Source organism: Halomonas sp. TG39a (genome assembly GCF_000744395.1).
In the GTDB taxonomy this organism is placed as follows: domain Bacteria; phylum Pseudomonadota; class Gammaproteobacteria; order Pseudomonadales; family Halomonadaceae; genus Vreelandella; species Vreelandella ventosae_B.
In genome coordinates this window covers 571266-628048 of the sequence record NZ_JQLV01000002.1, presented here as the reverse complement: position 1 = coordinate 628048, position 56783 = coordinate 571266, and the positions used below count along the sequence as shown (strand labels likewise).

The following is a 56783-nucleotide window of genomic DNA, read 5'->3' as shown; positions in this document are numbered from 1 at the left end:
TTTCACGCTGCTCTCCTCATCTAGGCGACGAAAGGTAAGTCGCGCAGCATAACATTTCTTGGCCTGCGCGCCTCTCCTCAGCGCCGCTGTTGAACATTGTTAATGTTCGGCATGTGCCAGCCACCTTCAACAATGGCTGGTTTACCCACCACGCTGGGATTGTATAGATACACCCAGGCAAGGCCAAAACAGGTGGTTATCTGCTGGCGGTCATATTCGCCCTGGGCCGGGGCATCAACGCGGTAGTCCTCTAACCGGTCTAGCTGGGCCAAGTGGTCAATGTTGATCCGATAGACCTCAAGGGTGACCCCTTTTGACGGCTGCCATTTGGCACCGGGGTAGGGGCCAATATCGTAGAGCGTGAGCGCTGAGGCAACGTCACTCCCTAGCAGTGTCGCACCATTTAGCCAGTGGGCATTGTTGAAGCCTTGTTTTAGCGTGCCGTAGACCGCTACCCGTGGCGTGTCAGTGATTGCCTCACTTAAATAGCGCGGATGCATAGACTACCTCCCTTTGCCCTGTAGCTGGCTTTCCAGCGAGGCCAAGCGTTCAGGGGTGCCCACATCGACCCAGAGGCCAGTGTAACGTTCACCGCTTACCCGATGGTTATCAATGGCAGCTCTAAGCAGTGGCGCCAGTGCAAAGGCGCCCTGGGGCTGACCGGCTAACAGGGCGGGGTGAATCACACCGATGCCTGAATAGGTTAAGCGCTCAGCGCTGGTTTGGTTAACGCGCCCATCCTCGAGGCCAAAATCCCCATTCGCGTGGTGTGGCGGGTTTGCCACCAGCACCAGGTGCGCCAGATCGTCGCCTTGCAACGCGTGTTTGCCGGGAAGCGCTGTGCACCAAACATCACCGTTGACGAGCAGAAACGGCGCATCGCCCAGCAGTGGCAGCGCTTGCTGAATACCGCCGCCAGTTTCCAGCGGCGCTGTTTCCCGGCTCCAGTGAATCCGTAGCCCGTAGGCCTCTCCGTCGCCGAGTGCTGCGATAATCTGCTCTGCACGGTAGCTAACGTTGATGACCACTTCATGAATGCCCGCCTCACGAAGACGCTCAAGATGGTGCACAATCAGCGGCTTGCCCGCCACGGGCAGCAGCGGCTTGGGGCAGTGGTCGGTGAGCGGGCGCATCCGCTTGCCCAGGCCCGCGGCTAAAATCATCGCTTTCATGACGGTATTTCCGCTAGTCGTTTCATAATGGCAGGCCGTAAAGTGAGTTGGAGCCACTCAGCGAACTCATCCTGCTCGGTCAGAAACGAAAAGCTATCTTCCAGGTGATCCAGAAAGTGCGGTAAGCGCTCCAGATAGCCACTTTTTTGATCGCGCAGGGTTAAACGGCAGAAAATTCCCAACACTTTTAGTGATCGCTGGGCGGCCATAGCGTGGCACTGGGTGAGAAAAGTGGCAAAATCCACGCTGCTGGAAAGTCGGCCGTCGCTGCGCGCCTGGCGATAAAAAATATCGACAAAGTCGGCAAACTGCTCGCTGCTAAAGTGGCAGTAGCGACCCCGGAGCAGTGAGATTAAATCATAGCTAAGCGGGCCCGCCACCGCGTCCTGAAAGTCGATCATAAACAGCTGTTGTTTATGTACCATCAGGTTCATGGCATCAAAATCACGGTGCACAGTGACCACCGGCTGCGCTAAGGCGTGCTGGATTAGCTGCTCGCGAACGGCGTGCCAGCTTTCCGGCGGCGGCAGCTTTAACCAGGCACTAAGACACCACTCAGGAAACAGGTCGAGCTCGCGGCCCAGCAGTGCCGTATCATAAACCGGCAGTGAGTCGGGGCCTACGCGGTTTTGCAGCTCGGCGATCAGCGTGAGAGCCTGGGCATGGTAGGTCTGTGTGGTCGCGTCGTCGCTAAATAAATGCTGCAGCGGTGTATTGCCCAAGTCCTCAAGCAGCAGAAAGCCGTCCGCGAGGTTAGCCGCGTGCACCTTGGGGACCGGCAGTCCGGCACTGCGCCAGCGCCGGGCAATGGTCACAAATGGCTGGGAGTCCTCTTGCTCAGGCGGGGCATCCATAACCACCTGGGTGGTGCCGTCGGGTAGCGTAAGGCGAAAATAGCGCCGAAAACTCGCATCGCCCACGGCAGATGAAAGTGAAATATCGGCCTTGGATAGGCCATTTTGTTGGGCAGCCCACATGGTGAGGGCGTTAATCCGATATGAGGACATGCAAGCTCCTTGCTGGTCGGGCATCATGCGGGCTGTATAATACCGATTCTGGATGCCAAGGATAACGAACATGGGCAAGCGATTTTCGCGCACCTTGCCGGTTGCGCATACGCTGATGGGCAGTTTGCTTGCTGGCGCCTCGTTTACGGCGGTGGCTCAGGGTCAAACCATGTCCGCTGAAGCGTTGGATTGGCAACCCTGGGGGGAAGAGGAAGCGGCTAACCAATTGTGCCGTGGGCGCTACGTCATGCCCAACTACCGCTTGCCAGCGGAAGATAACCCGGAAACTCTCTCGCTAGAGGCCAGCGACGTCGATTATGCCGCCGACGGCGAGGCGTTGTTACGTGGTGATGTGGTGCTGCGCCGCGGCAATGAAGAAGTGGAAGCCGAGCGTGTGTTTTTACCCGCTGACCGCCAGCAGGTCGATGCAGAGGGTAATATCGCCATCCGTGATGGGCGCGCTTTAGTCCGTGGCGAGCAGGCGATGCTAAGGCTAAACGAAGACCGCGCCACCCTGGGCAACAGCCACTATGTGCTCTACGAGCAGCATCTGCGAGGTCAGGCCAGTCAACTAGAGCAGACCGGGGAAAATGAGTACCGCCTGCAAGACGCAAGCTTTACCACCTGCGACCCGGGCGCCAATAGCTGGCAGCTGGTCAGCAGTGATATTCGCTTGAATCAGGCTGAGGGGTTTGGCACCGCGCGGCATGCCCGCTTGGAGGTGAAAGATGTGCCGGTATTTTACTGGCCTTGGTTACGCTTTCCCATCGACGATCGCCGCCACACGGGGCTGCTGTCCCCGTCGATTGGCTTTTCAACGGACGGTTTCGACTACGCCCAGCCGTTTTATTGGAATATCGCCGCTAACCACGATGCGACTATCACACCGCGCTGGATGAGTGATCGCGGGCTGCTAATGAACGGTGAGTACCGCTACCTGTTTGAGGAGAGCGCAGGCATCGTTGAAGGCGGCTATTTAAATAGCGATAACGGCGGCTCTGGCGGCAATGAAAACCGCTTTGAGGGCGAAGATCGCTGGTACGTGGATGCCCGCCACGCAGGGCGTGTAAACGAGCGCAGTAATTATCGACTGCGCTATGGGGCGGCCAGTGACGGGCGCTATTTTGATGACTTTGGTGGTGAGTTTGGCGACAGTGACCGCGTCAGCATGGAGCGGTTGGCCCAGGTTGATTACCGCGGCCAGCGTTGGCAGTTAGATGCCCGTGCCCAGGGTTTCCAGCGCTTGGAAGACCCGCTGAGCGATAGCGATAAACCCTTCTATCAACTGCCGAGTCTGAGCGCGAATGCCAATTGGCAGTTCGACAACGGGCTATATACCCAGTGGCGATCGAACGCGACCTATTTTTGGCGCGATGTGGATGAGCGCCGCGTGCCGGAGCGTGAAGCGGCCACCGGTAGCCGTTTGCATCTATCGCCTGCGGTTGGTTGGCGTTTTGAACGGCCCTGGGGGTACCTTGAGCCGCGCACCGAGCTGTGGAATACCGCCTATGAACTGGATTACGGTGAGCGCGACACACAGCGTAGCGATTCGCCCAGCCGCAGTGTTGCGTTGACCTCCATTGACAGCGGGCTCGTCTTTGAGCGTGAGCTGGCCCTGGGGGGGCGCGATTATCGGCAAACCCTGGAGCCGCGCTTGAACTACGCTTACGTGCCGCGTACCGATCAGAGCGAACTGCCTGACTTTGACAGCCGCGAACGCGCTTTCTCCTGGGATCAGCTCTGGTCAGCCCAGCGCTTTTCCGGCACCGACCGGGTGGGCGATCTTAACCGGCTCTCATACGGGGTGCAGTCGCGGCTACTGGAAGATGCATCCGGTCGTGACCGGCTCTCGTTCGGGGTAGGCCAGAGTGTTTACTTTGAGGATCGCCGAATCGATAGCGAAGGCGATGCTGATACACTGCCGGATCGGCCAGAAGATAATGCCAGCGTCAATCCGGAAAGCCGCTACCAAGCCACTCGGGATCGTTCGCCGCTGGTGTCACGTCTTGATTGGCAGATCAATGATCGCTGGAGCAGTGGAGCAGAATGGCTCTACGATGATCACCGTGAACGTACCGAACGTTCAAGCATTGATGTAGGTTATCGGCACCCGAAAGGGCATGTAGTGAACCTTGGCTACCGTTGGGAGATCGAAGGGTTCGACCCAGGCGTATTGCCGGGCGACGATGGCTTCCGCGACTATAACCGCGAAGAGTGGGATCTCTCGTTTGCCTGGAAAGCCACAACCAACATTGATTTGATTGGCCGCTACCTGCACGATCAAACCAATGAGCGCTCCCTGGAGCAATTGGCAGGCGTGCAGTGGAACAACTGCTGTTACGGTTTGCAGTTGGTGTGGCGCGAGTGGGTAGACGACAATGACACCGCCCCCATTGATGATGATTTTAATGATCGTGGGCTATTTTTGCGCTTCGTATTCCGTGGTCTAGGCGGCGTTGGTCAGGATGCGGATAGCTATTTTGAGCAGACCATTCCTGGCTATAGTCCGACTGCCCTGTAAATGACTTCCATCGAATGGCTAATGAAGCTAATGAAAGAGACGTTTGTTATGAAAATGAGAAAGCCCCTGCTAGGCCGTATGAAACAGCTTTCTGCTGGTAGCCTGCTCGCGTTGTGTGTAGGTGCAGGCCTTGCGCTGGCCCCGCTAACCCTGCAGGCGCAGAACTTCCAGTCCACCCAGCGCCAGGCGCTAGACAGCGTTGTTGCAGTGGTTAATAACGATGTGATCATGCGCAGCGAGCTTAATGATCGCATGGCGCAAGTCGAGCAGCAGGCGCAGTCCCAGGGCGGCAGCCTACCGCCGCGCTCCCAGTTGGAGCGCCAGGTGCTTGAACGCATGGTGATGGAAGAGATTCAACTGCAAATGGCGGAAGATGCCAATTTGAGCATCGATGATACCGAGCTCAATGGGCAGGTGCGCTCGATTGCCGAATCCAACGGTATGACGCTTGATGAGTTTGCCGATGCCGTGGAAGCCGACGGTATGACGCTGGCCAGCGTGCGCGAGGATATTCGCCGCGAAATGCTGATGCGCCAGGTACAGCAGCGCCAAATTAGCGACCGCGTATCGGTCAGCGACCGTGACGTTGAGCGCTTTCTAAACCAGCAGTCCGGCCAATCAGGGGAGCAGAACTTTATTGAAGAGACCCGTGCCCGCCACGTACTGATTGCACTAACCCCTAATCGTGATGAAAATCAGGCCCGTGCACGAGCCGAAGAAGTGCGCCAGCGTCTATCACAAGGCGAGGATTTTGCCTCGGTGGCACGTGAGTATAGCGATGATAGCGGTACTGCCCTCAACGGCGGTGAGCTGGGCTGGGTTCGACCAGGGCAAACCGTACCCGCCTTTGAAGAAGCGATGCGTGAGCTGGACGTTAATCAGGTATCCCAGCCGGTACGTTCTCAGTTTGGCTACCACGTGATTGAGGTAGAGGAGCGTCGTCGTCAAAACGTTACCCAAGAGAGCCAGCGCGAGCAGGTGCGTCAAGCGATCTTCCAGCGTCGCGCTAACGAAGAGTTAGAAACCTGGCAGCAAGAGGTGCGCTCTCAGGCCTTTGTTGATATTCGACTCTAATGGTAGCGGGCGCTTTATCAACCGATAGCACTTTGCCGGTGGTCGTCACCACTGGCGAACCGGCAGGTATCGGCCCCGAGCTAACGCTGATGCTGGCGGCTCAGGGCAACCTTCCCGCCCATACCGTGGCGATTGGTGACCCGGCGATGCTGCGCCAACGCGCAGCCGCACTGGGGCTCAATGTTACGCTTAAAGAGTGTGCACCCGGCGAGTGTCCAAGCGGCGCCAATATGCTGCCGGTTTGGCCTGTAGCGCTCAAGGCGCCTGCTGTGCCGGGGGTTCTTGATCCGGCCAACGCTGACTACGTATTGGCCACCCTGGCGCTGGCTGTGGATGCCTGCCAAAGGGGCTTGGCTGCTGCTATGGTCACGGCGCCGCTGCACAAAGGCGTGATTATCGAGGGCGGGCATTCAGCCTTTACCGGCCACACCGAATGGCTGCGCGATGCCTGCAACGTCGAAGAAGTCGTCATGATGCTGGCCACCGACGCGGCGCTGCATGCGGCTTCACCTGGCTGGCAGGGCAATGGCGATCTTCGTGTGGCACTGGTGACCACCCACTTACCGCTGCGCAACGTCGCCGACGCCATCACCTTTGAGCGGGTCACGCGTATCAGCCGCTTGCTGGCGGCCGATTTGCAGCGACAGTTTGGGATTGCCAAGCCACGCATTGCGGTGTGCGGCTTAAACCCCCACGCCGGTGAAGATGGCCATCTGGGGCGCGAAGAGCTGGATGTGATTATTCCGGCCCTTGATGCGCTGCGCGCTGAGGGAGTGGATATACTTGGCCCCTTGCCCGCCGACACGCTGTTTACCCCCAGGCACTTAGCTGGTGTCGATGCGGTGCTGGCGATGTACCACGACCAGGGCTTGGCGGTGTTAAAATACGCAGGCTTTGGTCAGGCCGCTAATATTACTCTGGGCTTGCCAATAGTGCGTACTTCAGTTGACCATGGCACTGCGCTGGATTTAGCCGGCAAAGGCGTGGCAGACCCCGGCAGCCTAAACGTCGCTATCGCCCTTGCGCGCCGTTTGGCCGTGCAGCGGTTGGCTGCTACCGCTTAGCTTTTTCTACTCAATACTCCCGATTGCATCCGCACTCCAAGGAACACCGTTTGATGTCTACTGTGCCCCAACACCGCGCTCGTAAACGCTTTGGTCAGAACTTTTTACGCGACCTCGGCATTATTTCGCGGATCGTTCGCGCCGTTGGCCCACGCTCGACGGATCGCCTCGTCGAAATCGGTCCAGGCCAGGGGGCGCTGACCGAGCCGCTGCTGGAAGCCGCGGGGCATTTAGAAGTGATTGAACTCGACCGCGACCTGATCCCCGGCCTTCGGGTGCAGTTTTTCAACTACCCGGACTTTGTGATCCATGAAGGCGACGCGCTGAAGTTTGATTTTGCCGCGCTGAAAGGCGATGGACCCGCGCTACGCGTGGTGGGGAACCTGCCCTATAACATCTCCACACCGCTGATAATTCATCTGCTGGCGGCAGGAAGTGCCATAGAGGATATGCACTTTATGCTGCAAAAAGAAGTGGTTGAGCGCTTGGCGGCAGAACCGGGCGGCGCTGATTGGGGGCGTTTATCGGTCATGGCTCAGTACTACTGCCAGGTCGAGCAGCTGTTTATTGTGCCACCGGAAGCCTTTGTGCCACGCCCCAAGGTCGATTCGGCCATCGTGCGGCTAACCCCCCATGAAACGCTGCCCCATACCGCGGATGATCCAGCGCTGCTGTTTGATCTAGTCAAGCTCGCCTTTGGCCAGCGGCGCAAAACGCTGCGCAATAACTTCAAAGGACGGGTGAGTGCCGCTACCCTGGAAGACCTGGGTATTGACCCCATTCGCCGTCCGCAAACCTTGACGGTTGAAGAGTACGTGGCGATTGCCAACCGGGTCACTGCCGACGAGCAAGCGAGCGGTGAGCGGGGCACTCAAGCGTGAGTGGCCTGGCGATCAAGGTAAGCGTTGTGCCTAGCTATCGTGCCGATGAGTCTAACGACGGCGAGTCGCGCTACGTGTTCAGTTACACCGTGACCGTGCACAATCAAAGCCCCCACAGCGTTCAGCTTATGGCGCGCTACTGGAAAATCACCCAGGGCGGAGGCGAGTACCAAGAAGTGCGCGGCAAAGGCGTTGTCGGCCAGCAGCCGCTGATCGGTCCCGGCCAAAGCTTTCGCTACACCAGCCGGGCGATTCTCCAGACCCCGGTGGGCGTTATGGAAGGCGCCTATACGCTGTTAGACACCTCCACCCAGCGTGTTTTTGAGGTGGCGATTACGCCATTTAGATTGGCCGTACCTCTTCAGCTCCACTAGGCGCTCCGCGTTAGTTCACTCTCTAGATGGTCGCAAAGCCGCAGAGCCAACTGCACTAACGTCAACGTGGGGTTGGCGTGCCCCGCGCTGGCAAACACGCTGGAGCCCGCCACGTAAAAGTTATCCTGGGCAAACAGGCGGCAGTCGGCGTTCACGATACCTTCCTCGGCATTTAGGCTCATGCGCGTGCCACCCATATGGTGACGCCCTGCCAGTTCGCCATCGGTGGGCAGCTGCACCGGCGTATCGGCGAGCCAGGGCGCCATTTGCAGTCTGCCCACCTCGTTGTCGCGCAGATACTCCCCCAGTAGCAGCATGCTTTCGCGTATGGTGCGGCGATCCAACTCAGATTGCCGCCATACCAAGCGGCTCCTGGGTACCCCCAATTTATCCAACTCATCGCTCAGCTCAATACGGTTGTCATAGCGCGGTTCCTGCTCCCAGGCGGCTCTTAACACTGCGCCGTGGATGACCCGACCTTGAGCCTGCCAGACTCGTAGTCGACCGGCCAGCGTGGGCGCTTGGTCGGCGAGCTCGTCAATCAGTTCCTGGGTGGCTTCAGCGTTCATGCGGTGCAAGCGCAGCCCACAATTAAGTATTTGCCGTGCGTTGATGGCGTCAGCGGTGGGGGAGAGGAAAACATTGTACTCGTCGTCCAAGCCCAGTGCGGCGGGCTCAAATAGCAGCGCCTTGCCCACCGTGGCGTGGGGGTGCTCCATCCAGTAGCGCCCCAGAGTATCGGCTTGAGGTATTAGCTGGCCATTTAACTGCTGGTTGCACCACTGCAGCAGGCGTGAGTTGTCGATGCCGCCGCAGGCGAGTATGAAATAGCGCGCCTGAACCTTGCGGTAGTCGCCCCGGTAATTTCTAAAAGTGGCGCTGGTGACCTTGCCAGCCAACGTTTCCAGTGCCACCAAGTTGGCTGTTAGGCAGCACTCCAAAGTGACCGAATCGCTCAGCGTCGCGGCATACTTCTCTTTCATGCGTGTGGGGTGACCCAGCGAAAAATAGATGCGCTTTAACCCTGCCTCAGGGATCAAATGATCGGCTAGCGTGGGCTCCAGACCAAGCATGTTAACGGCCGCGCTGTAGTAAGGAGCTAGCGCATTGCGGCCTATTGGCCAGGCGGTTTCGCTGGCGGCGGCTTTGGCATTGAAGTCGTAGCGATCCAAGGGGCGACAAATGCCGCCCCAGTGGTTGGTCGACCCACCCAAATGACGCAGCCGAGCGCCATACAGAGGAATATAGGGGTCGCCGACGACGTCGCCTTGGTAGCACTCTTGGGAGCGTTCGCTGTAGTCCGCATCGCCACCTTCACAGAGCAGTACGCGATGCCCCCGATCCGCCAGGGTAACGGCCATGGAAATGCCCGCCGCACCCGCGCCGATAATGCAGACATCCCAGGCGTCGCTGTGCTCGCTGATATCCTCAAAGGCGATATACATCAGCGGTCACTGCTGCGCAGTAACCAGCCATTAACCGTCACCGCAACGTTCGGCGGGGCAAGTTTGGGAGCGGCAGCCTGCGCGCTCGGCAACAGCGCTGTGCCAGGCAGTATGAGTGCGCCAAGGCTTGCCAGCGTTGCCGCGCGCAGCAGCCCGCGTCGAGAATGATCCATTGTCATAGGCGTATCGTTTTCCCTAACAGTTATTACGAGGTGGCGAAGTATTGAATGGCTAAGTATTGAATGACTAAGTATCGAATGGCTAGGCTATCGAAAGGCTTAAGAGCATCAAGGAGTACTTTTATAGTGATCCAGGTTGGCTCTTTTCACCAGCGTTAATCATCAACATAAACAGCCTACGGCAGGCAGAAGGGGGCGCTGAAGTGGTAGTATTTAGCCCACTTATTTTATTAAAAAGGCCTCCCGCATGAGTACCTATGCGATCGGCGATCTGCACGGCTGCCACGCCGAATTTGTAACTCTGCTTGAAAAGCTCAGCTTCGACCCCGCGCGGGATACGCTATGGCTAGTGGGTGATTTGATTAATCGTGGGCCAGGTTCTTTAGCATGCCTGCGCGAAGTGCGCGCGCTGGGTGGCGCCGCCCGAAGCGTATTGGGCAACCACGATTTCCATTTGCTGGTAGTGGCCCGTGGTGGCGGCAAGCTGAAAAAAAACGATACCCTGAGCGGTATTCTTGATGCCCCTGACCGCGAAGCGCTGCTGGATTGGCTACAGAGCCAGCCGCTTAGCGTGTTTGAAAACGGTACGCTGATGACCCACGCGGGGCTGCTTCCCCAGTGGAGCGTTCTCCAGACTGAGGCACTTGGGCGGGAAGTGCAGACGGCGCTTGCCAGCGAAACATCCGGTGAGTTTTTAACCCAGCTATTTGGCAACCAGCCGGATGCCTGGCGCGACGATCTAGACGGCATGGATCGCCTGCGCCTGACGGTCAATGTACTCACCCGGATGCGCTTTATTGATGCCCAGGGGCGTTTGGATTTTGCCGCCAAAGAGGGGCTCGATAGCGCACCAGGGGGCTTTTTGCCCTGGTTTCAATATCCGCGGAGCGATGACGCCCGGCTGCTCTTCGGCCACTGGGCGGCGCTGGAAGGACATACCCCACTGGCGCAGGTGCCCGTTGAGGCGCTGGATACGGGCTGCGTTTGGGGCGGTCGCTTAACCGCACTCAATCTGGATAGCGGCGAGCGAACCAGCGTGCCCAGTCAACAGGGAAAATAAAATCGTAATGGAAAGAAAACATACTCAACAACGCGCTGATTCCCGCTTGGCGGGCCTGAACGTCTATCGGGTCGGCGGTGCCGTGCGCGACACGCTGCTGGGCTGGCCTGTTTACGACAATGACTGGGTCGTCGTGGGCGCCACGCCAGACGCCATGCGCAAGCGCGGCTTTAAACCGGTGGGGCGTGACTTTCCGGTCTTTCTGCATCCGGATACGGCCGAGGAGTACGCACTCGCCCGCACCGAGCGCAAGTCTGGTCATGGCTATGCGGGGTTTGAAGTACACGCCAGCCCCGGTGTCAGCCTGGAAGAGGATCTGCTGCGGCGTGATTTAACCATTAACGCCATTGCCCAGAGCCCCGAGGGTGAATTAACCGACCCGTTTAATGGTCAAGGCGATATCGAACAGCGCGTACTTAGGCATATTTCCGCAGCGTTTAGCGAAGACCCGCTGCGGGTACTGCGTACCGCGCGCTTTTTGGCCCGCTATGCAGCGATGGGCTTCACCATTGCCCCTGAAACCCTGGCGCTGATGCGTCAAGTGAGTCACAGCGGTGAACTTGAGCATCTGGCCGCCGAGCGGGTCTGGGTCGAAACGGAGAAAGCGCTAGGCGAGCCGAGCCCAGAGGTCTACTTCACCACCCTTGAGCGCTGCGACGCCCTCACCGTGTGGTGGCCAGAATTACTGGGCGAGGCGCTCGTAAAGGGTCTGGCAGCGTTAGCTCAGGCGCCTGTCAGTGGCAAGCTGGTAGTGGCTCACTGGCGCTATGCGCAGTTGGTGTCGCCGCTAACGGCGGAGCAGCGCGAAGCTTTGGCAGCGCGACTCAAACTGCCCAACGCCGTTGCTCAGCTTGCTCGCCATACCGCGCTTACGCATGGATTGCTTGCCGCCACACTGGATGGCCCCAGCGTGCTGCACTGGCTGGAGCGTTTGGATGGCTGGCGTAAGCCCGAGCAGGTCGAGGCGCAGCTAGCGCTAGTCAAGGTGCTGGCGCCTGAGCAGGTTGGGCAACTCGAAAGCGCCTGGCAGGCTGCTCGGGAGGTTAGCCCCCAGGCGTTAATAGCCGAAGGGTATCAAGGGGCCGCGTTGGGAGAAGCCTTGCGTGAGCGGCGCGGGCAGACGGTGGCGACTGCGCTAGCGGATTAGTCACCGGCGAGCCGCCGCAAGAAGGGGCTGTTGGTCTGCTTGGGAGATCCAGCGGCCGCGCCAACTAAAATCGACGGCCCAAAGACGCTGGCTGCCTAGTTCGAAGGCGTTCCATAGCGCGGCATAAGGGGTGCCGCAGCGGGGATGGCGCTGTTCAGGCAATAGCTCTGCAAGCGGTTGCAGAACAAACGCATTATGGGTGATTTCGCCGCGCGGGAGGGCAACATCGTCAACAGTGCCACAAAGTCTGCCCACGGTGAGCAGGTCGATATCCAGCGCACGAGGGCTAAATTTGGCAATATCGGGCAGGCGGCCATGCTCAATTTCCAACTGCTTACCCCACGCCTGAAGCTCGCCGGGCGTCCAGGCGCTGTGAAACGCCACTACCAGGTTATAAAAATTGCGACTGTCGGCGAAACCGACCGGCTCGCTTTCAAACACCCGAGAGATTTGTAGGGGGCCGAAGGTATCGGCAAGCGCATCAAGGCAGCAGCGAATATGCCGAGTGGGATGGATATTACTGCCTAAACTGACCGTCACCAGGTTCATGCGTTGGTCTCCTGGGCTGCCTCCGGCAGGCTGCCGCGGGTAATTTCCAGGCCGACGCTAGCGGCGTTGGGGACTGCCCCCGGTTTACGCACCGTTAAACGCAGCCAGGTAATCGGAAACTCCGTACGCAGGCACTCAGCGAGGCGTTCGGCAAAGGTCTCTACCAGAGCGAATTGATGGGCGTCGGCAAACTGCTGAATGCGCTGGCAGATAGCGGCGTAATCCAGGGTGAGGTGTAGTTCGTCGGTGGCTGCCGCCGAGCGAATGTCGGTCGCCAGCACCAAGTCTAGGCTTAGCGACTGTTGAATCGAGCGCTCCCAATCGTAGACACCAATGACGGTGTCGACGCTTAACGCTTCAATAAAAATGCGATCCATCCAGCTTCCCCCTACGGTAACAAGCGGGCGATTGTACGTTAGGATGGGGTTAAACGACAGTAAGCCGGGTTATCGAGACGGCCTATAAAGCGAGCATACAGCCATGGGGTGGATAGTGGTGGGGTATTTTAGCGGCAGTTGGCTGGCAGCGCTGAGCGTTTGCCGCCTAGCTGGCGTGGGTGACCCTCGGCAACATGGCTCGTTTAACCCTGGCTTTTCCAATGTGCTGCGCCTCTATGGCCCCCGCTTAGCGGCAGCGACACTGCTGTTAGACGCTTTAAAAGCGATGCCCGCCGTACTCGGCGCAAAGTTGACCAGTTGTCCGGTATGGTTGCAGGGACTGGTCGGGTTGGCGGTATTGCTAGGTCACAGCTTTCCACTATGGCATGGCTTTCGCGGCGGAAAGGCGGTCGCCAGTGCCTTTGGTGTGCTGCTGGTGTTGGTGCCTTATGTGGCGCTACTAAGCGCGGTTGTTTGGTCGCTGTTGGCGTGGCGACTTAAAACGGCGGCGCTGGCCTCGCTGTTGAGTGCCTTAGTGGCGCCGCTAGCTTGTATTTGGTTAGCCCCGGAGTATGTCATGGTGGTGGGTGGGTTCAGCCTGCTGGTACTGGCCCGCCATGGGCTTAATATTCGCCGATTGCGAAGCGGCGAGGAGCCGCCGTTTCGCGGTTCTTAGCGTGAGGCAGGCGGTATCAACTGATCCAGCGGCCAGCGGGGCGTCGCCTGCATCATGCCGGGAATATCACACTCGCCCGCGGCTAGGCGTTGAGCGCCTACGTAGGCAATCATGGCGCCATTGTCGGTGCAGAAACGCCCGCGTGGGTAGTAGGCACGGGCCTGCCGTTTTTCACACTCAATTTGCAGCCGTTCGCGCAGGCGATGATTGGCGCTCACTCCGCCCGCGACTACTAAGCGCTTCAAGCCGGTTTGATCCAATGCTCGACGGCACTTGATTACCAGCGTATCGACAACCGCCTCTTCAAAGGCGCGGGCAACGTCGGCGCGGGCCTGGTCGTCGAGTTGTTGGGCGGTTTCCAACTGGCGAATAGCCGTCATGGTGTGGGTTTTTAAGCCCGAGAAACTGAAATCAAGCCCCGGGCGGTCGGTCATGGGCCGCGGGAAACGAAAGCGCTTAGGGTCACCCTGTTCCGCTAGCTTGGCGACCTGTGGTCCGCCTGGGTAGGCCAAGCCGAGCATCTTGGCGGCTTTATCAAACGCTTCACCCGCGGCGTCATCCACCGATTCACCGAGCAGTTTATAGCGGCCCAGCCCTTGAACTTCGACAAGCTGGGTATGGCCGCCGGATACCAGTAGCGCCACAAAGGGGAACTCGGGAGGCTCATCTTCCAGCATCGGTGCCAGCAGGTGACCTTCCATATGGTGTACGCCGAGTACCGGGATGTTTAGGGCGCGGGCCATGCCGTGAGCGGTGCTGGCGCCGACCATTAATGCGCCGACCAAACCCGGCCCAGCGGTGTAAGTGATGCCATCCAGGTCGCGGCGCGTCAGTTTGGCGTCGCTGAGCACCTGCTCAATCAGCGGCAGCAGTTTGCGGGTGTGATCGCGAGAGGCGAGTTCGGGCACCACACCGCCAAACTCCGCGTGCATGGCGATTTGGCTATATAGCGCGTCGGCAAGCAGCCCCTGGCCGCCGGTTAGCGAGGTGTCGTAAAGCGCGACGCCGGTTTCGTCGCAGGAGGTTTCAATGCCCAGAACACGCATAAAAAGCGACTCTCAAAGGATATTTAAAAGATATAAAGGTGAAAAATACTGCAGCGCTAGTTTAGCATTGTCGCCGCAGGTCAGCGTAAGCATTTGCAAAGATGGTCAACGGCGACTAAACTACTGTGCGCTGTAAAACTGGGTCGTACACCGCTTTGTTAGTCGCAATATGAATCGCGATATCGCAGTGTACGTACTATCCGAACTCAAGACTCCTTAAGGTAGGTGAGTGCTTAATGCCTTCTGTAAAAGTACGTGATAACGAGCCGTTTGACGTCGCCCTGCGTCGCTTCAAGCGTTCTTGCGAAAAAGCCGGTGTTCTTTCTGAAGTACGCCGCCGCGAGCACTATGAGAAGCCGACTGCTGAGCGTAAACGCAAAGCGGCCGCTGCCGTAAAACGCCACGCCAAGAAAATCCAGCGTGAGCAAAAGCGTTTCGAACGGCTCTATTGATCCGTACCCGAGGGGGCCGGAGCAGTTAGCTGGTCGTCTCAAGAGGGATGCCAAGCGGCCGCCACTAGGTGGCCGTTTGTTTTTGACTGTTGTTTTTAAAGCCATCGTTTTTTAAAGCGATCGTTCAAGACCGTCGCTGTTTAAGGTGATCTGGCAATGGGTCTGATGACGTTAAGCAGGGTTCTTAAGAGCGGTTTTTAAAAACAGTCTCGAAAGTTAGCGCTTTGCGCGAGGATGCCCGTAGTTCATGGCAGGCCAAATTCCACAGCGTTTCATTGATGACCTGTTAGGCCGCGTTGACGTGGTCGAGGTGGTTGGTGAGCGTGTGCAGCTTAAAAAGGCTGGCCGCAACTATTCTGGGCTATGTCCCTTCCATCAAGAGAAAACCCCATCGTTTACTGTCAGTGCTGATAAGCAGTTTTATCACTGCTTTGGCTGCGGGGCTAATGGTAATGCACTACGCTTCTTGATGGAGTATGACAAGCTGCCATTTCCTGAGGCGGTCGAGCAGCTAGCCGGGCGCTTGGGGATTGAAGTGCCGCGTGAGGGTGCTGATGACCCGCGTGCTCAGCAGCGTGAAAAGAAGCGCAAAGAGGGCGTCAACCTGCTCGAACTCGCCGCCAGTTTTTATCGCGAGCGATTAAAGATGCAGGAGGGGCAGTCCGCTCAGCATTATTTGTCGGGTCGCGGACTCTCGGATGACGTGATCAAGACCTATGGTATTGGTTACGCTCCAGCAGGCTGGGAGGCGCTGAAGCAGCACCTCAGCGAGCGCGGTATTGGTGAGCCGGTTCAGGTCGAGTACGGCCTGTTGATTCACCGCGAAGATACCGGACGTACCTATGACCGCTTTCGTGATCGGGTAATGTTCCCGATTCGCGATTTGCGTGGTCGCACGATTGCTTTTGGCGGCAGGGTGATGGGTGATGATCAGCCCAAATACCTTAATTCGCCGGAAACGCCCGTGTTCCATAAGGGGCGTGAGCTATACGGCTTGTATGAGGCGCGCCAAGCCTCCAGCAAGCTTGAGCAGCTTGTCATGGTCGAAGGCTATATGGATGTGGTGGCGCTGGCGCAATACGGTATTCATAACGCCGTGGCGACGCTGGGTACCGCCACCACGGAAGACCATTTGACCCGCCTGTTTCGACTGGTGAGTCGCGTAGTGTTCTGTTTCGATGGTGACCGTGCGGGAAGACAGGCGGCTAGTCGGGCGTTGGAAACCGCGCTGCCGCAAATGATTGATGGTCGTGAAGCGCGCTTTCTGTTTCTGCCCGAAGGTGATGACCCGGACACCCTGGTGCGCCGTGAAGGCACTCAGGCATTTCAGGATCGTGTGACCTGTGCCATGCCGCTGTCGGAGTTTCTATTCGAGCAAGCCGCCCAGGGGCGCGACTTAAAAACAGTGGAAGGGCGTGAGCGATTTGCCAGTCAGGTGCTCGAAGCATTGAACAAAGTGCCTGAAGGCATGCTCAAATCGTTACTACTGGAGTCGCTGGCGCAGCGTAGCGGGCTGGCGCAAGAGCAATTGAAAGTGCTGCTCGAAAAGCGTGCCCAGGCGTCGCAACGGACTCTTTCCAAGGGCACCGCCAATGGCGATGTTTCTCAGGAACAGGGAGAGTCCGATTCGGCGTCATCGGCGATGCCTGGCGCTGTTTTGGCGGCCCCTGCTCTGTCGCCGCGTTCACGTTCTCAGGCGCTCTCCCCGGTTGGGCGTATCGTGCAGCTGTTGCTGCATGAGCCCAATTTGGTGGCCACGCTGCCTGATCATTTGGAGTGGTTGCCTGAAGATGACGATGCGCCGCTATGCCGCGAGCTGATTGAACTGCTCAAGGCGGGGCGCTACCGCAGCCCACAAGTGGTGTTGGCGCATTTTCAAGGCAGCCAGCAGGGACAGGCCTTAGCGGTCTTCGCCAAGCGCGAGCTGTTGATTCCCAAGCCAGATCGGGAAGCAGAGTTGAAGGGCTTGGTGGAGCACTTGCAGTACGTTCAGCGCCAGCGTTCTCCCCAAGAGGAGTACGCGGCGTTGCTGGCGCAGGAGCGCGCCGGGCAAAAGTTAGATAAGGAGCAGCGCCGACGTTTGGCAAGCCTGGTAATGGAGCTTGCACAGCGCCAATGAGGCGGTGTCTTGGGCGGTGGGGGTTGAATTCCTAGCGTTTCAGCACCAGATATAGGGTCAGCCACCGAGCGCTGGCCTAACCGAACAAACTAACACACCTGAATTGCCGCGCAAATACGTCATGCTGGAAAATTTCCTGCTATTTACGCTATACTGTACGGCTTGTTGAGTTTAATCGATTCAGCGCACCAGGTGTTTCATTCTTCTTCGTCGAGATAGGGTTTCTATGGCTGGAAATGCGCAGCAGCAGTCGCGTCTGAAGGAGTTGATCGCTCGAGGCAAGGAACAGGGTTACCTGACCTATGCCGAGGTCAACGACCATCTACCCGAGGATATCGCCGACCCGGATCAAGTGGAAGACATCATTGGCATGATCAACGACATGGGTATAAGTGTCGCTGAAGAAGCGCCAGATGAAGACACTTTGATGATGTCGGATCAATCCACGGACGAGTCCGCTGCGGAAGAGGCCGTAGCGGCCCTTGCCGCCGTGGAAAGCGATGTAGGCCGCACCACTGACCCCGTACGCATGTACATGCGAGAAATGGGCACGGTTGAGCTTCTGACCCGTGAAGGCGAAATTGAAATCGCCAAACGGATCGAAGAGGGCACCCGTGAAGTGATGTCGTCTCTGGCCTATTTGCCGGGTGCCGTCGCGTCCATTCTGGACGCCTACGACGCTACTCAGGATGAAGAAGCGCCAGGGCGTCTTTCGGATCTGTTTTCTGGTTTCATCGATCCCGATGAGGGGATCCCCGGTGTTGCCGAAGCAGAGGTGCCCGAACCGGAACCCGAATCCGAGCTTGAAGAGGATGTTGAAGGCGACGGCGACGATGAAGACGACGACTCCACGGCCAGCGAAGGCGGACCGGATCCTGAAGAGGCGCGTGCGCGTTTCGAGCAGATTCGCGAGCAGAACGCCTTGGTCGAAGCGGCGTTTGCTAAACATGGCCGCGGCAGTGCCGAGCTAAAAGCGGAACAAGCTCGTTTAGCTGTGCTCTTCTCGCCGATCAAGCTGGTACCCAAGCATTTTGAGCGCTTAGTCGGTCAAGTGCGTATCAGCGTTGAGCAGGTGCGTGCCCAAGAGAAAGCGGTCATGCAGCTGTGCGTGAAAAAAGCCAAGGTACCGCGCAAAACCTTTATCAAGTCGTTTCCTGGCAACGAGTCGCGTAAAACCTGGCTGGATGATTTCCAGGCAGCGCAGAGCAAGTACGCCGATCGCCTCGAGCCGCTACGCGCCGATATTGCCCGTGCCCAGCGTAAGATCGCCTTCGAAGAGGACATGGTGCAACTCTCGGTTGCCGATCTGAAAGAGGTGAATCGCAAGCTCTCGATTGGTGAAGCGAAAGCGCGCCGTGCCAAGAAAGAGATGGTTGAGGCCAACCTGCGCTTGGTAATCTCGATTGCCAAGAAGTATACCAACCGTGGTCTGCAGTTCTTGGATCTCATCCAGGAAGGCAACATCGGCTTGATGAAAGCGGTCGATAAGTTCGAATATCGCCGTGGCTATAAGTTCTCGACCTATGCTACTTGGTGGATTCGTCAGGCAATCACTCGCTCGATTGCCGATCAGGCGCGCACCATCCGTATTCCGGTGCATATGATTGAGACGATCAACAAGCTCAATCGCGTATCGCGCCAGATGTTGCAGGAAATGGGCCGTGAGCCGACGCCGGAAGAGCTCGGCGAGCGTTTGGAAATGCCAGAAGATAAAGTCCGTAAGGTGCTCAAAATCGCCAAGGAGCCGATCTCCATGGAGACGCCTATTGGTGACGACGATGACTCACACCTGGGTGACTTTATCGAAGATGGCACCATGCTGCTGCCCATTGATATGGCTACCGGTGAAGGCCTTATCGAAGCAACGCGTAACGTGTTAGGCGGCTTGACCGCCCGCGAAGCGAAGGTGCTGCGCATGCGTTTTGGTATTGATATGAATACCGACCATACGCTGGAAGAGGTGGGCAAGCAGTTTGACGTGACGCGTGAGCGAATCCGTCAGATTGAAGCCAAAGCGCTGCGCAAGCTACGTCACCCCAGCCGCTCAGAGCCGCTGCGTTCGTTCCTCGACGAGTGAATAACGTTAGCAGTGAATAGTGAGGGGTAAGTAGAAAGTAAAAAGCCCGCCGTTCTCAGAACGGCGGGCTTTTTACGTTAAGCAATGCAAAGGGCTATAGCGTGTAGTAGGTGGCGGAGCCAGGGCCAACAGGTAAGCCAAACACAAACACCCAAACGAAGAACAGCAGACTCCATCCAATCAGCATAAACAGCGTATAGGGAAGCATAAGAGCAACCAACGTGCCAATGCCCATATCCTGCCGGTAACGGGTTGCTACAGCGAGGATCAGGCCAAAGTAGCTCATCATCGGGGTGATCAGATTGGTGACTGAATCACCGATACGATAGGCTGCTTGAATGACCTCTGGTGCGTAACCCATTAACATTAACATGGGGACAAAGATGGGAGCCGTCACCGCCCACTGCGCCGAGGCGCTGCCCAGCGACAAATTGACGAATGCACACATAATAATGAACAGAGCAAACAGGCCGGGGCCGCGTAGTCCGAGAGACTCCAGCAGATCCGCACCAGCAATCGCGGTCACGGTACCAAAGTTACTCCAGTTAAACAGCGCTACGAACTGAGCAGCGAAGAACACCAGGACGATGTATAAGCCCAGACTGCTCATGCTTTTAGCCATGGCGTTTACCACGTCGCGGTCATTGTGCATGGTGCCGGCTAGGCGGCCATAGACAAAGCCTAATAGAGTGAATGATACCGCTACAATCACAACGATTCCGCGTAAAAACGGTGAGCCGCTTATCAGCCCCGTTTCAGGGTTGCGCAGTATTCCACTCTCAGGCACTACCATCACGGCAACCAGCACGACTAATGCCAGCGCTGCTAAGCCGGTGCCTTTTAAGGCGCGTTTTTCCGTTGATGAAAGTTCTCCCATATTTTGCTGGTCAATGTCGTTATCGGCGTAGGCAGAATCAAATTTACCCAGCTTGGGTTCTACGATGCGCTCGGTGACCAGTCCACCAATCAGCGTCACAAAGAACGTGCTGGCAAACATAAAGAACCAATTGGCCTCTGCGCCGACGACATAAGCAGGGTCAAGTAGCCGGGCCGCTTCCTGGGTAATGCCTGAAAGTAATGGGTCAACTGTGCCGATTAGCAGGTTAGCGCTGTATCCCCCAGAAACACCACAGAACGCAGCAGCTAGGCCCGCAAGGGGATGCCGTCCCAGTGAGTGGAATATCATAGCGGCAAGTGGAATCAGTACAACATAACCAAGCTCTGCAGCCATATTAGACATAATGCCTGCAAAGACTACTGCGTAAGTAACAATTCGGGGGGAGCGGTTGAGCACTAAGGCGCGCATGCTCGCGGAGAGCAGTCCCGAATGCTCGGCAACGCCTACGCCCAGCATAGCCACCAACACGGTGCCAAGTGGGGCGAAGCTAGTGAAATTAGTGACCATTTCGGTGACCAGTCGGCGTAAACCTTCGGCATTTAGTAAAGAGTTCACGGCGATCCACTCGCCCTCATTGGCGGGTCGTGGATCGGCTACTGAAACCCCCAGTGCAGCCGCAATACCGCTGGCGATAACCACTAATACGCAAAGTATTGCAAACAGTGTGACGGGATGAGGAAGCAGGTTACCTAGCCACTCAACGCTATCTAGAAAACGGGTGAAAAAACCACGCTGCAGGTTTTTTTCATCTTGTTTGGTTTTATTCATAAGGTTTATGTCGTCAATGTAAGAGTTTTTGGTAAAAGATATGGCGGTGAAGCATAGCGAGCGACACTACGTTGAAGCGCAGCGGGTCGCAAACGGCTTTTTGCATAACGAGATTTGAAAAATGAAACGCCGTCTTGCCAAGCAAAGACGGCGTGTGTAGCTGATTACATGGGGGGCAGCAAGCAGGTATGGGCTTTACAACGCCGTCTGCCGGGCTTGATAAACGCGACGGGCCAGTAGCAGTAGTTCCAGGGTGGCGATCAAAATTAAGCTATAACCAAGCAGCTCAACCACTTCTTCAGCGACGCTCTTAAAGGTTCCCGAGTAGCTGTCTTCAAGAATGGCTTGCCAAAACTCCTGCCGTCCATATAAGCGTGAGAAAATATAGGTGGTCAGCACGCCGGCTGTAAAAAGACCAAAGGCGAAGGTATTGCTGTAATGGGCGAACTCCTCCAGAAAGCGTTGGCGTTGTTTAATCACCCAAAAGAGCGTGGGGAGAATAATCAGTGCAACAAGCACTTTCCAGGTGTCTTCAGCGACATAGTTGTCTAAAAAGTGATCCTGCTCACGCACCAGAGAGGCGGCCACAAACGCCAGCAGTAGTAGCGTGATGGTGGGCCAAACTTTAAGCACTTGGCGAATATAAATCAGCATCGCACAGCAGGTGGCCAGCACCAGGGTCTGGGTAAACTCGGTAAAGCCTAACTCAGAAAACCGAACTGAGGGTAAATAGAGCGCTTCAAAATAGGCACCTTGGGTAATCGCGCCGACAAACAGCACGTACAGCACTGCACGTCCTAAGATGGTTCGAAATCCGATAGGCCAGGGAGGGGAGGAAGACATACCAACATCCTTTGTGGGTAAGCAGCGTAGCTACTACACAATTTTGCAATGACATGTGCATATAAAAACATGCAGGGTTGAATGTTCATTATATCGTCACAGTTATGTGTTGGCACGTCGATATTGCGGTTAATCACTCGACGTTTGGTCATCGGCGCTGCAAAGTGTCCCATAGGCAGGTAATAACAGTGTTGTGAGGCGTAATAGACATGGCTATTAGTGTGTTTGATCTTTTCCGAATTGGCATCGGGCCATCGAGTTCCCATACTGTGGGCCCGATGCGCGCGTCGCGAGATTTTGCCTTGGCGCTTGGCGATACCCGCGTTACCCGACTGGTGGTAAGGCTTCATGGGTCACTTGCCGCCACCGGGGTGGGCCACGGTACCGATCAAGCCGTCATCATGGGGCTGATGGGCGAAGCACCAGAAAGTATCGATCCAGACACGATTACGTCGCGGTTAAAACAACTTGCCGAAGGCGAGCCGCTGTTGTTGGCCAATGGCCAACAGATCGCTTTTGACGCTCATAACGATGTCGAATGGGATGAGGCCTGTTTGCCGTTCCATCCCAATGCCATGGTGCTAAGCGCCTATTGTGATGATGCGTTGGTCGCGACCAATACCTTTTACTCCCTTGGCGGCGGCTTCTATGTCGATCAAGCCAAGGCAGATCAAGGCGAGGTTGGCGAAGACGCTACTGAACTGCCTTACCCCTTCAATACGGCGGCTGAGCTGCTCGCGCTATGTCGCCAGCATCAACTGCGTATTAGCCAACTGATGCTTGAAAATGAGAAGGCTTGGCGTAGTGAATCGGCCATTCGCGAAGAGCTGCTAACCATTTGGCACGCCATGAGCGACAGTATTGAGAATGGCCTGCGTGCGACAGGCCATTTGCCCGGTGGGTTAAATGTGCGTCGTCGAGCGCAACTGCTCCACCAGCAGTTGCTTCATCCGCCGAAAAATCAGCGGCTGATTGTGTCGAGTTTTACCGTGATGGATTGGGTCAATGTGTTTGCGCTGGCAGTGAATGAAGAGAACGCCGCCGGGCGGCGCATGGTCACCGCCCCGACCAACGGTGCTGCAGGCATCGTACCCGCCGTCTTGGCGTACTACTTGAAGTTTGAACCCGACGCCAGCGAGGCCGATGTGGTCGATTTTCTGCTGACTGCCGGGGCGGTAGGCATTTTATGCAAAAAGAACGCCTCCATTTCCGGTGCAGAGGTGGGCTGCCAGGGTGAAGTTGGCTCCGCTTGTGCTATGGCGGCCGCTGGGCTTGCCGAAGTGCTGGGCGGCACGCCGGGGCAAGTGGAAAATGCCGCTGAGATCGGCTTGGAGCATAACCTCGGGTTGACCTGCGACCCGGTAGGCGGGCTTGTGCAAGTTCCCTGCATCGAGCGCAATGCAATTGCCTCCGTCAAAGCAATCAATGCTGCACGAATGGCGCTGCACGGCGATGGCGAGCACTTTATATCGCTGGATAAAGTGATTCGTACCATGCGTGATACCGGCCGCGATATGCAGGACAAATACAAAGAGACTTCCAAGGGCGGGCTCGCGGTCAATGCTATCGAGTGCTAGGCAAGCGGATTGCTGGGTAGCAGGGTGTCTATATTAGCGACCAGGTAGTCGACCAGTTGGCGGATTTTGGGTGACAGGTGGCGGTGGCGAGGGTAAACCGCCCAGACGGCGGTATCGTGATGCTGAAAGGGCTCAAGCACGGCCACTAGCTCGCCGCTGGCCAAGTAGGGGGCAACGTAGTAGTCCGGTAGTTGCGCAAGCCCCAGCCCCTTGCGCGCCGCGTCTAGCAGCGCTGGCCCGGAATTGCCCGACCAGCACCCCTCGACACGCACTTCACGGCGTTGGCCGTTGACTTCAAACAGCCAGTTGGGCCGTGAGCCAATCAGGCAGCGGTGCTGGCTAAGTTCCGCCAAGGTGTGGGGGCGCGGCGCCTGGCGGAAGTAGCTCTGTGAGCCGACGATATACTCACGGCGGTCACATAGGCGTCTGGCGATCAGGCTTGAATCCTTTAATACGCCCATCCGAATGGCAATATCGTAGCCCTCTTCAATGAGTTCTACTGGTCGGTTAGTGAAGTGCATATGAACGTCCAGCTGCGGATGCAAACACTGAAAGTCATTCACCAGTGGGGCGATAAAGCGCTCGCCAAAGGTCGTGGCCGAGGTCAGTTTAAGTAGCCCGCTAGGCTTGGCCTGGAGTTCGCTAAGCGCCTGCTCGGCATCCCGCAGCCCATCAAATAGATGGCGGCAGTGTTCCACGTAGGTAGTCCCCGCGTCGGTTAAGCGAATTTGACGGGTGGTGCGATATAGCAACTGAACACCTAGCTGATTTTCGAGCTGGCTAACCAAGCGGCTAATATGCGAGGTCGATACCTTTAGGTGGCGGGCCGCAGCAGAGAACGTGCCTAAACGCACCACCTCCACAAAGGCTTCGATACGGCTCCAGTGCTGCATGCTAACTCCCTGGGTTGATAGTAATTGTTGCTGTGTGGCAATAATCTTATGAGTGTATCCCGGTTTATCAAGAGCGCCTAGCTGGCCTACACTGCTAGCATCGCTAGCCTATCAATGGAGCCTTGTGCTTATGTCTATATCTTTATCTCAGTGGTCTCGCGGTGCGCTAGCAGTGGCCGTGGGCGCTGGCTGGGCAGTTAGTGCTCAGGCAGAGCTACCCACCCAGCAGCAGGAGCAGGCGCCAGGCTGGTTTCGCATGATGGTTGGGGAGTATGAGGTAACCGCGCTGTACGATGGCCATACGGCTATTGATACCTCCTTGTTAAAAGGCATGGAGCAAGAAGAGATTCTCCGCCACTTGGATGCGCTATTTATCGATGCAGAGAGTGGCATGCAAACTGCGGTCAATGCCTTTCTTATTCACACTGGCGAGAACCTTGTGCTGGTTGATGCCGGCTCAGCTGCCTGCTTTGGCCCCTCGTTAGGTCAGGTGGAGAGTAACCTGCGCGCTTCTGGCTACTCGCCGGAGGATGTCGACACGGTGCTGATGACCCATCTGCATCCTGACCACGTGTGTGGTTTGGCCAATGAGGAGGGCGAAGCGGTTTATCCCAATGCTGAGCTGCGAGCGAGTCAAGCCGATGCCGATTTTTGGCTGGATGAAGAGCGTGCGGCTGCGGCGCCTGAAGCCAATCAACCCTTCTTTACCATGGCTCAAGAGGCGGTAGCGCCTTATCAGGAAGCTGACCGTTTCAACCCTTTTACGGCCGGTGATGAAGTGCTGATGGGTATCGTTGCCCAAGATACCCATGGCCACACCGCCGGACACTCAAGCTTTATGCTCAATAGCGATGATGACGCCATGCTGGTATGGGGTGATGTGGTGCACAGCTACGGTGTTCAATTTGCTGACCCTACTGTGGCCATTGAGTTTGATTCTGACCCCGAGCAGGCCATTCGCACCCGGGAAAGCGTGCTCGAAAGCGCGGTTAAAGATAAACACTGGATAGCTGGTGCCCATATGCCTTTCCCTGGCATTGGTCATATCGTAGAAGATGAAGAGGGCTATCGCTGGCTGCCGATTGAGTTTGGCCCAGTGGCTACTGACGAGTAACGCCTTAGTTTTTGTTTTTGAAGTAATGAACATTTAGGAGTCAAAATGAAGTCACGCGCAGCTGTTGCATTGGAAGCGGGTAAGCCGCTTGAACTGGTCGAGATTGATGTCGAAGGCCCGAAGGCGGGGGAAGTGCTGGTTAGAATGGCCGCTACGAGTGTTTGCCATACCGATGCTTACACGCTCTCCGGTGCTGATCCCGAAGGTAATTTCCCCGCTGTCTTGGGCCATGAAGGTGCAGGCGTGGTTCAGGAAGTAGGCGAGGGCGTCACTAGCCTTAAGCCAGGCGACCACGTCATTCCGCTCTACACCGCCGAGTGCGGCAAATGTAAATTCTGTTTGTCGGGTAAAACCAACCTGTGTGGCAGCGTTCGCGCTACTCAAGGTAAAGGGGTAATGCCCGACGGTACCTCGCGTTTCTCACTCGATGGCAAAATGCTTCATCACTATATGGGCACCTCCACGTTCAGCGAGTACACAGTGTTGCCTGAAGTCTCGCTGGCGGTGGTTTCCAAAGAAGCCCCCATGGATAAGATCTGCCTGCTGGGCTGCGGCGTAACCACTGGTATCGGTGCGGTGCTCAATACTGCCAAAGTAGAGCCGGGCGCCACGGTGGCAGTGTTTGGTCTCGGGGCTATCGGTTTGGCCGTCATTCAAGGTGCGGTAATGGCCAAGGCGGGGCGTATAATTGCTATCGACGTCAACGCTGATAAATTCGAGCTGGCCAAGCAGTTTGGCGCCACCGACTTTGTGAACCCGAAAGAGTATGCTGATCCGATCCAGCAGGTGATTGTCGATATGACCGACGGCGGCGTCGACTACTCTTTTGAGTGTATCGGCAACGTTAACGTGATGCGTTCGGCGCTAGAGTGTTGCCATAAAGGCTGGGGCGAATCGATCGTGATTGGTGTAGCCGGGGCTGGCGAAGAGATCTCCACACGGCCGTTCCAACTGGTCACCGGGCGGGTCTGGAAAGGCTCTGCTTTTGGTGGCGTAAAAGGGCGTAGCGAACTGCCGGGCTACGTTGATCGTTATATGAACGGCGAAATCAATATCGATGATTTCATTACCCACGATATGCCGTTTGAGAAAATCAACGAAGCGTTTGAGTTACTGCATGCGGGTAAGAGCATTCGTGCCGTGCTGCATTACTAGGTTCTACAAGGCTAAGTGCCAGGGCAGGTTGAAGCGAGGGTCTTTTGACAGGGATGTCAAAAGTAGCGCCCACGGATGGGTTCACAGCGCCCTCGCGGAAACCTGCCCTGGCACTCCGCTATAGGGAGTTTTACAGGCAGTCATTTGCCCTGTGCATTACTAGGCCCAGCATTATTAAGTAGTATAGGAAGCACGTTTAAAACGCTAAAACGCGGTAGGGTGGACCTGCCGCGTTTGCTGCATTTAAAGGAACCTGCCCATGAGCATGAGTGAAACTCTAGAACTGGTGTCTGCCAACCGTAGTTTCGGTGGCTGGCATAAGCGCTACCGCCACTACTCCCGTGCGCTGGATTGCGACATGATCTTCGCCGTTTACTTGCCGCCCCAGGCGGAAAACGAGCGCGTACCGCTGCTGTGGTGGCTCTCGGGGCTGACCTGTAATGACGAAAATTTCATGCAGAAAGCCGGTGCTCATCGTATCGCTGCTGAGTTGGGGGTGGCCATCGTTTGCCCTGACACCAGCCCACGGGGAACCGATTTGCCCGGCGAGCATGAGAGTTTTGATTTAGGCTCTGGGGCCGGGTTTTACGTCAACGCCACTGAGTCACCGTGGAAGTCACATTACCGCATGTACGATTATGTGATTGAGGAGCTGCCTTCCGTGGTGCGCCAGCACTTTCCGGTCAATGGCCGTGAATCGATTAGCGGCCACTCCATGGGGGGGCATGGTGCATTGATTCTAGCGCTGCGTCATCCTGGGCGTTTCCGATCGGTATCGGCGTTTTCGCCAGTGGTCAACCCGATGAACTGCCCTTGGGGTCAACAGGCGTTTAATGCCTATCTGGGGGATGATCAGTCACGCTGGCGCCAGTACGATGCCTGCGAACTGGTGGCCAACGGTGCATCCCGCCAGCGGCTGTTTATCGACCTGGGGGAAGCAGATCAATTCCTGGAAGAGCAGCTTCAGCCAGAGCGTTTAGAGGCCGTTTGCGAACAGTACGATCATCCGTTAACGCTGCGCCGTCAGCCGGGTTACGATCACAGTTACTTCTTTATTGCCTCGTTCATTGAGGATCATCTGCGCTATCATGCAGACCACCTCATGAAGCGTTAAGGATAACGGGATGCTCAATCGCTCGCTGCGCCGTTTTATGCGTCTGCTTTGGCGGATTGTTTGGCGCGGCGTGTTAGCGTTTGTGCTGCTGTCAGTCGCGCTGGTACTACTGTTTCGCGTCGTTCCTCCACCGGGGTCGATGGTGATGGTCGAGCGCAAAATTCAGAGCTGGATCCATAGCGAACCGATTCGTATACAGCGCGAGTGGCGAGGTTGGGATTCGCTCTCTGTAAATGCCAAACTGGCAGTGATTGCCTCAGAGGATCAGCGCTTTCCGCATCACAGCGGGTTTGATCTTGTCGAATTGCGCCGCGCGTGGCAGGCCAGCCAAGATGGTGGGCGGCTGCGGGGTGCCAGCACCTTGACTCAGCAAACGGCTAAAAACGTTTTTCTGTGGACAGGCCGCAGCTGGACGCGGAAGGGGCTGGAGGCGTGGTTTACGCTACTGATTGAGATACTCTGGAGCAAGCAGCGTATTCTGGAGGTCTATCTTAATGTCGCCGAGTGGGATCGCGGTGTCTTTGGCTTAGAGGCCGCTGCTCAGCACTATTTCGGCGTCTCTTCCAGTTCGCTAACGGAGCGCCAGGCAAGCCTTCTTGCGGCTATTTTACCCAGCCCGTTAACGCGCAGTGCCTCCCGGCCCGATGCCCAGGTTGAGCGACGAAGCCAGTGGATACGCCAGCAAATGCGCAATTTAGGTGGTGCGGACTATTTAGAGCACCTCTAGTCATATTGAGCGTCGTCAATTTCTGCCAGTGCTTCCAAGTTTGGGTAAGCGAAGTAATAGCCTTGCTGCATAGGAATGCCCAGTGTTAGCAGGCAACGCGACTCCTCGCGGGTTTCCACGCCCTCAGCAATCAGCTGTGTTCCCAATGTATCTGCTAACGCCACCAGGCTGCGTAGTATGGCCTGGCGGCGTTTGTCGCGGTCGCACTCCATGACTAAATCGCGATCGATTTTCAGCGTATCGGGCCGCAGGTCGGTCAATAGATCGAGATTGGCATAACCGTTACCAAAATCATCCAGCGAGGTGGTAAAGCCCATCTCGCGATAGCTCTCAATAATTCCTCGCATATGCATGCGGTCTTTGACCCGCTCGGTTTCGGTAATTTCGAAATTGAGCCGCTCGGTGGGCCAGCCAACACGGTGCGCCGCTTCCAGGGTGGCTTGAATGCACGCCTGTGGCTCATAAACGGCATTGGGCAGAAAATTGATAGAGAGCCGTTCCCGCATGCCAAGAGCGCTTGCCAACTCAATGGCTTTGATGCGGCAAGCCTGATCAAAGCGGTACATCAACTCATCGGTCACCTGGCCAAGTATTGAAAAAGCGGTTTCACCGTTAGGGCCGCGTACTAATGCTTCGTAGTAAACAACTTGCCGCTGGCTGACATTGACGATCGGTTGAAACGCCATGGTAAATGCAAAAGGTACCGGGGAGTCGCAACGGTTACAGTGTCCGTTCACCCTGGCACAGTGGTGTTGTGCTGACATGTTTATCCAAGCCCTGGTCTACAACTATCGTTAATTATAAAAATCGCGTTATCGTCTAATTGCCATTACTACCCCAGTGATGGCAACCAACATCCCCACAAGCCCTAGCAAGGGAAGACGCTCGTCAAATAGCCACCATGCCTGCAGCGCAGTGACCGGTGGCACTAGATAAAAAAGACTCGCGACCCGCGAGGCCTCCCCCTTTTTGATCAAGGCCATGAGTAACAGAATAGCGGCAATTGAGAGAATCAACACCAGCCAGCCCAGGGTCAGCACAAAGGTGCTGCTCCACTCCACCTGACGAGTCTCAAATAGCAGCGCGCCTATCCCCAGCAGAGCACTCGCCGCCAAGTATTGAATAACTGCTCCGGAAAGCAGCGGCATGCTGGTGCAGTATCTTTTTTGATACAGCGTACCTAAGGAGATGCCGATCAACGCAGCGGTAACACACAGTAGAGCGCTAACCCCGAAACCATCAAACAGCGATTCACCAATCTCTAGCTTACTGCCAAGCACTAAACTGATGCCTATAAGGCCCAGCCCTAGTCCCAGCCATTGGCGCCATGAGAGCTGCTCGCCTAATAAAGGCCCGGCGAAGGCGGCGGTCAGCAGTGGCTGGAGCCCCACCAGTAATGCCGCTAAACCGGCGGGCATACCTAGGTAAATGCCATAGAAAACGCCACCTAAGTAAGCGCCGTGGACTAGAAAACCTGATACAGCGATGTGTGTCCATAACCTGGGTGATGAAGGCCAAGGGATACGCATCACTACGACCAGGGGAATCAGCAGCAGTAGCGTGAGGACAAAGCGAATAAACAAAAACGTAAAGGGTTCTGCGTAAGGCAGACCGAACTTGGCGCCGATAAAGCCGGTGCTCCAAAGCAGAACAAAAAGTACGGGCATTGCGGTCAGCCCCGCCGATGATAGACTTTTCTGACGTAAGCTTTTGAATATATTAGTCATTTAATTTCCGTGGTGGCGTGTTGGATCCGGTTTTTAGATACATTTTGTTCTTTTTGTTACTAACTTTTACATAATAAATTGAACCTGGCTGAATACGGCGCGTCACAGTGAGCACATACACAACGCAATATTGAGGTTTTTTCTATGCAACGTATGACTGCCCTGTTCTCCGCCGCCCTGCTTGCCACTGGTCTGATGGCTTCTACTGCCCACGCCCAGCAAGAACAAGGCGCTGAGCAAGATCCGATGGCGACCCAGCAAGCAGCACCTGCCCAGGATTTTTCTGACGATCAGCTCCAGCAGTTTGCCGATGCTTCTCAAGAGATTGCGGTTATTTCTCAGGAATATACCCAGCGTCTGCAGGAAGCAGAAGATGAGTCAGCACAGCAGGAAGTGCGCACTGAAGCCAACGACCGCATGATCGAAGTGGTCGAAGACAGCGGCCTAGATGTTGATACCTTCAACGCTATCGGTCAATCTATTCAGCAAGATCCAGAAATGATGCAGCGTGTTCAGGAAATGGCTGAACAGTCCTAAGTCATATCGCTGCAAATAATTGATGTCGTTTTGAATGAAGTAATGTTCATTTATCGGCGTTAATATCAGCATGGCTTCGGCCAACAAAGCCCGGTGCATAACTGCACCGGGCTTTTTTTCATTTTGCCGGGGACAGTTTTATTATGCTGGGTGGGGTTTACCTAACTTAGCCTTCCCGCCACACTTTAGGTTATATAACCCGATACGCTCGAGGAGTCCGTATGGATGTCGAACTACTAGAAATACGCCAGCATATGGGCCGGTTTCCGCCTTTTGATGGGCTGTCGGATGATCTTCTCGATGCCATTGCTGAGCAGGTGGAAGTGAGCTACTTCAAAACCGGCAGCACTATTTTAGCGCTAAACGATACACTCAATGATCTGTGTTATATCCGCAGTGGCGCTGTGGAGGTCTATCGCAGCCAGGGGGAGCTATATAACCGTTTAGGTGAAGGCGATATTTTCGGCCATTTCAGCCTGTTGCGGAATCATAAAGTGCGCCTTCCTGCGAAGGCGATTGAAGATACCTTGCTCTACTTTATCCCTAAGGCGGTCTTCCAAAAGCTGTGCGATGAGGATGAGCATTTTGCTGATTTTGTCGAGTTAGAGCGACCACGGCTAGAGAGCGCCGCCGAGCAGCAAAAGAAATCCAATGACATGATGGTCACGCGGATACGCAAACTGCTAACTCGCTACCCGGTGATGGTGGAAACGTCTACCAGCGTTCAGCACGCCGCGCAGCAGATGAGTACAGCTCAAGCTTCCGCGCTGCTGGTAATAAAAGAGGGTAGCGACAATCCGCGCTACAGTTTTAAGGATAGCGAAGGCCAGACTTGGCAGATGTGTGGGATTTTAACCGACAGTGATTTTCGTACTCGGGTGGTGGCCGAGGGGCTGTCGCCGCATACCTCGGTCGGTGAGGTGGTCTCCTCGCGGCTCATTACCGTTCAATCGGATGCGTCTGTTTATGAAGCCATGTTGACGATGTTGCGCAGTAACGTGCATCACCTGCCCGTGCTGTATCGTCAGCGACCGGTGGGGGTGGTGCACCTCTCGGATATTATTCGCTATGAGACCCATAGCGGCCTCTATCTGGTCAGCAATATCTTTAATCAGTCCAGCGCCCAGGGCCTGGCGCGCTTAGCGCCGGATGTGCGCGCGGCGTTTGTGCGCATGGTACAAGAGGGCGCTAACTCACAGATGGTGGGTAGTGCGCTCTCTACCATCGGGCGCAGCTTTACGCGCCGGTTGCTGGAAATGGCCGAAGTAGAACTCGGCCCGCCGCCGGTGCCCTACTGTTTTATGGTCAATGGCTCCATGGCGCGCAATGAGCAGAGCATTGTCACTGACCAGGATCATGCGCTGATTCTCTCCGACGAGTTTGACCCTAAACTGCACGATGATTATTTTTACGCCTTGGCAAAAATTGTTAGCGATGGCTTGGACGCCTGCGGCTATACCTACTGCAAAGGCGATGTGATGGCAACCAACGCTCAATGGCGTCAGCCGCTCAGCGTTTGGAAGGGCTATTTCCAGGATTGGATGGCCAACCCCACGCCCGAACGGCTGCTGCACAGCTCGATTTTCTTTGACCTGGATAGTTGCTACGGCGAAGACCTCTATGTCGAAACGCTGCAAGATTTGATTGCCGAGACAGCGCCAAAATCACCGCTGTTTTTAGCCGCCATGGCGCGTAATGCCTTAAACCGTACGCCGCCGCTGGGGTTTTTCCGCACCTTTGTGATGGAACAAGATGGCAAGCACAACAACTCCATCAATTTAAAACGCCGCGGTACGGCGCCAATGGTGGATTTGGTGCGTATTCACGCCTTGGCCTGCGGCTCCAAAGCGCAAAACTCCTTCCAGCGCTTAAATGACATCAGCAAGACCCAGCTCTTGGCGAATGGTATGAGCGACAAGCTTAACTATGCATTTGAGTTCTTATGTATGTCGCGGATTCGCCATCAAATGATTGATCTGCAAGAGGATCGTCTGCCGGATAACAATATCGAGCCTGAAAACGTTGCGGATAGCGAACGGCATACACTCAAAGACGCTTTCCAGGTGTTGAGCAACGCGCAGAAGTTTCTCAAGTTCCGTTACCCCATGCCCGCACATCGGCAGGGGCGTTAATATGCGCGGTATACGCCCACGTCAAAAAATCACCCAGGCCGACTGGCAGGGCTATATGGCCCAGCGGGCGCAGCAGGCGGGTAATCCTGCGCTTCAGCAGTTTTTTAGCACCTCGTTACCAGATCCGGAAACGCCCATTTCTGAGGTGCCCATGGTGGCGCTGGATATGGAAACCACCGGGCTGGATGAGCGGCGACACGCGATTGTCAGTATTGGCGTCGTACCCTTCACGTTAAGCCGTATCAAGTTGGCCGAGCGGCGCTATTGGGTCGTCAAGCCGCCCAGGCCACTTGATGAAGCCTCGATTGCTTTCCACCATATTACCCACTCGGAGATCGCCCAGGCACCGGATCTAGAGGAAATCCTCGATGAGCTGCTGGCCCAGCTAGCGGGGCGATTGGTGGTCGTGCATTTTCGTAATATCGAACGACCCTTTTTAGATGCAGCGGTTAAAGCCCGCCGTAAGGAAGGGGTGTTGTTTCCTATGATTGATACCATGTCGCTGGAAGCGCGGCTGCACCGCCAATCGCTATGGGCACGTTTTCGCCGCTGGCTGGGCCGTCCACCGGTTTCCATCCGCCTGCATGCTAGCCGTGAACGCTACGGTTTGCCTGCTTATCAAGGGCATCACGCCTTGGTGGATGCGTTGGCGACCGCAGAGCTTTTACAGGCGCAAATTGCCACCCACTATCGGCCTGACACGCCTTTAAAAGATATGTGGTGTTGAAGGCTATCTATCAACATACCAACAAAAAACGGGCAACCCAGTGGGTTGCCCGTTTTACTTACTCGCTAGGTTTAAACCAGAAGGTCGGTTTAAAACAGCGCTAGACCGCCTTGGGTTCGCTCATCAGTCCCTTGATGATGGCATAGCAGGCCACCAGCAATATGATGGTGAACGGGAAGCCGGTGGAGACGGCCATGGTTTGCAGCGCGGTCAAGCCACCACCGAGCAGCAGGGCAATGGCAATCGCGCCTTCAATGATCGCCCAGAACACACGCTGTGGCGTTGGTGCATCGACCTTGCCGCCCGCGGTAATCGAGTCGATAACCAGCGAGCCGGAGTCAGAAGAGGTGACGAAGAACACGATGACCAACACAATGGCGACGAATGAGGTGATTTGCGATAGCGGTAGCTGCTCTAACATAATGAATAGCTGCAGATCGACACCCGCATCACGTACGGCTTCGATGCCCTGACTCACATATTGGTCGATCGCTGTGCCACCAAAGGTGGTCATCCATAGTACTGATACTGTCGACGGAACCAGCATGACCGAGACCAGAAATTCACGCACGGTGCGGCCACGGGAAACCCGCGCGATAAACATACCGACGTACGGAGACCAGGAGATCCACCAGGCCCAATAGAAGGCTGTCCAGCCCTGGCTAAAGTTGGCGTCTTCACGGCCAAAGGGATTCGATAGCGCAGGTAGATGAACCGCATAGTTCCACAGGTTTTCAAAGAAGCCTGTGACAATCATCAGGGTAGGGCCAACCGCAATCACGAAGAACAGCAGTATTGCAGCAAGAACAATATTGATTTTGGAGAGCAGTTGTACGCCCTTATCAACGCCCGCAATGATCGAGCAAATGGCAATCATCGTAATGCCGATGATCAACAGGATCATGGTGATATCACTTTCCGGCGCGCCAAACAGGTACGTCAAGCCCGCTGCAGCCTGTGTGGCACCTAGCCCTAGAGAGGTCGCCAAACCAAACAGCGTGGCAAATACCGCCAGGATATCGATCACATGACCCGGCCAGCCCCAAACACGTTCCCCCAAAATCGGGTAGAACACCGAACGCATGGAGAGCGGCAAGCCCTTATTGAACGAGAACAACGCTAGCGAAAGCGCCACTGGCATAAATCGCCCAGGGGTGCAGGCCCCAGTGGAAGATGGTTGCGGCCATAGCTAACGCTTCAGCACCAGCGGCATTGCCTTCCGCGCCGGCTAACGGTGCCCAGCTGCCGCCGTCAAATGAAGTGCCAAAGTGGGTCAGCGGTTCATTGACACCGAAGAACATCAGGCCAATGCCCATACCCGCGGCAAACAGCATTGAGAACCAACCCATATAGGTAAAGTCAGGTTTGGCATCGGCGCCACCAATGCGGATTTTACCTAATGGGGAGAAGATCAGGCCAATGCATAAAATAACGAATATATTCGCCGCTAGGATAAAGAACCAGGCTAGGTTGCCGGTCAGAAAACTGAAAATGGCGTCGTATATAGGCGCAATCGTATCTTGCAGCGCCAGGGTTAGCACCACAAACAGCAACACGACGATTGCTGAAATGCTAAATACCTTGCCATGCAGGTCAAGATTGAGACCCATGGTGTTGGTGGTGATGTTGTCTTGGCCGATGACATAATCGGTATCAATCAGATTCGCCGGGCCATCTGGAGCAGGTATGCCCTCAGAGACCGGCTCTTCAGGGGGACGTTTATCGTCGTGGTTATCCACAGGTGCCTCTCTTTTTTAATAGCAGTATGCTGAACAGATACATGCCGATCAAAGGGATCGTTATAACGACAACAGAGGGCCGAAGCCCCCCGTTGTACTGCCTACATGGATCGATTAGCTATTGAGCCACTGCTCAACGACGTCCTGATTATCTTCAACCCACTGTTTTGCGTTCTCATAGGGGTCGCTGCCATCTTCCTGATTCATCAGCATGACTTCGCCCATCTGCTCAGGCGTCCACTCGAAAGCGTCGAGAATGGCATAAGCTTCCGGCATGTCATCTTCCAAGCCGTCGCGAACGACCGTATGGATCTGCTCTGCACCGCCATAGACATTTTCCGGATCTTCCAGATATTTGATGTCGAAGCGAGCAAACATCCAGTGAGGCGTCCAGCTAGTAACAACGATATCTTCTTCGTTATTGATCGCACTCGCCAGCGCCGCTGTCATGGTGGCACCGCTGCCGCTGCGCAGGTCTAGATCAAGGTCATAGGTATCCACAACCTCTTCAGTGAGGCTCATCAGGCCTGCACCGGGGTCAATACCGATGATCTCGCCATTAAACTTATCGGCGTTATCGTTAAGGTCGGCAATGGAGTCGACGTCGGTGTATTCAGGTACCACGAGACCCAGCTTGGTGCCGTCCAGGTTTTGGCCGAGATCTTCAACATTATCACCAACGCGTTCCATATAATCGGCGTGGGTGGTTGGCAGCCAAGCAGCAACGATGGCATCCGCATCGCCAGTGGAGAGCGCCTGGAACATGGCAGCTGCTGAGAGTGACGTTAGATCAACCTCATAGCCTGCTTGCTCAAGTACCGCGGCAATCACGTTAGTGGAAGCCACTTCGGAAGACCATTCAACGTAGGCCAGGTTAACCGTGCCTTTCTCTTCTTCAGCTTGCGCCGCACTGCTAACGGCAACACCGGCACCCGCTAACAGTGCTAGTGAAGCAAGACGGATACGGAGGTTCAATGTGCGATGTTTCATTCACTTTCTCCCTTGGGTATAAATTTTAATGTGGTAAATGCTTGCTGCTCAATACAGCATGGATAGCCAGAAGCGACTTAGCAAGCACGTGACTCAACGCTGCCGCTTCTGTTGCTTTGCTTTATTTGCGGGTTTTGCGTAGCGATTGCGTTAAACGATCCAACAGCATCGCCAATATAACCACCGCAATACCCGCTTCGAAGCCATCGCCCGGGCGCAAGCGTTGAATCGCGCGCCATACTTCGCTGCCCAAACCATCGGCACCAATCATGGCGGCGATGACCACCATGGAGAGGGCGAGCATAATCGTCTGGTTGATACCCGCCATTACCGTGGGTAGTGATAGCGGTAGCTGCACTTTAACCAGTTTCTGGCCACGGGTGGCGCCGTAGGCATCGGCGGCCTCGATTAGCTCCACCGGCACTTGACGAATGCCCAGCGTGGTAAAGCGAATAGCGGGGGGCATCGAGAAGATCACCGTAGCAAAAATCGCCGAGACCGAGCCAATCCCAAAAAACGGAATAGCCGGAATCAAATAGACGAACGCGGGCATGGTCTGCATAAAGTCCAGAATCGGCATAATCACCCGGTAAAGCCGATTAGACAGCGCCGCAGCAATGCCGACCGGTAGCGCGATAACGATCGCCACCAGGGTAGCAAACACCACCAGCGTAAGCGTTTCAATCATGGGCTCCCACAGGCCCAGGTTCCAAATTAATGCTAAGCCTGCGATGGCCCCAATAGCTAAGCGAGTGCCGCCTAACCGCCAACATAGCAGGGCAATCAGGCCTAGCAGCGCCCATTCAGGTAGCCAAAAAAGGCTACTGTTTAAAGTATCAATGCCGGTTTGGGTAAAGCGGGAAATGCCGCGGGTAACCATGGAGAATTCGCTGGTCAACCAAGTTAGGCCGCTTTCAATCCAATCACCTAGCGGGATGCGTGGGATCTCCATTATTGCTCTCCTGCTCGTGCCAGTTCGTCGAGTACTGCGCCTTTTACCACTACGCCAAGTAGCTGCTCCTGCTGATCAATGACGGCAATGGGGAAGCTCTTTTCACTAAACATGGCAAACAGGTTATGCAGTGGCTCATCCATGGGGACTTTGCGGAAGTCCTGGGTCAAGTAGGGAATAATCGAATCGGCACCCTCTTCAATCGCCCGGCTGGCAGCATCGGCCTCAAGTAAGCCAAGTAGGCGCCGGTTGCGGTCAACCACATAGATAGAGTCGATAGCATGGTCACGCATACGGTGTAACGCCGTACGCGGCCCGTCGCTTTCGCGGGCGGTGGAGCGCAGAGGCCGCATGGCACTTTCAGCGGTCAAAATACGCGCCCGGTCAACGCCTTCGATAAAGCGTCGCACGTAGTCATCCGCAGGCTTGGTGAGAATTTCTTCCGGCGTGCCGATCTGCACCACTTCGCCATCTTTCAGTAGCACGATACGGTCGCCAATATTGAGCGCCTCATCCAAATCGTGGGTGATGAAGACCGTGGTCTTTTGCATTTTGGATTGCAGTTGCAAAAGCTCTTGCTGCATATCTTTGCGAATCAGCGGGTCGAGCGCGGAGAAAGCCTCATCCATTAACAGTACAGTGGCATCGTTTGCCAGAGCGCGGGCCAAGCCAACACGTTGCTGCATGCCGCCGGAAAGCTGGTTGGGATAGGCGTCTTCCCAACCTTCCAGACCCACTTGCTTGAGTGCATCATGAGCAATTTTGTGACGCTCCGTTTTCTCTACGCCGCGAATTTCCAAACCGAACTCGGCATTTTGCTGCACAGTGCGGTGGGGAAATAGCGCGAAGTTTTGAAACACCATAGAGAAGTGGCGGCGGCGACACTCCAGCAGCGCTTTTTCCTTCAGCGTTGGAATGTTTTCACCGTCGATAATGATCTCACCTTCGGTGGTCTCAATCAGACGGTTCAGGCAGCGGATCAAGGTCGATTTGCCTGAGCCCGATAGCCCCATGATGACTAAAAGCTCGCCTTCATAGACATCAAACGAAATGTTGGACAGCCCCAGCGTTTGGCCAGTTTTCTCCAGAATTTCGGGGCGTTTCATTCCCTGGTTACGAAGCTCAATGGCTTTATCTGGTTGTTTGCCAAAGACTTTACTTAATCCACGTACTTTAATTTTGACCGGTCGTGTTTCGTCCATCGGCGATGCCTTTATGTTGAGCAGAATAAGTTGAACAGAATGGGCGTGTGTCGTTGCTACGCCATTCATAAAGAAATAAGAGATTGAGTCGGATAATTTATTAAAAATTATTATACATAGGTAGGCACTGTGTGTCACAACGGCTCGCTCAACGGGGAAATTAACGCTACATGTGTCATTTTTTACCCACCCTAGGGGGTGTGTTATACGCCCATAGCGGCATGCGATTTTATTTATAAAATATTGATTTTATTTGTTTTTATTTTTTTATGGTTTGTTTGGCACGTAAAGTGAATTAGGTTTCACGTAAGCAACATTTTATATGTATAAGGCTGGTTTGCGATTATCCAGTTAGATGTTCAGAAACATTCAGTGTTAGTAATGGAGGTGGGTATTATGGACAAGCAACATGACCGCATTGAGAGTAAGCAAATTTCCAATCGCCCACGCTGGATAACACTATGCATGATGGCGACGGCAGCAAGTGTTCTTGTACTCGCCGGTTGCGGCGACAACGAAGAGACTGCACCGCCTGCAGAAGAAGCTGCACCGCTAGAGCAAGACGCCACCAGTCAGCCTGAATCAGGCCAGCCAGAGTCAGGCATGAGTGAAGAGCCTGCGATGGAGCAAGATCCAGGTTTGGGAGAAGAACCGGCTACAGAAGGCAGTATGTCGTCTGAAAGTACGTTGCCCGAAGACACCATGGATGAGCCTGCAGAAGGTACCATGAATCCTGACGAAGATGAGCCAGGTTTTGGTGAAGGCACCGATCCTATGCCTGGTGCTGAAGATGATGAAAATTCAACCAGTAATTAATTAGTTAACTGTTTTTAAGTAACTTTTTTCAGTAACTGTTCTGAGTAAGTGTACCGCTCCCTACGATGGTAAATCGCCTCAGCTGTTTGTTCCCTGCGGCTGCTCCACACGGTTTACCATCCTTTCCACCCCCGCGCCCGCGGGGGTTTTTTTTGGCTGAGCGTCAGGTTGTGCCGCTTTACGGTTTATATCTGCGGTTACTCTTCGCTGTCTTCTAAGCGACGATAGAGCGTCCTGCGGGCAATGCCTAGTACTTCAGCTGTGCGTCGCTTATTGCCACCGGTTGCTTCTAATACCTTGTTAATATAGCGCTTTTCGACTTCCTCTAAGCTGGGCCAGCGGATCGGTGGGGGCGATGGGATTTGGCCACCAGCCAACACTTCGCCGCGCACTGCAGGCACTAAAGGCGTACCCGCTTCTACCGTTGATTGTTCGCGCAACCGCTCGGGTAAGTCTTTATGGCTGAGTGAGCCATCTTCGCTCAGGGTAACCGCCCGCATAATGGCATTTTCCAGTTCGCGAACGTTACCGGGATAGGCGTAGTTGAGCAGGTTGTTGAGTGCTTCCGGCTCGATTTGCTCTATCTGTTTACCCTGTGCCTCTGAGTGCTTATCGATAAGGGCAAACACAAGGTGCTCGATATCGGTACCGCGCTCGCGGAGCGGGGGGATACGTAGCGAGAACGTCTCTAAGCGGTAGAACAAATCACTGCGGAAGTTCTCCTGCTCGATCTCTTTTTCCAGGTTACGGTGAGTCGCGGCGATAATACGCACATCCACCGGCTCTTCGCGTTCGCCACCCACTGGGCGAACGGTTCGCTCCTGCAGGGCCCGAAGCAGTTTAGCCTGCAGGTTAATCGGCATTTCACCAATTTCATCTAAAAACAGGCTGCCGCCCTGGGCGCTATGAAATAACCCTTTGCGCGCTTCGTTAGCACCGGTAAAGGCGCCTTTCACATGGCCGAAGAACTCGCTTTCCATTAAATCCGCGGGAATGCTGGCACAGTTGACCGGCACAAATGGCTGGTCATTGCGTGGGCTTTCCTGATGAATGGCGCGGGCAAGTAACTCTTTACCGGTGCCGCTTTCACCTAAAATCAGGATAGGGGCATCACTTTTGGCCAGGCGTGAGGCGTCATGAAACAGCGTCTGCATGACCTGGCTTTTACCTACGATGCCGTGGAAGTGGCTGATATCAGCATCGTGGGAAACCGCCAAGCGTTGGCGTTCCAGCACACGAAATACCGCATCACGGATAGCATCAAGGTCGAGCGGCTTGGTTAAAAAGTCGTCAGCGCCAAGCTTTAGTGCCTCGACCGCCTGGTCGATGGTGCCGAACGCGGTAATCACAATAATGCCCAGCTCGCTGCCTACTTGGCGGAGCTGCTGGAGCAGCTGAATGCCGGTCATACCCGGCAAGCGCACATCGGTAATCACCAGTGAGACGGTGGTGTGGCTGAGTAAGGCGATCGCCTCTTCAGCGCTAGGTACGCCGAGCGTTGTGTAGCCTGCATCCTGCAGTTCTTCTTCCAGCAACTCGCGTATAGCGGCGTCATCTTCCACCACCAACAAAGGTAAAAGGGGGTCCTGTTGGGTCACAAACGTTGTCCTCACGCGGATGCGGTTTCACTAATAGGTAGCGTAATCTCAAATCCAGCGCCGCCAAGGGCGCTGTCAAACACGCCGATCGTACCGCCGTGGTCGTTAATAATGCGATGTACCATAGAGAGCCCCAAACCGCTGCCTTGGCCAACCGGTTTGGTGGTGAAAAATGGGTCGAACACTTTATGGTGATGGGCGGCGGGAATCCCCGGGCCATCATCTTCCACCCACAGTATCAATTCGTGTTCCTGCTGCTGGGCGTGCACCCGAATGCGGCTTACTTCAGGGGCCTGCGCTGCATTGCGCAGCAAATTGGTCAGCACCTGCACAATTTGTTGGCCGTTGGCGAGTAAGTTGGGTGTCGGCGACGGTAATTCAATGTCTAAACAAATATTGCGTGGCTCTAACTCGTCTTCAACCAAACCACTGGCACTCATAATAAGCTGATCAAGCGCCAGTTCGCCTTTCTCTACGTTATGTTGGCGGCCTAATTCCATCAATTGGCGCACAATTTCAACGATGCGTTCCACCTCGCCACGAATACGCCCCAATCGTGCGCGTTCGTCGTCGCCAATCACATCGCGTCGAGCAAGGCGCTGAGCCTGGCCGTTAATCACCGTTAGCGGAGCGCCTATCTCGTGGGCAACCCCCGCCGCCAGAACGCCCAGTTCAGCCAGTTTCTTCGATTTACGCAGACGTTTTTCAAGCTCAATTTCGCGCCGTTGACGATTCTCGATCTCGTGGTCTTTCTCGGCCATCGCATCCAACATGCCATTCAAACCGGAGGCGAGGTGGCGGTATTCGATAGGGCCGTCTTCGGTGGCGCGTTGGCTACGATCACCTTTTTCAACCAACTGCATCACGTGGAGTAGCCGGTTCAGCGGGCGCTCAATATGGCGGCGAAACCCCCACCAAATACTAAATACGATCCCGGCCGCGCCAATCACAAACACCAGTACGGCCACAATGCTGATAAAGCCAGTGTAGTTCTCAATACCGGTATTTAACCGGTTCACCTGCAGCACACCGTATACAGTGCCATCCTGTGATCGCAAGGGTGTCAACGCAGAGTAGTAATTCCAACCCTCGTGTTGTCGGTAATTGCTATATAAGTCGTCACGTTCAATGACTTGCTGGATCTCTTCGCGGGTGAAAATATCTTTGCCAAGGCCTAACCCGTAAATATCCCGCCCGTCGGTATCGAAGACATAAGCACCATAAATACGATGGAACGAGAACGCCGACTGCAGCGCTTCTTCAAGGGGCGTGTTGCTATCCGGCGTAACCGCATAGCTGAGTGAAGAGCTCAGAGTGCGGGTAATAATTTCAACTTCCGTTTGTAGCTTCGAGCGTACGTTATCCTCAAGCGACTTGATCGCCACTAAGCTAAATACCACCAGGATGACAAACAGCGGCACAATCACCGTTAAAATAATCAAATTGCGTAATCGCATGGGGCATCCATGGTGGCATTAAGACGTTTGAGTATCAGCGAGTGAACAGGGGCTGCTAATCGGTTGGCGCTAGACGATACAAGCCACCCTGAGGGGCGTCAGTGAGCAGGTAAATAGCATCATCAGGGCCTTGGCGAACATCCCGGATCCGGCCTACTTCGCCTTGTAAAATAAGCTCTTCTTCGGCGACGCGGCCATCTTCCAGGCGCAGACGCAGTAGCTTCTCGCTACCTAGCCCACCGGCTAATAAGTTGCTCTGCCACTCGCCGAATGCATCGCTGGTCACTTCAGCAAGCCCGGCAGGCGCAAAGCGGCCTTCAAAGACGTACACCGGGTCAACCATCCCAGGCACTGAGTCTTCACCAATCGGTTCATTGGTCGCGTAATCATTGCCCTGGCTGACGTTAGGCCAGCCATAATTATTGCCTGCTTCGATATGGTTCAGTTCGTCGCCAGTACGTGGGCCATGCTCCGATGCCCAGGCTTCGCCGTTACTGAGTACGGTCATGCCTTGAATATTGCGATTACCCATGGAGTAAATTTCATCCAGAGTGGTGTCATCATCTACGAAGGGGTTGTCGTCGGGTACGCCGCCCGTGGCGGTAAGGCGCAGGGTAGACCCTGCATGGTCATCGCTGGCCTGGGCGCGGGGTGGTTCACTGCCGCGGTCACCAATACTCATGAGTAGCGTGCCGTCGGGCAGCCACGCCAACCGTGAGCCGTAGTGGCGGCCAGGCCCAGAGGCGCGATCCTGCTCGAATAAGTGTTCGACCTCGCCCAGCTCATCGCCCTGCCATTTTACCCGTGATAGCGCTGAACGGCTGTTATTACCATCGGGCTTGCTCCAGGTGAAGTAGATCCAATCGTTGTCGCCTCCGCCGTTTCCCCCTTCAAAATCGGGGTGCAACACTACGTCTAACAGGCCGCCCTGGCCCCGAGTGCTTACTTCCGGCATGCCTTCCAGCGTAGGGGTTTCACCGCTTTCTGGATCGACAAGTTTCAGCTGCCCGCTGCGCTCGCTCACCAAGTAGCGGCCATCGGGTAGAAACGCCACCGCCCAGGGGTGTTCAAAACCTTCGGCAACACGCTCAATGGAAAGCGTTAGATGGTCGGTTTCCAGTGATTCCTGGACGACTTCCGCATTTGCCGTGTTAATAGCGCTCGCTAGCACTAGCCCACTGAACCCCGCCAAAACCGCTGGGCTCAGCCGGAGGGGAGTATGATGGCGCTTGTTGATAGACAGCATAGCGTGGCCTCTGGTGATATTAATTGCTGGCATCCTTGTCAGTAGTCTAGCAGTGACCTTTTAGCTGCGTTGGGGTTCCACCACGACATAAACAGGGCAAGCCGCTACATGAGTAGGGCGAGCAGCACGGGCAGGTAAAACAGCGCTAACAACGTCGAGCAGAAGACCAAACTGGCTACATAGACGGGTTCGCGCTGGGCGCGCTGAGCAAAGAGATAGTTGAAGACCGCCACTGGCATGCACATCTGCACCACTAAAATGCTTTGGGCCAGTGGCGGCAGACCCACCCAGCTCGCGATCAGCCAGGCGACACCGGCGGCGAGGGGCACGCGCACTAGGCTAAACCCAAGCCCTGAACGCAGGTTCTTCACCTGAATGCTAGCCAGGGATACGCCTAGGGTAATCAGCATCAGCGGTACTGTGAACCCCGACATTAAGTCCACCGTATTCGCCAGCCAGGGCGGCAGGGAAGTGCCCGTCAGCAGTAGCGCCATGGAAATCGCAATGGCATACACCGTAGGCGTTTTGGCAAGGGTTTTAAGCGGGTTGCCTTGGCTATTAAGCACAGCGCCTAGGGTGAACTGAAAAAGCGAGACGGTCACCATCACGGTGATGCCGTAGGCAAACCCGGCACTACCAAAGGCGTAAAGCACCACGGGTAAGCCCATGTTGCCGGTGTTGGGGTACATCATGGGCGCAAGCAGTACCCGCCAACTGCGGCGCAGCAGTTTTGCCACGCCAAAGGTCGCCGCCCCCATAGTGAGAATGACAAGCGCGGCGGCTAGCATCGTCTGGCCAAAGGTGGTGGCATCAATATCAGCACCCGCCAGGGAGGCCAATACCAGCGAAGGCGTGCCAATGTTAAACACCAGCCGGGTAATAAAGTCGACCGGGTAGGGATGGCCTAGGCGTACCCACAAGTAGCCGAGCCCTGCACCCGCCAGCACGGGCGCCATGACAGCAAAGAGTTCGGCGAGCATTTACAGTCCTTGGCTAATCGGTAGCCGCCTATTGTCGTTAATAAGCGGGCTAACTGGCAAGGTAAACACTCGAATTAACTTACACCGTTGCGGCTGACGTGCGCCACGGTGCGGGCACTTGGCTACGTAAAAACTCTAACAGCGCGTGGGTACGGCGGGTCTGGTGACCGTAAGCATAAAGCAGTGTGATAGGCAGTGGCACCGGCTCCCAGCCGGACAGGCAGTTAATCAGCTCGCCTGGATGATGCTGTTCGCGTTTTGCGGTTAACCAGTGTGAGAGCAAGCCGATACCCTGGCTGCGCGCAATGGCATCTATATGCAGGGTAGTGAGATCTACCCGCAGCCGTGAACAGGGCGGGTTAAAGGTGTATTCGCCATGCTCTGGATGAGTGAGCAGTAGCCCGTCAGAAGCCGTGCCCAGCAGGTCTATCCAGGCGTGTTGGTTTAGCTCATCGGGATGGTGCGGCGTGCCAGCGGCTGCTAAATAGCGTGGGCTAGCATAAAGCCCGCGGGATAGGTGGCCCAGGCGCTCCTGGTTTAGCCCGCACTCATGAGTCGGCCCAAGCCAGACATGCACGCTATTGCTGTGCATTTTAGTGGGCGGCGTTTCCCGAGTGTGTAGCGTTAGCTCTACCTTAGGGTGGCGATTTAAGAACGCATCAATGGCACTGGCTAACCAGCTGCGGGCCAGGGCACCGTGCACTTCAAGGGTAATTTCTCCGCTAATCTCCTCACGCAGCTCTGCCAGAGCTTCCTGGCTATGCGCCGCCATTGCCAAAAGCTCGGTGCAGTAGTTGTGAAACAGCAGCCCCGCCTCGGTGGGAATTAAGCGGTTGGCCTGACGGCGCAGCAGCGGCTGGTTAAGCCGGGCTTCAAGCTGGCTGATGCGGCGGCTAAGGGTCGATTTGGCTAATCCGAGCTTCTGAGCACTGCGTGTCAAACTGCCCGTGGTCATCACATCGGCAAAGGCGGTCAGTTCGTCAAAGTCATACATGGTCAGGCCCACGGGAAAAGGGTGAGCGCTAATTGTGCCACTGTTTGGTACGAATGAAAATAATAGGCATTTGTGTTCCGGTATGTTGAACGAACCGTCTCACCCCAATGTGCAAAGAGTGTGTAAAAATATTAATGCTAATAATTCGCATTTAATGGAGCGAATGCTTACCCACATTGCTCACACACTATAAAGGACGAAGTTATGTCTCCCTGTTTGCGCCGTACGCTGCTGGCCAGCGCTATCTCTTCGCTTGCCAGTAGTGCTCTTTGGGCACAAGACGCGCCCCGCTTAGACGATATGGTGGTAACTGCGTCAGGTTTTGAACAGCAGATAACCAATGCCCCCGCGTCTATCAGCGTGGTTTCCCGCGAAGAGTTGGAACAAGGTCACTATCAGAGTGTTACCGATGCGCTGCGCGATGTGCCCGGCGTGATTGTCACCGGCGGCGGGAGAGGGGATAACGGCCAGGATATCTCCATTCGCGGCATGCCCTCCCAGTACACCCTGATATTGGTCGATGGGCGCCCGCAGAATTCCCGCGAGTCTCGCCCTAATGGCGATGCAGGTTTTGAGCAAGACTGGCTGCCGCCGTTACAGGCTATTGAGCGTATTGAAGTAGTGCGTGGGCCAATGTCGACGCTCTACGGCTCTGATGCGATTGGTGGCGTGATCAATGTGATTACACGCAAGGTTGCGCAGGAGTGGCATGGCAATGTTCAACTCGACACCGTACTCCAGGAAGACAGCGACTCCGGCGACAGTCGCCAAGCCAATTTTTACCTAAGCGGCCCGCTGGTAGGCGATCGCTTAGGGCTCCAGCTCTATGGCCGCACCTCTCAGCGTGATGAAGACACTATTCTTAACGGCTACGAAGATAAAAGCCTGCAAAGTCTTACTGCACGGCTGAGTTTTGCAGCGACTGATAACCATGACTTCACTTTTGAGGCGGGTATTACCGAGCAGGAGCGCGAATCGCTGATGGGCAACTCGGCGCCATCAGAGGGCTGTCGCGGCGGCTGCTCCGATAGTTTTAATGAGTTCACCCACCAGCATGTCGCTATGACCCATAGTGGTCGCTTCGAGTGGGGCACCAGCGAAACCTACCTTCAGCGTGAAAGTAGCGAAAACAAATCACGTGATATTGAAATCACCAACACCACCGCCAAAACCAGCGCGGTCATTCCGCTAGGCATGCATATGTTGACGGTAGGCGCTAGCTACGAGGAAGAGTCGCTTGACGACAGTACGACAAATCAATTGCCTGGCTCTGATCGTAGTGAGATTGAGAATAGCCAATGGGCCCTCTTTGTAGAAGATGAGTGGATGCTCACCGATGCTTGGGCACTGACCGGTGGGTTGCGTATTGATGACGACGATAACTACGGCAGCCACCTTAGCCCGCGGCTTTACAGTGTGTGGAATATGACGCCTGACTGGACATTAAAAGGCGGTGTCTCGACCGGTTATCGAGCGCCGAACCTGCGCGAGATCACCCCCGACTGGGGGCAGGTCAGCCGTGGGGGCAATATCTACGGTAATCCTGACCTTGAACCAGAGACCTCGCTCAATAAAGAGCTGGCCCTGCTTTATGCCAACGATAGTGGCTTGAGCGGCGGTGTCACGCTGTTCCATAACGACTTTGACGATAAAATCACTCGCATCGCTTGTCCTATCGATATCTGTACGGATGGCGCTAACGATTATGGTAGTGACCCGACTTACCGCGTCAACGTGGATGAAGCGGTGACTCAGGGCGTAGAGGCGAGTGTGGCTGCGCCGTTAACCGATACCGTTGAGCTAACGGCCAGCTACACCTATACCGATAGCGAGCAAAAAAGCGGTGAGTATGCAGGCGAGCCGTTAACACAGCTGCCTAAGCACCAGGTATCCGCCTCGTTAGATTGGCAAGTCTCTGCCAAGTTGAGTCAATGGACAAAAGTCACTTACCGCGGCGAAGAGAGCCAACCGACTACCGGCCCTTCGAGCAGTGCCATTGTGGCTCCTTCCTACGCCTTTGTAGATGCAGGCGTTGGCTACCAGTTGAACGAAAGTACTCAACTGAACGCGGGTATCTACAACCTGTTCGACGAAACGATCGGCTACGACGAGTATGGCTATGTAGAAGATGGTCGTCGGGTTTGGTTAGGACTCAACGTTGCCTTTTAAGCGCTAGGTCCCCGTCCTAAATGCAACACAGCAGCGGCTATCCAGCGAGATAGCCGCTTTTTTAGCGGCTTAGGAAAGGGGGCAGACACAAAAAAAGCCCCAGCGCATGGCCGGGGCAGAAGGAGAGCATCGAAACAGTAGCGAGCTGAAACCGATTAGAACTCGTAGCGGGCGGAGAGCCACAGGCGGCGACCTTCTTCGCTATTGGCGTAAACGTTGCCAAAGCTGGTGCCATCGCCGTAAGCGCGGTAGTCAACAAAATCTTTGTCAAACAGGTTATAGATCGTCGCGCTCAGATTAAGCTGATCGGTGACCGCGTAATTACCGCCCAAGTGAAACAGCGAATAGGCTTTAAAGTCGCCAAGGTCATCAAACGAGGGGGCACCGCGGACGCTTTCGCGGTTACGGTAGCGTTCGCTGCGGTATTCTGCTGAGAGCCAGGTATCCAGCTTTGCCGTTGTCTGCCAGCGCAGGGTGGCGTTAATGGCGTGTTCCGGGGTATCTGTCAGCGGCTCGCCCTTGTTATCGCCACTCTTCTGTTCGCTATCGGTGTAGGTGTAATTGGCGTTGACGCGCCAATCGGGAGCGAACTGGTAGCCAGTAGAGAGCTCAACCCCCTGGGTGATCGCCTCGTCCACATTGACCTGTTGACTGTAAGTGCCGTCAGGAATTAGCGGGTCGTTTTCCACCAGGATATCGCTGCCACTGGCAATCTTATCGTCAAACTGGTTGTGGAACAGCGTGGCGCTGGCAGTGAAACCCTGTTGGTTATCGTAATGCGCACCGATCTCGCTGCTGGTGCTGGTTTCCGGTTCAAGATCCGGGTTACCAATCGTGAGTATCGTGCCCTGGCCCGTTACACCGTTAATGCCGTCATGCAGATCATTAAGCGATGGCGTTTTGTAGCCGCGGCTCACCCCACCTTTCAATGTCCAGTTGGGCGTCGTGTTCCACACCAAGTAGCCGCGCGGGCTGAACTGGCTGCCAAAGGCGTCGTGGTGATCGTAACGGCCGCCTAGGGTCAGGGCCAAATCGTCCCGTAGTAGCCACTCATCTTCCGCAAATAGCGACCAGGTGGTCTGGGCAAAGGTTTCACCGGCCAAGCCATCGTCAAGCTCCGCATCCCACCACTGCATACCCACGGTGGCCATATGGTTGTCTAGCGGCATGATGAATTTGCTGTCGAGCACGGTATTGGTGGTTTCCAGCTCCCGTGGAGCACCACCGACAATGCCAGGAAAACCCTCATAAGCGACGCCCGTATCACCAGGAATCGTGCGTCCTTTGGTTTCGGTGGTGTTGCGCATCAGGCTGGATTCCAAGGTGCCCGAGGCAAAACGGCCGGTGTGGCCAATGGCGATTTGCTCGCGCTCAAAACGGAGTTCATCCGAATAGCCGTTGGCGCTGCCAGGGTCGGGCGCACAGCTACGGGTGCGACCATCCAGGGTGCCTAGCTGGCACTCGTCGTTGTCGTAGCGCTGGCGGCTCACTTCACCATCCAACCATAGGTCATGGCTGTCCGTGGGTGTCCAGGTTAGCTTGCCACCCAGACTGTACGTATCGCCTTCCACTGGGCTAGGGCCGCGCTGGTCGACTTCTACAGGTTCACCGTTGTTATCGGTATAGGTAAGCTCGGAAGCGTCACGCTCATAAATCCGCCCGCGCAGTTGAAGACCCAGGGTATCCTCTACCAGAGGGCCGCTGGTATAGAGATTGATCTCGCGGCGATCGCCGAAGTCGCGATCCTCGTTAAAGGTATTCTCAACCCCAATAGAGCCTGTCCACTCGCGGCCAACCCGGCGGGTAATAATATTGATGACACCGCCCATGGCGTCAGAGCCATACAGTGTCGACATCGGCCCACGAATCACTTCAATGCGCTCAATGCTGGAAACGGGGGGAAAGAAACTGGTGGAGGTTTCGCCAAAGCCATTGGGGGTCACGCTGCCCGCTGCGTTTTGGCGGCGGCCATCAATCAGGATCAGCGTATAGTCGCTGGGCATTCCACGGATACTAATGTTGCGCCCACCGGTTTTACCTACCGCTCCACCCACGTCGACCCCTTCAACGTTGCGCAGCGCATCGGCGATGCTTGTCACCCGCGTGCGTTCCAACTCTTCACGAGAGATCACCGAGATACTGGCAGGCGCGTCGACCATTGCCTGCTCAAACCCGCTGGCCGAGACAACGATGTTGTCCAATTGCTGATTTTCTTGGGCGGAGGCGTTGCCTGCAGAAATAGCGAGCGTAACGGCGCTAGCCAGAACAGAGCGGGTAAAGCGTGGCATGTTATTCCCCTTGGTGACGATAATTGTTAGCTAATGATACTAATTATCAAATAAGGGCGAGAGTCTAAAAAGAAAAGTTCCCAAACGCGAGGGTGTGATCATGGAACGTTACGTTGCGTAAACTGAAACAGAAGCGTGGCGTAAGGTGTGATGCAAGGGTTGCACAAAATGGAACACGCTATTCGCAGGAATAGTAGTGCAAGTGTTTTTGAGAATCGTTACTATTAATTCCAATATACCGTATTGAGAGAAATCCATGGTGGCTAAAACATTCGTTAAAACGGCGCGGTTTAAAACGGCGATAACTAAAACGACCTCAATGGCCGCTATCCTCACTAAAAGTGCCCGTTTAGGCATAGCAGGGGTGCTGCTAAGTGCTTTAGCGGTAGGCACCGCGCACGCTCGCACACTGGATACAGCCTTTGGTGATGTAGACGTAGAGGGAACGCCTGTACGCGTAGTAACGCTTTACGAAGGCGCGCTGGATGCGGCCCTAGCGGCCGGTATTACGCCATTAGGCGCAGTGACCACGCGCGGTGGCGATAACGTCGCCGAGTACGTGGAAGCCCATCTAGGCGATGAGCGCCCAGCCATTATGGGGGTGGTGCGTGAGATCAATATTGAAGCCGTGCTGGCGCAGCAGCCGGATCTAATTTTGGCGCCCGCCCAGCTTTCCGATCAGCAGTATCAATTGCTTTCGCAGATTGCGCCTACCGTTGTACCACACACCCAGCCGCTGGCCGCGGATAACTGGAAAGCAGAGGCGCAACTTTACGGTCAAGCGTTAAACCGTGAAGCCGCCATTGAAGAGGCCATTACCGCGGTAGATCAACGTACTGCAGAGCTGGCTGAAGCGTTAGCCGCTGCCGACGTAAGCGGCACCGCCTTTTTAGTCCGCTGGATGCCGGGTGGCCCGATGGTAATGTCGGAAAACCTGATTGCCACTGGGCTGCTGGAGCGGGTTGGCCTGGATGTACAGGGTGCGGATCTGATTGGTGGGCGCGGCGTACACAGCGATGTGCTTAGCCTGGAAAACCTTGCCGAGATAGACGGTGACTGGCTTTTCCTGGCCACGCTCAACGAAGATGGTCAAGCCGCTTTAGAAGCCGCTAAGCAAAGCGCTGCGTTTACACGTCTGGAGGTCGTTCAGCAAGAGCATGTGGTGCCTGTGAACGGCCAACTGTGGAGCAGTGCCAACGGCCCGCTGGCCGCCCAAGCGATTCTTGACGATATAGAGGCTGCGCTGTTGCCGTGACGGTTCCACGTTTTGCAACGCCTGGCATTAGGCGCGCCACTCCCCGTACGTTAATGCTGCTACTTCTCACCGCCCTTGTGGCGGTGAGTGGCGTTAGTTTATTAATCGGCGCGGGCAGCGTTGGCCCTGGCAGGGCGTTGGCGCTGCTAAGCGGCGCCCAGGACAGCGAAGCGCGCTTTATTGTTTGGGAACTGCGCGCACCGCGGACCTTAATCGGCATTGCGGTAGGCATGGCGCTCGGCGTTGCGGGGGCGCTGCTGCAAGCGGTAGCGCGCAATCCGCTGGCCGAACCAGGCCTTTTAGGGGTTAGCGCGGGGGCGGCGTTTGCCGTGGCATTGGCCTTAGTGCTGGGTGCCAGCGCTGCTACCTTGCGTATTTCAGTCGCACAGCTTGGTGCCTTAGTGGGCTGTGTCTGCGTATTAAGCGTGGCACGCTTTCGCGGTGTGGGTAATGACCCTATCCGGCTCGTGCTTGCCGGAGCGGCATTTTCGGGTCTGCTGGCGTCATTGACCTCATTGATACTGCTTTACGACCAACGTGCCGCTGATGAAATTCGTTTCTGGGTGATTGGCAGTTTGGCTGGACGCCGCTTAGACGACCTGCTGGCCGTGCTGCCCAGTCTGCTGGCGGCGTCCGTGATAGTTGCGCTGATCGCCCGGCCTTTAGCCGCGCTGGCGCTAGGCGAACGGGTTGCTTCTGGTTTAGGCCACCACCCCAACCTAATTCGTTGGTTAGTGGTCGCTTGCGTGGCGCTACTGGTTGGGGCTGCCACCGCCATCGCGGGGCCGATTGCCTTTGTGGGGTTGGTGGTGCCGTTTGTCGCCCGTTCGTTTGCCGGGCCGGATATTCGCCGTACGCTGCTGTTTTGCCTGCCCATCGGGCCGCTGATGGTACTCGCCGCCGATATCATCTCCCGCGTGGTGGTTGCGCCTTCGGAACTACCTCTGGGCGTGCTCACTGCGCTATGTGGCGCCCCCGTACTGATAGCGGTTGTACGTGCGCGCCGCCTACCAATGCTATGAATTCGCTAATGAAAACCACGCCGATAAAAAGCTCGTCTATGCCTTGCTCTTCGGAAGACCAGTTCCGCGCGGACGGCAATAACAACGTACCGCCACCGCAAGGTTATTGGCGATTCGCCTGGCGAAGCGGGAACGGTGCGAACAGCCTGTTGTTTGAGCAGCGTGTGGTAGTCGTTAACCTGGGCCTGTTCGGCGCGTTACTGCTTGCCAGCGTTATTTACCTAAGCCTGGGCAGCGTTAAGGTCGCGCCAACGGCGGTGCTGCAGGCGCTGTTTGGCAGTGCAGATATGATGGCGAGCTTTGTGGTGCAAGAGCTACGCTTGCCACGTTTGGCCGCAGCCGTAAGTACCGGGGCGGCCTTCGCATTAGCGGGTATCCTAATGCAAACCCTGGCCCGCAATCGCCTGGCGACGCCCGGGATTATCGGCATTGATAATGGCGCAACGGCGTTTGCGGTGGCCTCCATCGTGGGTATTGGCGTTTCTATCGCGCCGCCTGCCATGGCGCTAGCCGGGGCGACCACCGCCGCGGTACTCACCTTTGGCTTAGCCGCGGGCAGCGGTACCCAGGGCTATCGGTTTATCGTCGCGGGCATTGGCGTGGGCGCGGTGTTTGGCGCGATAACGCAACTGATGCTGGCGCGAGTCGCGATTGATACTGCCAATACCGCCTATCCATGGACAGTGGGGTCGCTCAATGCCCGCCCCAGCGGCGCGCTTCAATTACTCATGCTCGGGTTGGCGTTAGGGCTTGCTGCTGCCATGGCGTTAGCCCGTTCGCTAACGCTACTGCGTTTCAAGGATGCTACTGCCAGCGGGCTAGGCGTGAACGTCAAGCGGCGACGGTTGGAAGTGCTGCTGCTATCTGTCGCGTTAACTGGTTTGGCGGTAGCTGTGGCAGGCCCGGTGGGCATGGTGGGGTTGATTGGCCCGGAGATTGCCCGGTCAATGTCGAGCTCTCGTAGCGTGCCGGTTTTGGCGGCAACGCTGGCGGGGGCGCTGGTCATGGTACTCGCCGACTTGGCCGGGCGTACGCTGCTGGCGCCGATCGAGATTCCGGTGGGTATCGTTACCGCCGTAGTCGGCGGGCCCTGGTTACTTTGGATATTAATGCGTCCCCAACGGAGTTTTACATGAGCCAATTCCCAGCGTCGCCAATTCCTTCTCTGGCTACCCAGGCACTGGGCATGAGTTATGGCACCCGGCAGGTGATTGATGGCTTGGATATCAGCCTGCCCAGCGGCCAAGTTACCGCCATTGTGGGCCCTAACGGCTGCGGAAAATCAACGTTATTGGCCGGTCTTGCTCGGTTGCACAAACCCGATAGCGGTGCCGTATTGCTGGATGGCGCCGATATTCAGCGCCTGCCCACCCGCCAACTCGCTACGCAACTGGCGCTACTGCCTCAGGAGGCCGTCGCGCCGGAAGGGCTCACCGTGACCGAGCTGATTCGCTTTGGCCGCCAGCCCCACCAAGGCTGGTTGCGCCAGTGGTCAGCAGAAGACCAGCGCGTGGTGCAGCACGCGCTAGCGGCGGCAGGGCTTGAACAACTCGCTGACAGACCGATTGATGCGCTCTCCGGTGGCCAGCGGCAGCGCGCCTGGATCGCCATGACCATCGCCCAACAAACCCCGCTGTTGTTGCTGGATGAACCCACCTCTGCGCTGGACCTTGGCCACCAGATTGAAGTGTTCGAGCTGGTACGTGACCTGGCCTGCCATGGTCGCACCGTTGTGATGGTGCTCCACGATCTCGCCAGCGCCTGCCGCTATGCCGACCATCTCATCGCCATGCGCGAAGGGCAGATTGTGGCGGAAGGGCCGCCCGCTCAGGTGGTGACGCCCGATCTGGTGCGTACGCTCTATCAAGTAGAGTGCACGCTGCTGCTAGATCCCGATACCGGCAGCCCGCTGTTGGCCAATGTGCGCCGGTCCCCGGCGCCCGCTTAACTCCCCAAGCATTAACGCGTTGAGCCTGAGCATTGAATTCATTACGCTAGCGCCTACCTAATTGGCCTACAACAACCTCAGTAAGGAATGCTCGTGGCTCCTTCTCCGCCCCGTTCTAAGAATCAGAGCTTTCAAGCCCTGGTGCGACTACTCCGCTACGCCAAAGGCTATCGACGGCGCATTATTGCTGCCACTACCTGTTCAGTCATCAACAAGCTGTTTGATATTGCTCCGGAAATTCTGATTGGTGTGGCCATCGATGTAGTGGTCAACCAAGAGCAGAGCTTTGTGGCCAGCCTGGGGTTTGAAACGCCCCAACAGCAGATCACCATGCTGGCGGTGCTGACGTTTGTTATCTGGGCGGGGGAATCGCTGTTTGAGTACCTGTTCCAAATTCTTTGGCGTAACTTAGCCCAACGCTTACAAGCGGATATGCGCCAAGATACCTACGAGCACGCTCAGCGGCTGGATATGGCGTTTTTCGAGTCGAAAAGCTCTGGCCAGTTGGTGGCCACCATGAACGATGACGTCAACCAGCTTGAGCGTTTTCTGGACGGCGGGGCTAATTCGATTATTCAGGTGGTGGTCACCGTGGTAGCAGTGGGCGCAGTCTTCTTTGTGCTTTCGCCATTGATTGCGCTGCTGGCGTTTACACCTATCCCGCTGATCATTTGGGGCGCGTTCTTCTTCCAGCGTAAAGCCGGGCCGCTGTATAGCGATGTGCGTGAAAAGGTCGGGGATCTAGCCAGCCGCTTATCCAATAACCTGAGCGGCATTGCGACAATTAAAAGCTTTACCAGCGAAGACCGCGAAGCCGAGCGCCTGCGTGATGCCAGCGAAGCCTATGTAGACGCCAACAGACGGGCGATCAAGGTTAGCTCCGCGTTTATTCCGGTCATCCGCATGGCGATTTTGGCCGGTTTTCTTGCCACCTTTACCGTTGGCGGCATGATGGCACTCAACGGCTCGCTAAACGTGGGGGCATACGGCGTGCTGGTGTTTTTGACCCAGCGCCTGCTCTGGCCGCTCACCGGCCTGGCTCAAGTGATCGACCTGTTCGAACGCGCTATGGCCAGCACACGACGGATTCTCGATCTGCTCGAAGTGCCGATTACCGTTAAAGATGACAGCACCACGCCGCTCACCCAGCCGGTGCGCGGCGAGGTGACGGTAGATAATGTGAGCTTTCACTATGCCACCAGCGGCGTCGGGGTGGATGGCATTCACCTGCAGGTGCCCGCAGGTAATACCTTGGCGCTGGTGGGAGCGACTGGGTCGGGGAAATCCACCCTGATCAAACTGCTGCTGCGCTTTTACGACCCTGAAAACGGCCGCGTGCTCATTGATGGGCAGCCCATCACCGAAGTGAGTATGAACTCACTTCGCCAATCGATTGGCCTGGTCAGTCAGGATGTTTACCTGTTTGAAGGCAGCATTCGTGACAATATCGCCTACGGTAAGCCGGACGCTGACGAAGCCGCGATTACCGATGCCGCCAAAACCGCCGAAGCGTGGAGCTTTATTGAAACGCTGCCCCAAGGCTTAGACACACCGGTAGGCGAACGGGGCGTGCGGCTTTCCGGCGGCCAGCGCCAACGGCTTTCACTAGCCAGGGCGCTGCTTAAAGACCCGCCTATTCTGGTGCTGGATGAGGCCACCAGCGCAGTGGACAACGAAACCGAAGCGGCCATTCAGCGTTCGCTCAAGCGCATTGCCCATGGCCGTACGGTGATTATGATTGCCCACCGGCTCTCTACCATCGTGCATGCCGATGAGATCGTAGTGATCGAGAAAGGCCAAGTGGCCGAGCGCGGTACTCATTCAAGCCTACTGGCAGCTAACGGCCACTACGCCGCCCAGTGGCGGGTGCAAACCGGTGAGGCCCAGGTGGGGGATATGGAAGTACTCAGTCGTTAATCTTTAACAGTTAATGACTACCGATTAACTATTACCTATTAACTAGGAGCGCATTGAGGGTGACGGGCACATGCTCGTCAATCTCCTTATAGCCCAGCAACGATAGTACGGTGCGCACCGTGGTGTTGGCCATCAGCGCTCTGCCGTCCATCGCCATGGGCTCGGCGTGTGTTACACGTATCTCGTTCAAGCCTTCACGGGTGAACCGCAGCGGCACGGATTCCTGCTGGTTAACCATGTCTGATTGAACGCTAAAGGTCAGCGTCTCTACCAGTGATTCGCCAATATCCAAACCGTCCAACCGCTCTGGCGGCATTTGCGCCTCTAGCGTCACCAAGGTGGTGTTCGCCAGCAAACCTATCCACGGCGGCAGCTCGCCAAAGCGTTCCAGCACATCCGTTTGGCTGAGCTTTAACGGCAAACGCAGGGTGCCATCGCTGGAGATATCACCCTGCAGATCGCGCACCTGATGGTGATGAGTTTGCGGTGCTTCGCCGTTTAACTGCGTAATCGACGCCTGCACCCGCGACTGGCCAGGATCAAGCTGCCAGTCAGCGTGCACGGGCAGCGCCAACAATAAGGGGAATAGAGCAATCAATGCTTTCACAGCGCGTCTCCGCATAAAGAACTACTCACCAGACTGCCCAATCCCCATAAAGTGCCGTAATGACATCAAGATAGCGCAAAGGGGCTAGCCTCACTCGGCCACATTCGCTATGATATGCACGCTTTTCGGGCCTATAGCTCAGTTGGTTAGAGCAGGGGACTCATAATCCCT

At 55.9% G+C, this 56783-nt stretch carries 50 protein-coding genes, 1 tRNA gene and 1 pseudogene (2 of these 52 cut by a window edge); 27 read left to right on the top strand and 25 right to left on the bottom strand.

Going from position 1 to position 56783, the window contains the following annotated elements:
• The 4 genes from U738_RS21005 to U738_RS20990 form a co-directional block, all read right to left on the bottom strand.
• On the bottom strand, nt 1-6 hold the beginning of the coding sequence (locus U738_RS21005) for an OsmC family protein (RefSeq protein ID WP_035585106.1). It extends 423 nt beyond the left edge of the window; the window shows 6 of its 429 coding nt (coding positions 1-6); the start codon lies at nt 4-6; its stop codon lies beyond the left edge, outside the window.
• Between the two features lie 71 nt (nt 7-77).
• Nucleotides 78-500, bottom strand: coding sequence for a gamma-glutamylcyclotransferase family protein (locus U738_RS21000; protein WP_050713193.1), 423 nt, complete (start codon nt 498-500; stop codon nt 78-80).
• Between the two features lie 3 nt (nt 501-503).
• Nucleotides 504-1172 (bottom strand): N-acetylmuramate alpha-1-phosphate uridylyltransferase MurU, encoded by a 669-nt coding sequence (murU, locus tag U738_RS20995; protein ID WP_035585103.1) that lies wholly within the window; start codon nt 1170-1172, stop codon nt 504-506.
• Nucleotides 1169-2179, bottom strand: a complete 1011-nt coding sequence (locus U738_RS20990; protein ID WP_035585101.1) for an aminoglycoside phosphotransferase family protein — start codon at nt 2177-2179, stop codon at nt 1169-1171. Before U738_RS20990 ends, murU begins: the two co-directional genes overlap by 4 nt.
• A 70-nt stretch (nt 2180-2249) precedes the next feature.
• Between U738_RS20990 and U738_RS20985 the strand changes: the two genes are divergently transcribed.
• Genes U738_RS20985 through apaG form a run of 5 tightly spaced genes read left to right on the top strand, consistent with a single transcriptional unit; the run spans nt 2250 to nt 8093 of the window.
• A complete protein-coding gene (locus tag U738_RS20985) occupies nt 2250-4700 on the top strand; it encodes an LPS-assembly protein LptD (protein WP_035585099.1) in 2451 nt (816 codons plus the stop codon).
• A 48-nt stretch (nt 4701-4748) separates the two neighbouring features.
• Nucleotides 4749-5774, top strand: coding sequence for a peptidylprolyl isomerase (locus U738_RS20980; protein ID WP_035585096.1), 1026 nt, complete (start codon nt 4749-4751; stop codon nt 5772-5774).
• Nucleotides 5774-6838: a 4-hydroxythreonine-4-phosphate dehydrogenase PdxA gene (gene pdxA, locus U738_RS20975; protein ID WP_035585093.1), complete on the top strand. Its 1065-nt coding sequence runs from the start codon at nt 5774-5776 to the stop codon at nt 6836-6838. Before U738_RS20980 ends, pdxA begins: the two co-directional genes overlap by 1 nt.
• A gap of 53 nt (nt 6839-6891) precedes the next feature.
• Nucleotides 6892-7719 carry a 16S rRNA (adenine(1518)-N(6)/adenine(1519)-N(6))-dimethyltransferase RsmA gene (gene rsmA / locus U738_RS20970; protein WP_035585090.1) on the top strand — a complete coding sequence of 276 codons (828 nt, stop codon included), beginning with the start codon at nt 6892-6894 and terminating at the stop codon, nt 7717-7719.
• Entirely contained in the window at nt 7716-8093 is a 378-nt protein-coding gene (gene apaG, locus U738_RS20965; RefSeq protein WP_035585087.1) for a Co2+/Mg2+ efflux protein ApaG, read from the top strand. The genes rsmA and apaG overlap by 4 nt, the downstream gene beginning before the upstream one ends.
• Here apaG and U738_RS20960 read toward each other — a convergent pair.
• A complete protein-coding gene (locus U738_RS20960; protein WP_051912832.1) occupies nt 8090-9538 on the bottom strand; it encodes a GMC oxidoreductase in 1449 nt (482 codons plus the stop codon). The two genes, apaG and U738_RS20960, sit on opposite strands and share 4 nt — an antisense overlap.
• On the bottom strand, nt 9538-9717 hold the full coding sequence (locus tag U738_RS20955; protein WP_035585085.1) for a hypothetical protein: 180 nt from the start codon (nt 9715-9717) through the stop codon (nt 9538-9540). The genes U738_RS20960 and U738_RS20955 overlap by 1 nt, the downstream gene beginning before the upstream one ends.
• A gap of 247 nt (nt 9718-9964) precedes the next feature.
• Here U738_RS20955 and U738_RS20950 point away from each other — a divergent pair, with 247 nt between their 5' ends.
• Both U738_RS20950 and U738_RS20945 read left to right on the top strand, forming a co-directional pair.
• Nucleotides 9965-10777, top strand: coding sequence for a symmetrical bis(5'-nucleosyl)-tetraphosphatase (locus U738_RS20950; protein WP_035585083.1), 813 nt, complete (start codon nt 9965-9967; stop codon nt 10775-10777).
• A 7-nt stretch (nt 10778-10784) separates the two neighbouring features.
• On the top strand, nt 10785-11924 hold the full coding sequence (locus U738_RS20945) for a polynucleotide adenylyltransferase (RefSeq protein WP_050713196.1): 1140 nt from the start codon (nt 10785-10787) through the stop codon (nt 11922-11924).
• Here the strand turns inward: U738_RS20945 and folK are convergent, their stop codons facing one another.
• Together folK and folB are read right to left on the bottom strand one after the other, a co-directional pair.
• On the bottom strand, nt 11925-12473 hold the full coding sequence (gene folK / locus U738_RS20940; RefSeq protein WP_035585080.1) for a 2-amino-4-hydroxy-6-hydroxymethyldihydropteridine diphosphokinase: 549 nt from the start codon (nt 12471-12473) through the stop codon (nt 11925-11927).
• A complete protein-coding gene (folB, locus tag U738_RS20935) occupies nt 12470-12850 on the bottom strand; it encodes a dihydroneopterin aldolase (protein ID WP_035585077.1) in 381 nt (126 codons plus the stop codon). The genes folK and folB overlap by 4 nt, the downstream gene beginning before the upstream one ends.
• Before the next feature lie 103 nt (nt 12851-12953).
• Between folB and plsY the strand changes: the two genes are divergently transcribed.
• On the top strand, nt 12954-13526 hold the full coding sequence (plsY, locus tag U738_RS20930) for a glycerol-3-phosphate 1-O-acyltransferase PlsY (RefSeq protein ID WP_035585072.1): 573 nt from the start codon (nt 12954-12956) through the stop codon (nt 13524-13526).
• On the opposite strand, the gene tsaD is transcribed toward plsY, so the two are convergent.
• A complete protein-coding gene (tsaD, locus tag U738_RS20925; RefSeq protein ID WP_035585069.1) occupies nt 13523-14572 on the bottom strand; it encodes a tRNA (adenosine(37)-N6)-threonylcarbamoyltransferase complex transferase subunit TsaD in 1050 nt (349 codons plus the stop codon). The genes plsY and tsaD overlap by 4 nt on opposite strands.
• A gap of 236 nt (nt 14573-14808) precedes the next feature.
• Here tsaD and rpsU point away from each other — a divergent pair, with 236 nt between their 5' ends.
• From rpsU to rpoD, 3 genes are all read left to right on the top strand, one after another.
• Nucleotides 14809-15024 carry a 30S ribosomal protein S21 gene (gene rpsU, locus U738_RS20920; RefSeq protein WP_007113641.1) on the top strand — a complete coding sequence of 72 codons (216 nt, stop codon included), beginning with the start codon at nt 14809-14811 and terminating at the stop codon, nt 15022-15024.
• A 247-nt stretch (nt 15025-15271) separates the two neighbouring features.
• Complete coding sequence (gene dnaG, locus U738_RS20915; protein ID WP_035585068.1) at nt 15272-17143, top strand: DNA primase; 1872 nt, start codon at nt 15272-15274, stop codon at nt 17141-17143.
• A 226-nt stretch (nt 17144-17369) separates the two neighbouring features.
• Nucleotides 17370-19220, top strand: coding sequence for an RNA polymerase sigma factor RpoD (gene rpoD, locus U738_RS20910; RefSeq protein WP_035585065.1), 1851 nt, complete (start codon nt 17370-17372; stop codon nt 19218-19220).
• 94 nt (nt 19221-19314) lie between these two features.
• Here the strand turns inward: rpoD and U738_RS20905 are convergent, their stop codons facing one another.
• Both U738_RS20905 and U738_RS20900 read right to left on the bottom strand, forming a co-directional pair.
• The gene (locus U738_RS20905) at nt 19315-20886 is read right to left on the bottom strand and encodes an AbgT family transporter (protein ID WP_035585062.1); all 1572 of its coding nucleotides are present in this window, start codon (nt 20884-20886) and stop codon (nt 19315-19317) included.
• Between the two features lie 195 nt (nt 20887-21081).
• Nucleotides 21082-21729, bottom strand: coding sequence for a hypothetical protein (locus U738_RS20900; RefSeq protein ID WP_035585059.1), 648 nt, complete (start codon nt 21727-21729; stop codon nt 21082-21084).
• A gap of 209 nt (nt 21730-21938) precedes the next feature.
• On the opposite strand from U738_RS20900, the gene U738_RS20895 reads away from it, so the two are divergent.
• Entirely contained in the window at nt 21939-23306 is a 1368-nt protein-coding gene (locus U738_RS20895) for an L-serine ammonia-lyase (protein ID WP_035585056.1), read from the top strand.
• Here the strand turns inward: U738_RS20895 and U738_RS20890 are convergent.
• Entirely contained in the window at nt 23303-24199 is an 897-nt protein-coding gene (locus tag U738_RS20890) for a LysR family transcriptional regulator (RefSeq protein ID WP_035585053.1), read from the bottom strand. The two genes, U738_RS20895 and U738_RS20890, sit on opposite strands and share 4 nt — an antisense overlap.
• Nucleotides 24200-24329: 130 nt before the next feature.
• Between U738_RS20890 and U738_RS20885 the strand changes: the two genes are divergently transcribed.
• The 4 genes from U738_RS20885 to mtgA all read left to right on the top strand — a co-directional run bounded on the left by U738_RS20885 (nt 24330) and on the right by mtgA (nt 28309).
• Entirely contained in the window at nt 24330-25313 is a 984-nt protein-coding gene (locus U738_RS20885; RefSeq protein WP_035585050.1) for an MBL fold metallo-hydrolase, read from the top strand.
• A gap of 45 nt (nt 25314-25358) precedes the next feature.
• On the top strand, nt 25359-26468 hold the full coding sequence (locus U738_RS20880) for an S-(hydroxymethyl)glutathione dehydrogenase/class III alcohol dehydrogenase (RefSeq protein ID WP_035585046.1): 1110 nt from the start codon (nt 25359-25361) through the stop codon (nt 26466-26468).
• 259 nt (nt 26469-26727) lie between these two features.
• Nucleotides 26728-27582 carry an S-formylglutathione hydrolase gene (gene fghA, locus U738_RS20875; RefSeq protein WP_035585043.1) on the top strand — a complete coding sequence of 285 codons (855 nt, stop codon included), beginning with the start codon at nt 26728-26730 and terminating at the stop codon, nt 27580-27582.
• A 10-nt stretch (nt 27583-27592) separates the two neighbouring features.
• Nucleotides 27593-28309, top strand: a complete 717-nt coding sequence (mtgA, locus tag U738_RS20870) for a monofunctional biosynthetic peptidoglycan transglycosylase (RefSeq protein WP_035585042.1) — start codon at nt 27593-27595, stop codon at nt 28307-28309.
• Here the strand turns inward: mtgA and U738_RS20865 are convergent.
• The gene (locus tag U738_RS20865; protein ID WP_442905716.1) at nt 28306-29073 is read right to left on the bottom strand and encodes an EAL domain-containing protein; all 768 of its coding nucleotides are present in this window, start codon (nt 29071-29073) and stop codon (nt 28306-28308) included. The two genes, mtgA and U738_RS20865, sit on opposite strands and share 4 nt — an antisense overlap.
• Before the next feature lie 48 nt (nt 29074-29121).
• Complete coding sequence (locus tag U738_RS20860) at nt 29122-30036, bottom strand: DMT family transporter (protein WP_050713199.1); 915 nt, start codon at nt 30034-30036, stop codon at nt 29122-29124.
• A gap of 144 nt (nt 30037-30180) precedes the next feature.
• Here U738_RS20860 and U738_RS20855 point away from each other — a divergent pair, with 144 nt between their 5' ends.
• The 3 genes from U738_RS20855 (at nt 30181) to U738_RS20845 (ending at nt 33432) form a co-directional block, all read left to right on the top strand.
• On the top strand, nt 30181-30573 hold the full coding sequence (locus U738_RS20855; RefSeq protein WP_035585033.1) for a DUF4168 domain-containing protein: 393 nt from the start codon (nt 30181-30183) through the stop codon (nt 30571-30573).
• A gap of 221 nt (nt 30574-30794) precedes the next feature.
• A complete protein-coding gene (locus tag U738_RS20850; protein WP_035585031.1) occupies nt 30795-32705 on the top strand; it encodes a DUF294 nucleotidyltransferase-like domain-containing protein in 1911 nt (636 codons plus the stop codon).
• A 1-nt stretch (nt 32706) separates the two neighbouring features.
• On the top strand, nt 32707-33432 hold the full coding sequence (locus U738_RS20845) for a 3'-5' exonuclease (protein WP_035585028.1): 726 nt from the start codon (nt 32707-32709) through the stop codon (nt 33430-33432).
• Between the two features lie 100 nt (nt 33433-33532).
• Here the strand turns inward: U738_RS20845 and U738_RS20840 are convergent.
• The 4 genes and pseudogenes from U738_RS20840 to U738_RS20825 form a co-directional block, all read right to left on the bottom strand.
• Nucleotides 33533-35171, bottom strand: a pseudogene (locus tag U738_RS20840) (BCCT family transporter).
• A 114-nt stretch (nt 35172-35285) separates the two neighbouring features.
• The gene (locus tag U738_RS20835) at nt 35286-36161 is read right to left on the bottom strand and encodes a glycine betaine ABC transporter substrate-binding protein (protein WP_035585026.1); all 876 of its coding nucleotides are present in this window, start codon (nt 36159-36161) and stop codon (nt 35286-35288) included.
• A gap of 121 nt (nt 36162-36282) precedes the next feature.
• Nucleotides 36283-37113: an ABC transporter permease gene (locus tag U738_RS20830; protein ID WP_035585024.1), complete on the bottom strand. Its 831-nt coding sequence runs from the start codon at nt 37111-37113 to the stop codon at nt 36283-36285.
• Entirely contained in the window at nt 37113-38315 is a 1203-nt protein-coding gene (locus U738_RS20825; RefSeq protein ID WP_035585021.1) for a quaternary amine ABC transporter ATP-binding protein, read from the bottom strand. The genes U738_RS20830 and U738_RS20825 overlap by 1 nt, the downstream gene beginning before the upstream one ends.
• A gap of 396 nt (nt 38316-38711) precedes the next feature.
• On the opposite strand from U738_RS20825, the gene U738_RS20820 reads away from it, so the two are divergent.
• Nucleotides 38712-39131, top strand: coding sequence for a hypothetical protein (locus U738_RS20820; RefSeq protein ID WP_231896815.1), 420 nt, complete (start codon nt 38712-38714; stop codon nt 39129-39131).
• Between the two features lie 197 nt (nt 39132-39328).
• Here the strand turns inward: U738_RS20820 and U738_RS20815 are convergent, their stop codons facing one another.
• The 5 genes from U738_RS20815 to U738_RS20795 all read right to left on the bottom strand — a co-directional run bounded on the left by U738_RS20815 (nt 39329) and on the right by U738_RS20795 (nt 45406).
• Nucleotides 39329-40729, bottom strand: coding sequence for a sigma-54-dependent transcriptional regulator (locus U738_RS20815; protein WP_035585016.1), 1401 nt, complete (start codon nt 40727-40729; stop codon nt 39329-39331).
• An 11-nt stretch (nt 40730-40740) separates the two neighbouring features.
• On the bottom strand, nt 40741-42186 hold the full coding sequence (locus tag U738_RS20810) for an ATP-binding protein (RefSeq protein WP_035585013.1): 1446 nt from the start codon (nt 42184-42186) through the stop codon (nt 40741-40743).
• 55 nt (nt 42187-42241) lie between these two features.
• A complete protein-coding gene (locus U738_RS20805; RefSeq protein WP_035585011.1) occupies nt 42242-43432 on the bottom strand; it encodes a PQQ-dependent sugar dehydrogenase in 1191 nt (396 codons plus the stop codon).
• A 104-nt stretch (nt 43433-43536) separates the two neighbouring features.
• Nucleotides 43537-44412 (bottom strand): AEC family transporter, encoded by an 876-nt coding sequence (locus U738_RS20800; RefSeq protein WP_035585009.1) that lies wholly within the window; start codon nt 44410-44412, stop codon nt 43537-43539.
• A gap of 79 nt (nt 44413-44491) precedes the next feature.
• Nucleotides 44492-45406 (bottom strand): LysR family transcriptional regulator, encoded by a 915-nt coding sequence (locus tag U738_RS20795; RefSeq protein WP_035585007.1) that lies wholly within the window; start codon nt 45404-45406, stop codon nt 44492-44494.
• A 204-nt stretch (nt 45407-45610) separates the two neighbouring features.
• Here U738_RS20795 and U738_RS20790 point away from each other — a divergent pair, with 204 nt between their 5' ends.
• Nucleotides 45611-47575: a ligand-gated channel protein gene (locus U738_RS20790; protein ID WP_035585005.1), complete on the top strand. Its 1965-nt coding sequence runs from the start codon at nt 45611-45613 to the stop codon at nt 47573-47575.
• Nucleotides 47576-47730: 155 nt separating this feature from the next.
• On the opposite strand, the gene U738_RS20785 is transcribed toward U738_RS20790, so the two are convergent.
• Nucleotides 47731-49863 carry a TonB-dependent receptor domain-containing protein gene (locus U738_RS20785; protein ID WP_035584999.1) on the bottom strand — a complete coding sequence of 711 codons (2133 nt, stop codon included), beginning with the start codon at nt 49861-49863 and terminating at the stop codon, nt 47731-47733.
• A gap of 319 nt (nt 49864-50182) precedes the next feature.
• On the opposite strand from U738_RS20785, the gene U738_RS20780 reads away from it, so the two are divergent.
• The 5 genes from U738_RS20780 to U738_RS20760 all read left to right on the top strand — a co-directional run bounded on the left by U738_RS20780 (nt 50183) and on the right by U738_RS20760 (nt 56005).
• Complete coding sequence (locus U738_RS20780; RefSeq protein ID WP_035585718.1) at nt 50183-51118, top strand: ABC transporter substrate-binding protein; 936 nt, start codon at nt 50183-50185, stop codon at nt 51116-51118.
• A 53-nt stretch (nt 51119-51171) separates the two neighbouring features.
• A complete protein-coding gene (locus U738_RS20775) occupies nt 51172-52140 on the top strand; it encodes a FecCD family ABC transporter permease (RefSeq protein ID WP_035584997.1) in 969 nt (322 codons plus the stop codon).
• A gap of 38 nt (nt 52141-52178) precedes the next feature.
• Nucleotides 52179-53276, top strand: a complete 1098-nt coding sequence (locus U738_RS20770; RefSeq protein WP_050714129.1) for a FecCD family ABC transporter permease — start codon at nt 52179-52181, stop codon at nt 53274-53276.
• Nucleotides 53273-54088 carry an ABC transporter ATP-binding protein gene (locus tag U738_RS20765; RefSeq protein ID WP_035584993.1) on the top strand — a complete coding sequence of 272 codons (816 nt, stop codon included), beginning with the start codon at nt 53273-53275 and terminating at the stop codon, nt 54086-54088. The genes U738_RS20770 and U738_RS20765 overlap by 4 nt, the downstream gene beginning before the upstream one ends.
• Before the next feature lie 87 nt (nt 54089-54175).
• Entirely contained in the window at nt 54176-56005 is a 1830-nt protein-coding gene (locus tag U738_RS20760) for an ABC transporter ATP-binding protein (protein WP_050713203.1), read from the top strand.
• Nucleotides 56006-56036: 31 nt separating this feature from the next.
• On the opposite strand, the gene U738_RS20755 is transcribed toward U738_RS20760, so the two are convergent.
• Nucleotides 56037-56627 carry a hypothetical protein gene (locus U738_RS20755; RefSeq protein WP_035584989.1) on the bottom strand — a complete coding sequence of 197 codons (591 nt, stop codon included), beginning with the start codon at nt 56625-56627 and terminating at the stop codon, nt 56037-56039.
• 112 nt (nt 56628-56739) lie between these two features.
• Here U738_RS20755 and U738_RS20750 point away from each other — a divergent pair.
• Nucleotides 56740-56783, top strand: a tRNA-Ile gene (locus tag U738_RS20750); it runs 33 nt beyond the window's last position.

What these genes read in the sequence shown, in the direction of transcription:
- U738_RS20880 (WP_035585046.1), top strand. Translation starts at nt 25,359, where the DNA reads ATGAAGTCACGCGCAGCTGTTGCATTGGAAGCGGGTAAGCCGCTTGAA.
- U738_RS20845 (WP_035585028.1), top strand. Translation starts at nt 32,707, where the DNA reads ATGCGCGGTATACGCCCACGTCAAAAAATCACCCAGGCCGACTGGCAG.
- U738_RS20795 (WP_035585007.1), bottom strand. Translation starts at nt 45,406, where the DNA reads ATGTATGACTTTGACGAACTGACCGCCTTTGCCGATGTGATGACCACG.
- U738_RS20950 (WP_035585083.1), top strand. Translation starts at nt 9,965, where the DNA reads ATGAGTACCTATGCGATCGGCGATCTGCACGGCTGCCACGCCGAATTT.
- pdxA (WP_035585093.1), top strand. Translation starts at nt 5,774, where the DNA reads ATGGTAGCGGGCGCTTTATCAACCGATAGCACTTTGCCGGTGGTCGTC.
- U738_RS20820 (WP_231896815.1), top strand. Translation starts at nt 38,712, where the DNA reads ATGGACAAGCAACATGACCGCATTGAGAGTAAGCAAATTTCCAATCGC.
- plsY (WP_035585072.1), top strand. Translation starts at nt 12,954, where the DNA reads ATGGGGTGGATAGTGGTGGGGTATTTTAGCGGCAGTTGGCTGGCAGCG.
- U738_RS20985 (WP_035585099.1), top strand. Translation starts at nt 2,250, where the DNA reads ATGGGCAAGCGATTTTCGCGCACCTTGCCGGTTGCGCATACGCTGATG.
- U738_RS20960 (WP_051912832.1), bottom strand. Translation starts at nt 9,538, where the DNA reads ATGTATATCGCCTTTGAGGATATCAGCGAGCACAGCGACGCCTGGGAT.
- U738_RS20770 (WP_050714129.1), top strand. Translation starts at nt 52,179, where the DNA reads ATGCCTTGCTCTTCGGAAGACCAGTTCCGCGCGGACGGCAATAACAAC.
- U738_RS20825 (WP_035585021.1), bottom strand. Translation starts at nt 38,315, where the DNA reads ATGGACGAAACACGACCGGTCAAAATTAAAGTACGTGGATTAAGTAAA.
- U738_RS20855 (WP_035585033.1), top strand. Translation starts at nt 30,181, where the DNA reads ATGCAACGTATGACTGCCCTGTTCTCCGCCGCCCTGCTTGCCACTGGT.
- U738_RS20805 (WP_035585011.1), bottom strand. Translation starts at nt 43,432, where the DNA reads ATGCTGTCTATCAACAAGCGCCATCATACTCCCCTCCGGCTGAGCCCA.
- U738_RS20780 (WP_035585718.1), top strand. Translation starts at nt 50,183, where the DNA reads ATGGCCGCTATCCTCACTAAAAGTGCCCGTTTAGGCATAGCAGGGGTG.
- U738_RS20980 (WP_035585096.1), top strand. Translation starts at nt 4,749, where the DNA reads ATGAAAATGAGAAAGCCCCTGCTAGGCCGTATGAAACAGCTTTCTGCT.
- U738_RS20990 (WP_035585101.1), bottom strand. Translation starts at nt 2,179, where the DNA reads ATGTCCTCATATCGGATTAACGCCCTCACCATGTGGGCTGCCCAACAA.
- U738_RS20790 (WP_035585005.1), top strand. Translation starts at nt 45,611, where the DNA reads ATGTCTCCCTGTTTGCGCCGTACGCTGCTGGCCAGCGCTATCTCTTCG.
- folK (WP_035585080.1), bottom strand. Translation starts at nt 12,473, where the DNA reads ATGAACCTGGTGACGGTCAGTTTAGGCAGTAATATCCATCCCACTCGG.
- folB (WP_035585077.1), bottom strand. Translation starts at nt 12,850, where the DNA reads ATGGATCGCATTTTTATTGAAGCGTTAAGCGTCGACACCGTCATTGGT.
- U738_RS21000 (WP_050713193.1), bottom strand. Translation starts at nt 500, where the DNA reads ATGCATCCGCGCTATTTAAGTGAGGCAATCACTGACACGCCACGGGTA.
- U738_RS20890 (WP_035585053.1), bottom strand. Translation starts at nt 24,199, where the DNA reads ATGCAGCACTGGAGCCGTATCGAAGCCTTTGTGGAGGTGGTGCGTTTA.
- U738_RS20760 (WP_050713203.1), top strand. Translation starts at nt 54,176, where the DNA reads ATGCTCGTGGCTCCTTCTCCGCCCCGTTCTAAGAATCAGAGCTTTCAA.
- rpoD (WP_035585065.1), top strand. Translation starts at nt 17,370, where the DNA reads ATGGCTGGAAATGCGCAGCAGCAGTCGCGTCTGAAGGAGTTGATCGCT.
- U738_RS20755 (WP_035584989.1), bottom strand. Translation starts at nt 56,627, where the DNA reads ATGCGGAGACGCGCTGTGAAAGCATTGATTGCTCTATTCCCCTTATTG.
- U738_RS20850 (WP_035585031.1), top strand. Translation starts at nt 30,795, where the DNA reads ATGGATGTCGAACTACTAGAAATACGCCAGCATATGGGCCGGTTTCCG.
- dnaG (WP_035585068.1), top strand. Translation starts at nt 15,272, where the DNA reads ATGGCAGGCCAAATTCCACAGCGTTTCATTGATGACCTGTTAGGCCGC.
- mtgA (WP_035585042.1), top strand. Translation starts at nt 27,593, where the DNA reads ATGCTCAATCGCTCGCTGCGCCGTTTTATGCGTCTGCTTTGGCGGATT.
- U738_RS20865 (WP_442905716.1), bottom strand. Translation starts at nt 29,073, where the DNA reads ATGTCAGCACAACACCACTGTGCCAGGGTGAACGGACACTGTAACCGT.
- U738_RS20945 (WP_050713196.1), top strand. Translation starts at nt 10,785, where the DNA reads ATGGAAAGAAAACATACTCAACAACGCGCTGATTCCCGCTTGGCGGGC.
- U738_RS20785 (WP_035584999.1), bottom strand. Translation starts at nt 49,863, where the DNA reads ATGCCACGCTTTACCCGCTCTGTTCTGGCTAGCGCCGTTACGCTCGCT.
- U738_RS20900 (WP_035585059.1), bottom strand. Translation starts at nt 21,729, where the DNA reads ATGTCTTCCTCCCCTCCCTGGCCTATCGGATTTCGAACCATCTTAGGA.
- U738_RS20860 (WP_050713199.1), bottom strand. Translation starts at nt 30,036, where the DNA reads ATGACTAATATATTCAAAAGCTTACGTCAGAAAAGTCTATCATCGGCG.
- U738_RS20955 (WP_035585085.1), bottom strand. Translation starts at nt 9,717, where the DNA reads ATGACAATGGATCATTCTCGACGCGGGCTGCTGCGCGCGGCAACGCTG.
- fghA (WP_035585043.1), top strand. Translation starts at nt 26,728, where the DNA reads ATGAGCATGAGTGAAACTCTAGAACTGGTGTCTGCCAACCGTAGTTTC.
- U738_RS20765 (WP_035584993.1), top strand. Translation starts at nt 53,273, where the DNA reads ATGAGCCAATTCCCAGCGTCGCCAATTCCTTCTCTGGCTACCCAGGCA.
- U738_RS20885 (WP_035585050.1), top strand. Translation starts at nt 24,330, where the DNA reads ATGTCTATATCTTTATCTCAGTGGTCTCGCGGTGCGCTAGCAGTGGCC.
- rsmA (WP_035585090.1), top strand. Translation starts at nt 6,892, where the DNA reads ATGTCTACTGTGCCCCAACACCGCGCTCGTAAACGCTTTGGTCAGAAC.
- U738_RS20800 (WP_035585009.1), bottom strand. Translation starts at nt 44,412, where the DNA reads ATGCTCGCCGAACTCTTTGCTGTCATGGCGCCCGTGCTGGCGGGTGCA.
- tsaD (WP_035585069.1), bottom strand. Translation starts at nt 14,572, where the DNA reads ATGCGTGTTCTGGGCATTGAAACCTCCTGCGACGAAACCGGCGTCGCG.
- rpsU (WP_007113641.1), top strand. Translation starts at nt 14,809, where the DNA reads ATGCCTTCTGTAAAAGTACGTGATAACGAGCCGTTTGACGTCGCCCTG.
- U738_RS20775 (WP_035584997.1), top strand. Translation starts at nt 51,172, where the DNA reads ATGCTGCTACTTCTCACCGCCCTTGTGGCGGTGAGTGGCGTTAGTTTA.
- murU (WP_035585103.1), bottom strand. Translation starts at nt 1,172, where the DNA reads ATGAAAGCGATGATTTTAGCCGCGGGCCTGGGCAAGCGGATGCGCCCG.
- U738_RS20895 (WP_035585056.1), top strand. Translation starts at nt 21,939, where the DNA reads ATGGCTATTAGTGTGTTTGATCTTTTCCGAATTGGCATCGGGCCATCG.
- U738_RS20905 (WP_035585062.1), bottom strand. Translation starts at nt 20,886, where the DNA reads ATGAATAAAACCAAACAAGATGAAAAAAACCTGCAGCGTGGTTTTTTC.
- U738_RS20810 (WP_035585013.1), bottom strand. Translation starts at nt 42,186, where the DNA reads ATGCGATTACGCAATTTGATTATTTTAACGGTGATTGTGCCGCTGTTT.
- U738_RS20830 (WP_035585024.1), bottom strand. Translation starts at nt 37,113, where the DNA reads ATGGAGATCCCACGCATCCCGCTAGGTGATTGGATTGAAAGCGGCCTA.
- U738_RS20835 (WP_035585026.1), bottom strand. Translation starts at nt 36,161, where the DNA reads ATGAAACATCGCACATTGAACCTCCGTATCCGTCTTGCTTCACTAGCA.